Below are 57,671 nucleotides of genomic sequence, written 5' to 3'. Positions count from 1 at the left end.
GTGGCGGCCGGGTCGGTCGGCGCGTCCGGGGACGTGGCCGAGATCTGCGGCGGGACGTAACCGTGGCCGGGCGCGGCCAGCGGGCTGTCGCCACGCCCGGCCAGCAGGGCCTCGATGCCGCCCTCGGGCAGCTTCACGAAGGCGGTGGCCCCGTCGTCGTAGTCGCCCTGGGGCAGCGGGTCCCAGCGGCCACCGCCCCGGGGGGTGTCCTGTCCGTGCTGGTCGTCGCTCACGACAGCGCCCTCCCCAGTGCTCGCCGGGCCAGCGCGGCGACGGTGCGCCGCAGGTGCAGTACGGCGGGCGGAAGCTGCGGCACGGAACCGTCCGCTTCCTGCGCCGGGTCCGGGATGCAGGCCGCGGCGACGTACTCGCCGAAGGCGTGCAGCGCCTCCGGGACGATCGTGCGGTTGTTGTCCCAGTCGATGAGCCGGGCGACCCACTGCTCGGCCTCCAGGGGCCGCAGCGGCATCGGCGCTATGGCTCCGACGGCGCACCTGACACCACGCCGGGCCGGGTCCAGGACCAGCGCGACGGACGCGGTGGCGCGGCCCGGGCCGGTGCGGCCGGTGGCCTTCAGGAAGACCTGCGGGGCGTGCAGCAGCGGCACGCGCACGTAGCCGATGAGTTCGCCGGCGCGCAGCATCTCCATGCCCGCCAGCAGGTGCGACACGGGCATCTCGCGGCGCGCCCCGCCGGGGCCGGCGATGATCAGCGTCGCCTCCAGGGCGGCGAGCACCGGCAGCGCGTCGCCGGTGGGCGAGGCCGAGGCGATGTTGCCGCCGAGGGTGCCCGCGTTGCGGATGTGCGGCGGGCCCGCGGCGCGCGCAGCGGCGGCGAGCGCCGGGATCAGGGCGGCGAAGTCGGGGCGGCCCATCCGGGCGTGGGTCAGACCCGCGCCGAGCAGGGCGTGCCCGTCCTGGTACTGCCAGCCGCGGATCTCGCTGATGCGGCCGAGGCCGACCAGGGCGGCCGGTCTGAGCTGGCCGGAGTTCACGGCGGCCATGAGGTCGGTGCCGCCTGCGACGGGCACGGCCGTGGGCATGGCGGAGAGCGCCGCCACGGCCTCGTCCAACGTCGTGGGCAGCGTCACGGCCTGCGCCGCCTGCGGTGCGTGCGTGGTCAAACCGGCTGCCCCTTCCCGCTGCCCCACTTGGGTCCCACCTGGTCCCACCTGTGCTGCCGTACGGTACGTGCTGACAGGGCGGACGTGGCAACTCTGGCACATCTTCGCAGGACCCGAACGCAGGGGTCCGCTAGGAGGCATTCGCCCACCTCACCGGGGTGATGGCAGGGTTTTGCACGAGATCTCCGGTGTATGCCGATTGACACTCTTCGGTGACTCTTGCGCGGCTTTTCCGTGACCTGTTCGGCGCGACCCGCGCCCGCCCCCCGGCTGCCGCCCGGCACCACCGGCCCGGCGCGACCGGCCCGGCGCGACCCGCGCCCGCCCCGGCCCGCCGTCGGCGCTACCGGCTCGGGGGCGGCCCGTCGAGCGGGCGTCCGGCGACGCCGGGGCGCCGCTGCCAGGGGTGCGGACCGGCGGGCGGCCGGTAGGCGACGCCGAGGGCGTCCAGCCGCCGGTAGTGGACGGCCATGCGCCGCTCGAAGCCGGCGAAGTCCCGGTCCGCGGGGGCGGGCAGCCGGCCCCAGGCCACCTCGGCGAACGCCGCGAGCCGCGGGAACGCCTGGTAGTCCACCCGGGCGTGGTCCTCCATCGCCTCGGTCCACACGTTGGCCTGGGTGCCCAGCACGTGCCGCGCCTGTTCCGGCGTCAGCTCCTGCGGAACGGGTTCGAAGCGGTAGACGTCCTCGAGGGTGCGGACATATCCGATCGGGACGGGCTCGTCCGGTCCGGCGTGCTGCCGGTAGTCCAGGTAGACCTGCTGCTCGGGGCACATGACGACGTCGTGGCCCGCCCGTGCGGCGGCGACCCCGCCCGCGTAGCCGCGCCACGAGGACACGGCCGCGCCCGGGGCCAGGCCGCCCTCCAGGATCTCGTCCCAGCCGATGAGCCGGCGTCCGCGCGCGGCGAGCCAGTCGGCGAAGTGCCCGACGAACCAGGCCTGGAGCCCGTCCTCGTCGGCGAGCCCGAGTTCGCCGATGCGGGCCTGCGCGGTGGGCGACTGCCGCCACTGGTCCTTGAGACATTCGTCACCGCCGACGTGGACGAACTCCGACGGGAACAGTTCGAGCAGTTCCTCGAACACTCCCTCGTAGAAGCGCAGCGTGTTGTCGGTGGGGGCGAGTACGTTCGGAGAGATCCCCCAGTTGTCCCAGACCGTGAGGGCGGACGTGTCGACGACATCGGTGTTGCCGAGTTCCGGATACGCGGCGATGGCGGCCTGCGAGTGTCCCGGTACGTCGATTTCGGGGACGACGGTGATATGCCGCTCGGCGGCGTAGGCGACGATCTCCCGGATGTCGTCCTGCGTGTAGTGGCCACCGTGCGGCTTCTCCTCCCACAGCGGGGAGGCCCGGTGACCGAATTTCGTGCGCGCTCGCCAGGAACCGGTCTCCGTCAGCTTCGGATACTTCTTGATCTCCACACGCCAGCCCTGATCGTCCGTCAGATGGAAGTGGAAGACGTTGAGTTTGTGCGCGGCCATCAGATCGAGATAACGCAGCACGCCTTCCTTGGGCATGAAGTGCCGGGCCACGTCGAGCATGAGTCCGCGCCAGCGGAAGCGGGGGCCGTCCTCGACGGTGACCGCCGCAAGCTCCCACTCCCGCTCCGGCCGCACCGGGGCCCGGCGGAACGCGTCGGGGCCCAGAAGCTGGCGGAGGGTCTGCGCGCCCCACAGGACGCCGGCCGCGCCGCCGCCCTGGATACGGCACTGCGGGCCGTCGACGACCAGGCGATAGTCCTCCGGGGGCAGTGCCGGATCGATGCTCAGCACGATGCGGTCCCCGGCGTCGTCCGCGCCCCCGTCCTCCGCGAGGGGCAGGCCGGTCGCCGCCCCGACCGTCGCCCGCAGCCAGCGCGCGACACCCTCGGTGCCGGGTCCCGCGACCAGGCGCGTCGCCCTGCCGAGCCGCCAGTGGCCCGAGGGGTTCCGGGAAATGTGCCGGGGAGCCGGAATAAGTCCCATCACGTCTGTCACATCAGTCCTTTACCGCTCCGCCCGGTCCGGGGACCGGTCGTCGCTGCACGAGTACGAGGAAGATCCAGGAGAGATCCGAGGAAGATCGGCACCGGAATCGCCGGCATTGCCGAAGCCGCCCGGGCATCCGGCCGGACGGGCGGGAAGAGGGCCCGCCGAGCGAATCCGACAGGGTTCGCCGCATGGATGAACGCGGCCCCCGCCGGGGTCTCCGCACGGCTTTCCGCGACCGTTCCCGGGCTGTTCCGGGGCTGTTCCGGGGCTGTTCCGGGACCGTTCCCGGGCGCTCGCGCGGACCCGAGTGCCGATGCCCGGCGACCCGGCCCGGCAGCGCGGACGGACCGGGAACCGGAAGCGGGCGCCGACGCGCAGGCGGAGGCGGAATCGGGTCGCCGGGTCCCGGAATGCGATCACGGTGATCGAGGCGGGAAAAAGCGATCGGCCCCGACCCCGTGGAAGCCGTGGCCGAATTCCCGCGGCCCGGCCGCAGTGTGCCGGGCCGCACGGATCGGCACTCCGGGCGGGCGGTTTCACGGTGAACCCTTCGGCGGGCGTTGCAACATACGCAACGACGGTTTCGCAACGCACAACACCGCTGAGGCTAGGGACATCACGGACACCCCCACAAGAGGTCTGAACCAATCCGTGACCGTGCCCGCGTCCGCGCCCACCGCATTCGTGCCCACCGCATTCGTGCCCACCGCATTCGTGCCCACCGCACCCACCGCACGGCGAAGGCCCCCGGGGCGCACGGTCGATGCGCCCCGGGGGCCTTCTGAACGTTCTAGGAGGATCCTGCGGACGAGGGGCTACTACTTGCCGTCGCCGCCCTTGCCGCCACCCTTGCCGTCGCCGCCGGCGCCCATGGAGTCGTAGATCTCCTTGCACATCGGGCACACCGGGTACTTCTTCGGGTCGCGGCCCGGCACCCAGACCTTGCCGCACAGCGCTACGACGGGGGTCCCGTCGAGGGCGCTCGCCATGATCTTGTCCTTCTGGACGTAGTGGGCGAAGCGCTCGTGGTCACCGTCGCCGTGGGACACCTGTGGCGTCGGCTCTACGAGGGTTCCCGTACCAGTCCCGCGCTCGGGCTCGAGAGTGCTCATAGGCCCAAGGGTACTGAAGCTCCCCCGCATCAGTTGAGAGAAGGGTCGTCCGGATAGGTGGCCACCATCGCCAGTTCGTTTCGCTGACGGCGCAGGACTTCGCGCCAGAGCCGCTCGGGGGCCGGGGAGGAGACGTCACCCGGTTCGGACTCGACGACGTACCAGGCGCCCTCGACCAGTTCGTCCTCCAGCTGGCCGGGCCCCCAGCCGGCGTAACCGGCGAAGATCCGCAGGGAGCCCAGGGCCGAGGCGAGCAGCTCCGGCGGGGCCTCCAGGTCCACCAGCCCGATCGCGCCGTGCACCCGGCGCCAGCCCAGCGGTGCCGCCGCCGAGCCGCCGCCCGGGATCACCGCGACGCCCAGCGCCGAGTCCAGGGACACCGGGCCGCCCTGGAAGACCACACCGGGCTCGCCGGCCAGATCGGCCCAGCCCTCCAGGATGTCGCGCACCCCCACCGGCGTCGGACGGTTGAGGACGACACCGAGGGAGCCCTCCTCGTCGTGGTCGAGAAGGAGCACGACCGCACGGTCGAAGTTCGGGTCCGCCAGGGCGGGCGTCGCCACGAGCAGCCGCCCTGTGAGCGAGGACACCTCGGTCATGCCAGACATGATCCCGCATCCGCCCGCCGCATGGGGAGCCAATCAGGGCACGGGAGTGAAGGCAGCTCAGGGCGCACGGACGCATCCCACGCGCACGGCCGGGGCGGTGACCCCATGTGTCCGATTGGGAACGGTTCGTGTTGTGACACAGCTATGACCTGGCTGGGCGGTGCCTGGGCTTACGGGAGAGGGGTACGCGGCGATTACTCTGTCTCATCTCCACTGGCCCAACTCATCGGAACGCGAGATACATGACCGTCAACGACGATGTCCTGCTTGTCCACGGCGGAACCCCGCTGGAGGGCGAGATCCGTGTCCGCGGTGCGAAGAACCTCGTGCCGAAGGCCATGGTCGCCGCGCTGCTGGGCAGCGAGCCGAGCCGTCTGCGCAATGTTCCCGACATCCGTGACGTGCGGGTCGTGCGCGGTCTGCTCCAGCTGCACGGCGTGACGGTCCGCCCCGGTGAGGAGCCGGGCGAACTGGTGCTGGACCCGTCGCACGTGGAGAGCGCCAACGTCGCCGACATCGATGCCCACGCGGGTTCCAGCCGTATCCCGATCCTGTTCTGCGGCCCGCTGCTGCACCGTCTGGGTCACGCGTTCATCCCGGGTCTGGGCGGCTGCGACATCGGCGGGCGGCCCATCGACTTCCACTTCGAGGTGCTGCGGCAGTTCGGCGCGCGGATCGAGAAGCGCGAGGACGGCCAGTACCTGGAGGCGCCGACGCGGCTGCGCGGCACCAAGATCCGGCTGCCTTACCCGTCCGTGGGCGCGACCGAGCAGGTGCTGCTGACGGCGGTCCTCGCGGAGGGCGTCACCGAGCTGTCGAACGCGGCGGTGGAGCCGGAGATCGAGGACCTCATCTGCGTCCTGCAGAAGATGGGCGCGATCATCGCGATGGACACCGACCGCACGATCCGCATCACCGGTGTGGACTCGCTCGGCGGCTACACCCACGCGGCCCTGGCGGACCGCCTGGAGGCCGCCTCGTGGGCGTCCGCGGCGCTGGCCACCGAGGGCAACATCTACGTCCGCGGGGCCCAGCAGCGCTCGATGATGACGTTCCTCAACACCTACCGGAAGGTGGGGGGCGCGTTCGAGATCGACGACGAGGGCATCCGCTTCTGGCACCCGGGCGGCCAGCTGAAGTCCATCGCCCTGGAGACGGACGTGCACCCCGGTTTCCAGACGGACTGGCAGCAGCCCCTGGTCGTCGCGCTGACGCAGGCCACCGGCCTGTCCATCATCCACGAGACGGTCTACGAGTCCCGGCTGGGCTTCACCTCCGCCCTGAACCAGATGGGCGCTCACATCCAGCTCTACCGCGAGTGCCTGGGCAGCTCCGACTGCCGCTTCGGCCAGCGCAACTTCCTGCACTCCGCGGTCGTCTCCGGCCCCACCAAGCTCCAGGGCGCCGACCTGGTCATCCCCGACCTGCGCGGCGGGTTCTCGTACCTCATCGCCGCCCTGGCGGCGCAGGGCACGTCCCGCGTGCACGGCATCGACCTGATCAACCGGGGCTACGAGAACTTCATGGAGAAGCTCGTGGAACTGGGCGCGAAGGTCGAGCTGCCCGGCAAGGCGCTCGGCTGACCCCAGCCCCTCCACTCCGGCCCGGGCGGCACTCCCCCGGCCGAGGGTCCGGGGGTCGTCCCCCGGACAGGCACAGCATGGAGAAGCTCGTGGAGCCGGGCGCGAAGGCCGAGCCGCCCGGCAAGGCGCTCGGCTGACCCCAGCCCTTCCGGGCCGGGCGCTCGGACAGCGTCCACGGCAGTACGTACGCCAATGGGGCGGCCCCCGGTCACAGGGGCCGCCCCATTGGCGTCAATCGGTCGTCCCGGACGCGCATGTCGTCCCGGGGCGCGGGCCCCTGACGTCCATGCCGTCCCGGGACGTGGGCGCGGGCGCAGTCGCCCTTCGGGCCTGCCGCCCTGCGACGGGCTTACTTGCCCTTCGCGGCTTCCTTGAGCTTGCTGCCCGCGGAGACCTTCACGCTGTAGCCGGCCGGGATCTGGATCGGGTCGCCGGTCTGCGGGTTGCGCGCGGTGCGAGCGGCACGGTGGGTGCGCTCGAAGGTCAGGAAGCCGGGGATGGTGACCTTCTCGTCGCCCTTGGAGACGATGTCGCCGACGACCTCGGCGAACGCGGCCAGCACGGCGTCGGCGTCCTTGCGGGTCACCTCGGCACGGTCGGCCAGCGCGGCCACCAGCTCACTGCGGTTCATGTTGTTACTCCCGTGTTCTTCTTGCCGTTGAGGCGTGCCACGCGGCGGAGCCGCATAGTTGGGCACAGCGAACTCGATGCTGCCAGGGTGCTCGGACATACCCCGGACCCGGGTCCGTCGTCAGAACCCTCGCGCCCAGAGACGCATCCTGCCCCCACCTGCGGCGGGAAAGCCAATCCGGCACCCCCAGCAGTCGTGAGAACACCCTTGGGAGTCACACGAAATGTGGGGACCGAGCCCGGCCGTCACGATAGAGGGCTGTCAGCAACCCCGGTTCCGCGACGCGCCGGGGCGAAACCCGACCGTGGCAATCGTCACAACGCCCCCACAGGCCGGGTCCCACGCCTTCGCCGAGCCTACGAGACCGACGCGCCCGCGGCCTTCGCGGCCTCCCGGACCGCGCCCGCGACCGCACCCGCGACCTTGTCGTTGAACACGCTCGGGATGATGTAGTTCGGGTTCAGCTCGTCCTCGGTCACCACGTCGGCGAGGGCCTTCGCGGCCGCGAGCATCATCTCGGTGTTGACCGTCCGGGACTGCGCGTCCAGCAGTCCGCGGAAGACGCCCGGGAAGACCAGCACGTTGTTGATCTGGTTGGGGAAGTCGGAGCGGCCGGTGGCCACAACTGCCGCGGTCTGGCGGGCGATTGCCGGGTCGACCTCGGGGTCGGGATTCGCGAGAGCGAACACGATGGCGTTGTCGGCCATCGCGGCCACGTCGTCGCCGTCGAGGACGTTCGGGGCGGAGACGCCGATGAAGACGTCGGCGCCGCGCACGGCTTCCCTGAGGGTGCCGACGAGGCCCTCGGGGTTGGTGTTGTCGGCGATCCAGCGCAGCGGCGAGTCGGCCGCGGCGCCCACCAGGTCCTCGCGGCCGGCGTGCACGACGCCGTGGATGTCGGCGACGACGGCGTTCTTGACGCCCGCGGCGAGCAGCAGCTTGAGGATGGCCGTGCCGGCCGCGCCCGCGCCCGACATGACGACGCGTACGTCCTCGATCGCCTTGCCCACCACACGCAGGGCGTTCGTCAGGGAGGCGAGGACGACGATCGCGGTGCCGTGCTGGTCGTCGTGGAAGACGGGGATGTCGAGGGCCTCGCGCAGCCGGGCCTCGATCTCGAAGCAGCGGGGCGCGGAGATGTCCTCCAGGTTGATGCCCGCGAAGCCGGGGGCGATCGCCTTGACGATCTCGACGATCGCGTCGGTGTCCTGGGTGTCCAGGCACAGCGGCCAGGCGTCGATGCCGGCGAACCGCTTGAACAGGGCCGCCTTGCCCTCCATCACCGGCAGCGCGGCCTTCGGACCGATGTTGCCGAGACCCAGTACGGCGGAGCCGTCCGTCACGACCGCAACGGAATTGCGCTTGATGGTGAGGCGGCGCGCGTCCTCGGGGTTCTCCGCGATCGCCATGCACACCCGGGCCACACCCGGCGTGTAGATCATGGACAGGTCGTCACGGTTGCGGATGGGGTGCTTGGACTGCATCTCGATCTTGCCGCCGAGGTGCATCAGGAACGTACGGTCGGAGACCTTGCCGAGCGTGACGCCCTCGATGCCGCGGAGCTTCTCGACGATCTCGTCGGCGTGTGCGGTCGAGCTGGCCGCGATCGTGACGTCGATACGGAGCTTCTCGTGGCCGGAGGCGGTGACGTCGAGGCCGGTCACCGAGCCTCCGGAGGACTCCACGACGTTGGTGAGCTGCGAGACGGCCGTTCCGCTCGCGGGCACCTCCAGCCGGATCGTCATCGAGTAGGAGACGCTGGGCGCCGTTGCCATGGCCGACTTCCTTCTGCTTTCACCGTGTCGCTTCGCTAATGCCGTCCGATCGTCGCACCTACCCCCGAGTACGTGGTAGTCGCCCCGGATTGCGGACGTATTGTTCGCAGCTCGGCGCCGGTTTCGGAAGACGACTTCCACAATACGAGAAGCAATCGACGATGAAAGAGGCCCACATCACAAGGTGACGTGGGCCTCTTCTGTCGTTCATGACACCGACCCGCCATGCTCGCCTCGCGGCAAGTGGTCGCTCGTGGCGACGAAGGTTGGGCCCGGGGGCTTGGATCGAGCCGGTGTCACACCCAGGCTAACAAACGGATCGGGCAAGACCATTCCCGTGCGTGGAGTTCACAGGAAACAGGCCGAGGTTTCACCGGAATCGCCCCCCGGACGGCCGCCCCTGACCACCCCTGACCACCCCTGGTGGCCGGTCCGGCCGGCCCCGGTGGCCCGTCCGGCCGCCCCCGGTGACCGGTCCGGCCGGCCCGGGGCGGCCGCCGGGTTCAGTCCCTGAGCAGGTCCGGCACTCCCGCCTCGTCCGGCTCGTCCCGTCCGGCCGACACGACCGTCAGCTGCTGGGTGGCCCGGGTCAGCGCGACGTACAGCACGCGCAGCCCCGCCGGTGACTCGTCCGCGATCTCCGCGGGCGACACCACGACCGTCGCGTCGTACTCCAGCCCCTTGGCCTCCAGGCTGCCGAGTGCCACCACCCGGTCGCCGAGCCCGGCGAGCCAGCGCCTGGCCTCCTCGCGGCGGTTCATGGCGACGACCACGCCGACCGTGCCGTCGACCCGGTCGAGCAGCCGGGCGGCCTCCTCGCGGACGGTCTCCGCGAGCGGGTTGCGTACGGCGGCGCCCTGCGCGTTGTTCGTCGCCACGAAGCGCGGCTCCACACCCGTGGAGCGGACGGCGGACGGGGAGACGGAGCCGGGCATGGCGAGCGCGAGCACCTTGGACGCCAGCTCGGCGATCTCGGCCGGGTTGCGGTAGTTCACCGTCAGCTGGAAACGGCGGCGTGGACGGCTGCCCAGGGCCTCGTCGCGGGCCTCGGCCGCCTCGTCGGGGTCGGACCACGACGACTGCGCCGGGTCGCCGACGATCGTCCAGGTGGCGTGCCGGCCGCGCCGGCCCACCATGCGCCACTGCATCGGCGTGAGGTCCTGCGCCTCGTCGACGATGACGTGCGCGTACTCGGTGCGCTCCTGCGCCAGCCGCTCGGCCCGCTCACGCTGCGTCTCCTCGCGTGCGGGCATCAGCTCCTCCAGGCCGGTGAGCTGGTCGAGCGGGTCCAGCTCGCGCCGCTTGCGGGGGCGGACCGGGGCGCCGAGGACGGCTTCGAGTTCGTCCAGCATGGCGACGTCGTGCACGGACAGGCCGTCCCGGCCGAGGGAGCGGGCGACCCGGCGCACCTCGCCGGGGTTGAGGATCCGCCGCGCCCAGCGCCCCAGCCGCCGCTCGTCGGCCATCGCCGCCAGCACGGACCGCGGGGCCAGCTCGGGCCACCAGGCGTCGAGGAACTCGATGAAGCTGTCCTCGGAGGTCACGTCCTCGTCGAAGGAGGAGCGCAGCTCGGCGGCCAGCTCGGGGTCGGAGTGCCGGCCGGCCGCGCCGGACTGCTCCCACAGGGCGTCCAGCAGCAGCTTGCGGGCCCGCGGGCGCAGCAGGTTGACGGGCGCGGTGCCGCCGAGGGCGTTGTTGCGGATGCGCTCCAGCTGGGCCGCCTCCAGCTCCAGCCGGCGGCCGAAGGCGACGACCCGCAGCCGGGTGGGCGTGTCCTTGGTCTCCAGCGCCCCGCGCGCCGCCTTGCGCAGCACCTTCAGCATCCGGTACGAGCCCTTGGCGCGGGCCACCGCCGGGGAGTCGTACAGGGTGGCCTCCGCGCCGTCGACGAGGGAGCCGATCGCCCGGATGGCGACCTGGCCCTCCTCGCCGAGGGACGGCAGGACGCCCTCGGTGTACGCCACCAGCAGGGGCGTGGGCGAGACGATCAGGATGCCGCCCGCGTACCGGCGGCGGTCCTGGTAGAGGAGGTAGGCCGCACGGTGCAGGGCGACGGCGGTCTTGCCGGTCCCGGGGCCGCCCTCGACGTAGGTCACGGAGGCGGCGGGGGCGCGGATCACCAGGTCCTGCTCGGCCTGGATGGAGGCGACGATGTCCCGCATGGTGTGGCTGCGGGCCTGGCCGAGCGCGGCCATGAGCGCGCCGTCGCCGATGACGGGCAGCCGCTCGCCGTCGAGGAAGGCGGTCAGCTCGGGGCGCATCAGGTCGTCCTCGACACCGAGGACGCGGCGGCCCTTGGAGCGGATGACCCGGCGCCGCACCACCCGGCCGGGGTCGACCGGGGTGGAGCGGTAGAACGGCGCGGCCGCGGGGGCCCGCCAGTCGATGACCAGCGGCGAGTAGTCCTGGTCGAGGACGCCGATGCGGCCGATGTGGAGGGTCTCGGCGATGTCGGCGGTGTTGTCCTCGCGGACGGCTCCCTCGGCGGGCTCGACGGCCGTGTAGGCGCCGTCGGGCCCCTTCTTGCCGTCCTTGCCCCGCAGCAGGTCGATCCGGCCGAAGAGGAAGTCCTCGAACTCGTTGTTGAGCCGGTTGAGGTGCACCCCCGCCCGGAAGACCTGCGCGTCCCGCTCGGCGAGCGCGCCGGGCGTGCCGACCTGGCCGCGCTTGGCCGCGTCGTTCATGAGGAACTCGGCCTCGTGGATCTTCTCCTCGAGCCTGCGGTACACCTGGTCCAGGTGTACCTGCTCGATGCCGATCTCCCGGTCCCGTACGGAGTCGTGCGTTTCGCCGTGGACCGAACCGACCGCGGTTTCCTGTTGAGCCTGAGCGGCCACCGGGCCCCCTTCTGACGTGCTGGGCAGCCGTCAACCGTACGCGAAGGGGACCCCGTCCGGGAAGTTACGCGTCGACCTCCACCAACCGCTTGCCGTCGAAGGTCATCACTTCGAAGTGGTCGATCTGGTTGGGGGTGAAGGCGGCACCGCCGTGGACGTACAGCGGGTTCTTCGCGGTCTCGGTCTTGGCGTCGGCCAGGCCGTAGCCCCAGTTCGGTACGGACCAGGAGGTGACGGTCTCGCGCTCGCCGTTCTTGCCGACGGCGATCAGCGAGCACTTCTCCGGTCCGCTGACGTTCTTGAGCTGGAGGACGGCGTGGGTACCCCAGTCCTTCTTCTCCACGGCCACGGTCGCGGTGACATGCGTCGTCGGGTCCGTGGCCGACTTCTTGTCGGTCATGGTCTGGAAGGCGGCCTGCGCCGGTCCCGCCGCCGTGTTGTTCGCCCCGGAGTCCGAGCCGCCGCTCGCCGCCAGCACCGTCAGCGGACCGCCGACGATCAGCGCGGCCGCGGCCGCCACCAGGTAGAAGCCGCGCCGGCGCTTGGCCGCGCGACGCTCGGCGACCTCGTCGACGAGCTTCTCCGCCAGCCGTGGGCTGGGCATCGCGGACAGGGACTCGCCGATCGCGGGGGTGCCGGCGCCGGGCAGGTCCGCGAGGGCGGCCAGCATCGGCTCCATCCCGGCGAGCTCCTCGAGCTGCTGGGCGCACCATTCACAGGTCGCGAGATGGGATTCGAAAGCGGTTGCTTCGGCGTCGTCAAGGATCCCGAGGGCGTAGGCGCCGACGGTCTCGTGCTCGTTCGGGGCCGGTGATCCCTGCATAGGGCCAGACATACCCGAACCACCCGTTCCGAACCCCCCGTATACGCTCATCACGCCGTCACCCCCCGCTCCTCCAGTGCCAGCTTCATCGACCGCAGGGCGTAGAAGACCCGCGAGCGGACCGTGCCGCTGGGTATGCCCAGGGTCTCGGCCGCCTCGTTGACCGTACGCCCCTTGAAATAGGTCTCGACCAGCACCTCCCGGTGGGCGGGGGTCAGGTCGTCCAGCGCGTCCGACAGCGTCATCAACCACAGCGCCTTGTCGATCTCGTCCTCCGCGGGGATGACCTCCAGCGGCGACGGATCGACCTCCTGCGGCCGGGCCTGCCGGCTGCGGTGGCCGTCGATGACGATGCGACGCGCGACCGTCACCAGCCAGGGGCGTACCGATCCGGTCGCCCGATTGAGCTGACCGGCGTTCTTCCAGGCACGGATGAGTGTCTCCTGCACGACGTCCTCGGCGCGCTGCCGGTCGCCGGCAACCAGCCTGAGGACATACGCAAGGAGGGGTCCGGCGTGCTCCCGATACAGGGCACGCATCAGCTCCTCATCAGGCTCCGAGGGCTGGGACATACGATGCCGGGCCCTCGGTCCACGTTCATTGGCCACGGCAGAATCCTTGCGCACGCCCACCTCCGATGTCCGGGGGATCCCCCAGTCGGTCGCTCGCCGAGGGGTACGGACGCGGGTCGCGGGATGTTCAAACCCGAGCGGCAGTTTTCTTCGTGGTGGCATGACGTGACGGACATGAGCGCACATTCCTCCTGCACGATCTTTACATTTCCCCCACGGCGCCAAGATCGCTTCAACTGCCCGCGCCACGCCGGATACAAACGAAGTGTTATCGAAATCACTTCGCCAATTCCCGTGCTCCTGCCCCGCAGAAGCCGCAAAGGCGACACTCAGGCCTGGGCGAGGGCCACCCGCCGACGGTGCCGGGCCACTCTCTCGCGGTTTCCGCAGACCTCGCTCGAGCACCAGCGCCTTCTGCGCCCCCGCGAGGTGTCCAGGTAGACGATCGGGCAGTTGTCCCCCTCGCACTGGCGCAGACCCGCCCGCGCGAGGGGGTCCGTGAGCAGCTCCACGCAGTCCCTGGCGACGGCCGCGAGCAGGGCCGCGCACTCCGGCGGTCCGGCCAACTCCCGCACGAAGGTGCCGTCCTCGCCGCGGACGGCGCGCGGGACCGGCGGCGCGGCACGGGCGTACTCGTTGACGCGTGTCAGCGCGAGGTCCCGGGACACGTCGTCGCCGTCGCCGTGCGAACGGGCGCGGGCGCCGAGACAACCGCTTACCAACCAGGCCGTCTGTGAACGCAGTTCGCGGAAGGCGGCCGGCCAGGAGGCGTCGGCGTGCGCCAGCGGGGTGCCCGGCGGGACCAGTCCGGCGCGGGTGATCCAGGTGTGCAACGCCGCGAGGGAGTCGAGGCGTTCGCCGGGGTGGGTGGTCGCGAGGAGATCCAGACAGATCCGTCCGGCGTCGAACCGCATCTCGTACGGGGCTGTGGCCGTACCCAGTGCCATGTGCCTGTCACCGCCTAGGGGTTGCCCCGCGGGGGACGGGGCCGGTGGGTTCCGGTGCACTCCGACGGCCCCTGCCGGCCCCGCACGGACTGCGCCGGATTCCACCGGATCCTCGGGAAACCCTGGCGGAACCCCGGGTGGATCCCGGGCGGCAGTCCGGCGGAGTCCCGGGGGAAGGGACCGGGAGAACCGTTCCCTCCCACAGTGCCCGCCCGTTCGCTCCCCCGGAACCCCTCGTCACCTCCCGTGCCGTGTACGGCCCTGGGGTCCGCCGCCGCACAGGCCCTAAGCGTCCGCGTACTTCGCGTCCGCCGCCGGGTCCAGCGCCAGGCGGTACCCGCGCTTGACCACCGTCTGGATCAGCTTCGGCACACCGAGAGCCGTACGCAGACGGGCCATCGCCGTCTCCACCGCGTGCTCGTCACGGCCCGCACCGGGCAGCGCGCGCAGCAGCTCCGAGCGGGCGACCACCCAGCCGGGCCGCCGGGACAGCACCCGCAGCAGGGACATGCCGGCCGGCGGTACGGGCTTGAGGTCGCCGTCCACCAGCACCGCGTGCCCGCGGATCTCCACCCGGTGCCCCGCGATCGGCAACGCCCGCGCCCGTCCGGGCAGTTCCTGGCAGAGCAGCTGCACGAGCGGCCCGAGCCGGAAGCGTTCGGGCTGGACCGTGTCGATGCCCCGGGCCTGCAACGGCAGCGCGGTGACCGGCCCGACGCAGGCCGGCAGCACGTCGTGGTGGAGTGCGGCGAGCAGCTCGGGCAGCAGCCCGCGGTCCTCGGCGCGCGAGAGCAGGGACGCGGCGGCCGGGGCACTGGTGAACGTGACCGCGTCCAGTCCGCGCGAGACGGCGGCGTCCAGCAGCCGGTCGAGGGGGGCGATCTCCTCGGGCGGCATCCAGCGGTACACCGGGACCCCGACGACCTCGGCGCCCGCGGCCCGCAGCGCCTCCACGAACCCCGGCACCGGCTCACCGTGCAGCTGTACGGCGACCCGGCGCCCGTCGACGCCCTCCTCCAGGAGCCGGTCGAGCACCTCGGCCATCGACTCGCTCGACGGCGACCAGTCCTCGGTCAGCCCGGCGGCCCGGACGGCTCCCTTGACCTTGGGCCCGCGCGCCAGCAGCTCCACCTCGCGCAGCCGGTCGATCAGGGACTCGCCGAGGCCCCAGCCGTCGGCGGCCTCGACCCAGCCGCGGAAGCCGATGGCGGTGGTGGCCACCACCACGTCCGGCGCCTGGTCGATCAACTGCTTCGTCGCCGCGAGCAGTTCACCGTCGTCGGCGAGGGGCACGATGCGCAGCGCCGGGGCGTGCAGCACGGCGGCCCCGCGGCGCCCGAGGAGCGCGCCGAGTTCGTCGGCCCGCCGCGCGGCCGTCACACCCACGGTGAAGCCCGCGAGGGGACCGGGCGCCGGTCGTTTCTCTTCGTCGTACATAGGCTCTCGTCCCGCGCTGGAGAAGGTCGGCAACTGCTGCTCGCTGACTGCGTTCTGCTGGGTTCTGGCACGCATGGCAACAGCACTCTCTCCCGCTCGGCCCCGGAGGAACGATGTGCACCTACGTGCCGAGCGAGCCTGCCAACGGTGCGTGACAGACTCGGTTCGGCCCCGTGTCGCCGGTGTTACGTCACACCTCGGCGTAGCTGAGCTGCGGGTTCGTCTCTGCGGCCACCTCGGTGCGGGGCCGGGCGTCCGGACGGCGAAGGTATACGGACCAGGTCACCGCGAAGCACAGCCCGTAGAAGGCGAGGAAGGCGACGAACGCTCCGGTGCCGGAGCCGTAGGACAGGAAGGACTGCCGGAAGGCGAGGTTGATGCCGACGCCGCCGAGCGCGCCGACCGCGCCGATGAGTCCCATGGAGGCCCCGGAGAGCCGGCGTCCGTGCCGGGCGGCCGCCTCGCCCGTCAGCCCCTGGGCGAGTGCCTTGGCGTGGAAGATGCCGGGGATCATCTTGTACGTCGACCCGTTGCCGAGCCCGCTGAGCGCGAACAGGACGACGAACACGGACACGAACAGCGGCAGCGACTTCGCCATGGAGGCGAAGACCAGGCAGCCCGTGGCGACCGCCATCCCGACGAAGTTGTACAGCGTGATCCGCGCGCCGCCGTACCGGTCGGCGAGCCGTCCGCCCACGGGCCGGATCAGCGAACCGAGCAGCGGGCCGATGAAGGTGAGGTAGGCCGCCTGGAGGGGCGTACGCCCGAACTCGTTGGTCAGCACCTGTCCGAAGGCGAAGCTGTAGCCGATGAAGGAGCCGAAGGTGCCGACGTAGAGGAAGGACATGATCCAGGTGTGCCGGTCCTTCGCGGCGTCGATCGCGGCACCGGTGTCGTTCTTCACGGACGCGATGTTGTCCATCTTGAGCGCGGCGAGCGTGGCGGCCAGGACGATCAGCGGGACGTAGATCGCGAGCAGCACGCGCGGACCGCCGCTCGCGCCGATGACCGCGAGCGCCACGAGCTGGATGACCGGTACGCCGATGTTGCCGCCGCCCGCGTTGAGCCCGAGGGCCCAGCCCTTCTTCCGGAGCGGGAAGAAGGCGTTGATGTTGGTCATGCTGGAGGCGAAGTTGCCGCCGCCGACCCCGGCGAGCAGCGCGACCAGCAGGAACGTGGAGAACGAGGTCCCCGGCTCCATCACCGTGAACGCCGCGACGGTGGGGATCAGCAGGAGGGAGGCCGAGATGACCGTCCAGTTCCGGCCGCCGAAGACCGCCACGGCGAAGGTGTAGGGCACCCGCACCACGGCCCCCACCAGGGTGACCACGGACGTCAGCAGGAACTTGTCGGCCGGGGTCAGCCCGTACTCCGGGCCCATGAAGAGCACCAGCACGGACCACAGGGTCCAGACGGAGAAGCCGATGTGCTCGGCGAGGACGGAGAAGAGCAGGTTGCGGCGGGCCACCTTCTCCCCCGACTCCTGCCAGAAGGCCTCGTCCTCCGGATCCCAGTGCTCGATCCAACGGCCTCCCCTGCTCGCTGCGGGGGCTGTATCAGGGGCAGTCATGACGCCTCCACGGTGCTTCGGGACTCGGACGGTTCGCGAGGTGACGAACGGTGATGAGTCCCGAAGGTAGGGAGGGCGCGTTTCCTGGCTGTGGCTGTGAGTGACCGGAAGGGAACTTTGCCCTCACCCCGGGAAGCGGGCGGGTGAGAGGTAGTTCCCTTCCGGGACCTCAGCGGTTGACGGCCTGGATCTCCTGGACGACGACGTCCTGGTCGGCGCCGAAGGTGCCGTCGGGGAGGGCGCCTCCGGTGTTGCCGGAGCCCACCCAATGAATCTTCCAGGTGACGGTGGCCCTGAGGTGGTACGTGCCGTCCCCCGAGGACCGCAGGTACTTCACCCCGCACGGCGGTGTCTCGTTCGCCTTGCCCGCGGCGTACTCCTCACCGATGTGCCCGCCGCGGATCTCGCAGACCCCGGACGCCGGATACGTCTCCGCGTCCGCCGTACCGGGCTCGATCTTGAGCGAGTACGGCTCGGCGGTCGTGGTCGCGAAGAGGTTGGCGATACCCGGGACGCGGGCGGTGACGGAGACGGGCTTGAAGTCGGCGCCGTCCAGCCACGCCCAGGTCGGCAGGTTGACCTTGGTGGCGCCCTCGGGCTTCAGGGTGACCGGCTTGGTGGGGACGCGGATCTCGGCGTAGGCGAGGCCGGCCAGGATCTCCGGGGTCACCACGTTCGGGATGTCGGCGGGCGGGGCGTCACCGTTGTCCACCCAGAAGGGACGGTGGTCGCACTTGTCCCAGCCGGGCGGGAAGCTCTCGTTGACGTACGAGTCCCACCAGTAGCCCTCGCCGGTCTTCGCCTTGTTGAAGTCCTTGTAGTCGCCGTCGACGTAGTACTTGCGCTGATCGGCGTCCCACGCGTCCCCGGTGGAGCCCGCCTCCCAGATCGGCTCCAGGGTGTCCTGCAACTGCTGAGGCGTGTACTTCGGCGCGTACCAGCAGGCGGGCGGGCTCCAGGAAGTGTCGGCGGAGGCGACGGGGCCCACGGACGCGCCGCTGCCGTTCTTGGAGGTGTCGAACACGACCCCGCGGGCGGAGGCGGAAACGGTGTCCCCGTTCACGTTGCCGGAGGTGTTCGTGTCCGACCCACCTCCGAACGACCCCCCGGGTCCTTGGGTGGCGAGGGCAGGGGAAGCGGGAAGCAAGACGGCCGATCCCGCCGCGAGGGCAGCCACGGCCACACGCAGGAGCCTGTTCACGGCTGGCACTTGGCAGCCCCTCGAGTAGAAGCGATCTTCACGAGCTCCCAGACTCCCTTGTCGTTCTTCTCGACCTGGACGCCATAGAGGACGTAACTGTCCTTGGTGGCCTTCGTCTTCTGGATCACTCCGGTCTTGACGACCTTGTTGAAGCCCTTGCTCTCGTCGCCGCAGTACGTCAGCGAGGCCTTGTCCTTGGATTCGACGTTGACCTGACGGTCGTAGTAGCGCACGGCTCCGGTGATCGTCAGTCCGGCGTCCTTGAACCCCTGAACCCACTGCTGAGCCGCTGCGGCCCCCTCGCCCTCCGTGTAGTACTCCAGAGCGGGGAGGCGCGGATTCTGGGCGATGATCGCCGCGTCAAGAGCACGCACGAGTTCGGCGTTGTCCTTGAGAATCGCGTCCTTGACCGCGTCGCCCGCAGACTCCGGCGAGAAGGTGAGGACGTTGTCCGACGGCAGCTCGATCTTCGGGCGGTCCGCCGCCTGCGATGCCGAAGGGCTCGGTGAGGCCGACGGCGACGGGTCCGTGTCCGCGCCCGCGATCTTGTCGTTGCCCTTCGAACCACCGTCTCCGCCACCGCAACCGGTGAGGAGGAGCAGCGCCGTCGCTCCGGCGGCGGCTGTGGTGAGGAGGCGAGGGCGGCGGGTCACGGGAGGCTCCTGTGTCGTAGTGGCGAAGCCCCGCTACGGTAGCGGGGCTTCGCGTCATGACACCAGTGCGGCTGGACGGACCGTCAGGCCCGGTGCGCTCCCGCGCGCGAGGCCGACCCGTCGGGCCACAGCCGTGGCCTGCGCTTTGCCGCGACGTCCTCCATCCAGCCGAAGCAGAGGACACAGCCGGCGGTGAGGGCCCAGACCACGACCAGCACCGGCCAGGAACTCGTCAGGATCCAGGGCGCGTCGTCGTACAGGAACGTGACGTTCCACAGGTGGTCCCACAGGGTGCCCGCGACGACGATGCACACGTTGTGCCACAGATAGATCGTCACCGCGCGGGCGTTGAGGAGGGTGACCAGGCGGTCCCAGCGGCGCAGCGGGCGCGGCCACTCGGACCACGAGGGGCTGATGTGCAGCAGCAACAGCACGGTGGCGAAGGACCACAGTGCCTGGGCGAACGGCATGTCGTCGAGGTCGTGGCCCGGTGCGAAGTTGTGGGTGAGCGCGTACCACAGGCCGATGCCCGCGACGACCGGGGCGAGGGACGGCACGACATAGCGGGGGAGCTTCTTCAGGACGCCCTGCTGGTGGGCCATGCCCGCCAGCCAGCACGAGCCGAACGCCCCGAAGTCGCTGAGGTTGGAGTCGAGCCGTGAGAAGGGCACGGTGAGCAGGCCGAACTCCAGTGCCGCGGACAGGGCGATCGGCGCGAGGATCGTCGGCCAGGGCAGCCGGCGCAGGGCGCGCAGCATGAGCGGGGAGAGCAGCACGAACCAGAGGTAGGCGCGGATGTACCAGAGGGGTACGGCCAGTTCCGTGGCCCACTCGTTGCCGATCAGACCGTGGATGCCGGGTACCTGGTCGCCGAACGGCGGGTCGCTCAGCGGCAGGATCCAGAAGCCGAGGTGGATCCACCACCAGCCGGGGTGTCCGTCGGAGTCGGGGCCCCAGCCGCCCAGCAGCATGCCGGTGACGCCGACCGCGCCGAGCAGCCACAGCGGGGGCAGCAGGCGCCGCATCCGGCCGCGTACGACCTGCACGGCGGGGCGCTTGCCGAGCGAGGTGGCCATGAGGTTGCCGGCCAGGGCGAACATCACGCCCATGGACGGGAACACCACGGGCAGCCAGGCCCAGCCGAACAGGTGGTAGAAGACGACCCGGAAGAGGGCGATCGCGCGGAGCAGGTCGAAGTACCGGTCACGTCCTGAGGCGCGCTTCGGCTCCTGCGCGGACGTGGCCGTGGACCCGGACGCGGGTGCCGGGTCCGGTACCGAGGGCTGCTGCGGTATGCGCGCCGGGTTCGGCGACTGGGTGGCAGTGGTGGCTTCGGGGTGGTGCGGGTTCATGCGACCGGCCTTCCGTCCATGACGCGCTGTTCCTGCACGGGCGCGTTCGGCGGTGCCGACACCCCGCCCTTGCGGCGCAGTTTCTGCCAGCGCAGCCGGCCGCCGGTCAGGGCCGTGATCCAGGACTGGAGCAGGACGACGTACATGAGCTGGCGATAGAGGATCTGTTGGAGGGGCAGGGAGATGAGCGGGGTGAGGCGCTCACGGTCGAGGACGAAGGCGTAGGACGCGCAGACCACCTGGACGGCCAGGACGCCGAACCAGGCCAGGATCGTCTTCTGGGTGGGGCCGAAGAGCAGGCCGTAGACGAGGAACATGTCGATCAGGGGGGCCAGCAGCGGGGCCAGCACCATGAACAGGGAGACCAGGGGCAGGCCGACGCGGCCGAAGCGGCCGGACGGGCCGCGCTCGACGATGGCCCTGCGGTGCTTCCAGATCGCCTGCATGGTGCCGTACGACCACCGGTAGCGCTGGGACCACAGCTGCTGGACCGACTCCGGGGCCTCGGTCCAGGCGCGGGCCTTCTCCGCGTAGACGACCCGCCAGCCGTCGCGGTGGATGGCCATGGTGATGTCGGTGTCCTCGGCGAGGGTGTCGTCGCTCATGCCGCCGACGCGTTCCAGCGCGGAGCGGCGGAAGGCGCCGACCGCGCCGGGGATGGTGGGCATGCAGCGCAGGACGTCGTACATCCGACGGTCGAGGTTGAAGCCCATCACGTACTCGATGTGCTGCCAGGCGCCGATGAGGAGGTCCTTGTTGCCGACCTTGGCGTTGCCCGCGACCGCGCCGACGCGCGGGTCGGCGAAGGGCTGGACCAGTTCGCGGACGGTGGCCGGTTCGAAGACGGTGTCGCCGTCCATCATCACGATCAGGTCGTGGCGGGCGTTGGCGAGGCCTCGGTTGAGGGCGGAGGGCTTGCCCGCGTTGAGCTGACGGATCACCCGTACGTCGGGAAGGTTCAGGTCCTCGACGATGCGGGCGGTGCCGTCGCTGGAGCCGTCGTCGATGACGAGGATCTCGATGGGGTGTTCGCTGGCCATCAGGGAGCGCACGGTGTTCTCGATGCACTTGGCCTCGTTGTACGCCGGGACCAGTACCGACGCCGGTTCGGTGACCGGGTTCGGCCCCCAGCGGAAGTTGCGGTGGCGGGTCTTGCGGGCGTGCAGGACGGACAGCAGCAGCATCAGGCCGAAGCGGGCGAGGACCAGGCCGCCGACGATGGCGAGGCCGACGACCAGGACGTCGGTCACGTCGTCGGAGGCCTGCACCAGGAAGATCCAGGCCTTGCCCTTCCACAGGCCGAGGCCGGTGACCGGGGTGTCCGCGTTCGGGGCCTCGAGTGCCTCGGTGAGGTTCTGGAACTCGTAGCCCTGGCTCTGGAGTTGCGGCAGGAACCGGTCGAGGGCCTGCACGGTCTGGTGGCGGTCGCCGCCGGAGTCGTGCATCAGGACGATCGCGCCCTTGCCGCCCTTGGGCGTGGCGTTGCCGATGATGGTCTCGACGCCCGGCTTGCGCCAGTCCTCGCTGTCGATGTCGTTGACGACGGTGAGGTAGCCGCGCGAGCCGATGTACTCGGTGACCGGCCAGGACTTGTCGTCCATGGCGTCGGCGAAGGACGAGTACGGCGGCCGGAACAGCGAGCTGCGGATGCCGGCCGCGCCCGCGAGCGCGAGCTGGTTCTGCGACAGCTCCCAGTCGATGCGGCTCTTGGACTGGTAGGAGAGGTCGGGGTGGTTGAAGGTGTGCAGGCCGACCTCGTGTCCCTCGTCGACCATGCGCTGGACCAGGTCCGGGTAGCGGGAGGCCATGGTGCCGGTGACGAAGAAGACGGCGTGCGCGTGGTGCTTCTTGAGGATGTCGAGGACCCTCGGCGTCCACTTCGGGTCGGGGCCGTCGTCGAAGGTGAGGACGATGCGGTGGTCGGGCACGTGCAGGCTGGTCTCCTTGCCGCCGCGGGTGTCGATCACCGGCCCGCCGTCGAGGATCTTCTGCGGGACCTTGTCGGTGGACGCCTCGGGCCGGACCCGGAAGTCGGCGAGGATCTCGCTGTGCACATAGCCGCGCAGCATCAGCATGGCGAGCATCGCGCACAGGAACAGGAGCGGGAGCAGGCTGCGCAGCGGCAGCCGTCGCCGGCCGGCCGCCCGTTTCCCGGAGCGGCGGTTGGAACGGGGTGCCATCAGAGGACGTTCTCCGTGTGCGAGGAGGAGTTCGAGGAGGCGCCGCCGGCGCTCGACCGGACGGCGACCGGGGCCGGGGCCGCTTGTGCGACCGGGTGCGCCCCGGCGTCCGGGCTCGCCGGAGGCGTGGGCGTGGGCGAGCCGTCGCCCGGCCCGGACGGGGACGGGGACGAGGCGACCGGCGGGGACGACTCCGCCACCGGGCTCTTGGAGCTCGCGCTGGGGCTGGGCCTGGCGGAGGCGCTGGCCGACGGCCTGGGGTCGGCGGAGGCGCTCGGGCTGCCGCTGCTGCCGGAGGCGCTGGGCTTCGGGCTCCCCGCGGTGGCGGTCGCACCGCCGGGCGAGGTCCCGCCCGGCAGGACCGGCGCGCCGGGGCCTGCGTGCGTCGGGCGCGACGTGGCGCTGGGCGCCGGGGAGGTGTCGACCTGGCCGGCGGGCTTGTCGTCGTCCTGGCCCGGTACCGGGACCGGGAGCCAGGGCGCGCTGGAGTTGCCCGACAGCAGGGTGACGACGATGACGGCGGCGTAGGCCGCGCAGGCGATCCCCACGGCGATGCCGATCCGTCGGAAGGTGCGGCTGCGCCGCCCCGACTCGTCCACGAACACCGGCGCGTCGGAGGGCTCCTGTCCGCCGTCCTTGGCGGCCCGCGTGAGCGTCTCGCCGAACTGGACGGCGTCCATCTGGACGGTCACCTCGTCCGGATCGTGCTCGCTGCCGTGCTCCGCCGCCGGCGCCCCGGACTCGCTCCAGGGGTCGTGGACGGCGGGTGACGTGGCGCCGCCCGCCGACGACAGGATCTCGGCCCCGGGCCGCGAGCCGGTGCCCGGTCCGGCGTCGGGTCCGGTCGCGGGTGTCGCGATCCGGGCACGGCCGCCGTGGCGGCCGGTCCGCCGGGCGCCGGGTGCCGATCCGGTCCGCCCCGAAGACGGTCCGGATCGTTCCGAGGACGGTCCGGATCGTTCCGGAATCGATCCGGTTCTGCCGGTTTCTAAAGAGCCCTGAGCGTTCTCCCCCGTCGACTGCTGGTCCTGGCTCGACGATGCGCCGGCAGGCCATTCCGGTTGGGCGTCTTTCCGCCACTTTTTCACGTGCGCACTTCCCCCCACGGGACAGTTCCGGAAGCGCGTACGAAGCCGAGCACCCGCCGCCGAACCGGGCCCCCACCCGATTCGAACGCGCCCCATTACCACACCGTGCTCAGACCCTCGAATGTAGCGCACAGGCGTGATCCATGTGCGCAGCGTGTCAGGTGTGGGTCGCAATCGTATCTTCGTCTATGTCCGGAACCCATCCGTCCGTCGGTCGGCTCAGCCACTTTTCCCGGGCGGCGATTTCGTCCGCGGCCCGCCGAAGAGCGTCAAATCCCGGATGGACCAGCCCCTTTCGCCATACGAGCGACACGGGCGACAAGGGGACCGGATCGACGAGCGGCCGCAGCACCGTCCCAGGCATGGCCGGAAAGCCCACCACGGCGAGAATGGGGTTTCGCAGCTTCGCCATGATCCTGCGGAACTCCTCGTCCCCCACCGCAAGGGGTGCGGGAGCCGCGATCGCGATGCCCCGGCATTCGAACAGACGGCGTGCGAGGTCCGTCCACTCCGTCGTCCGCGGGTTGCCCGCACCGGCGTACACCGTCTCGCCCGTCAGCTCGGCCAGCGGCACCTCCGCCAGCGCCGCCAGCCGGTGGTCCTCGGGCAGCACGACCGCCATCGGCTCGTACCGCACGAGCCGGTGCTCCAGCCGGGACCGCAGCGCCGGGGCGAGACCGGCGAACCGCCCGAACGAGACATCGAGCCGCCCGGCCACCATCTCCGCCGCCGCCCCCGCGAGACCGCTCTCGTAGCGGGCCATCAGCTCCAGCTCGGGGGCGAGTTCGCGGGCCCGGTACAGGACCCGCCGCGCGGTGGGCTGGTCCGGGAAGTTGAGGTCCACCAGCAGCGGCCGGGCCTGCCCGAAGGCGCCGAGCAGGTCGTCCTGCGCCTGGAGCACCCGGCGCGCCAGCGGCACCAGCCGCTCGCCGTCGCCGGTCAGCGTCACCTGCCGGGTGGTGCGCACCAGCAGCTCGGCCCCCAGCTCCCGCTCCAGCCGCCGCACATCGCGGCTGAGCGCCTGCTGGGCGACGTAGAGCCGGGCCGCGGCACGGGTGAAGTGCAGCTCCTCGGCGACGGCGAGGAACGCGCGCAGGAGCCTGGGGTCGAGGTGTCGGGGAGCGGGCATCCGGTGAACTTACAACAGGAGTGCGTGAATCGGCCCGCAGAAGGTGTTGGACCCCTCGGCAGGCCCGCCGTCACCGTTGATCCATGCCGCAGCCCAGCCCTCGCGACACCCCCGACAGGGTTCCGCTCTGGACCGTCACCGCCGATGCCGTCGTCGCCGTCGACTTCACCGCCCGCCGCCGCGTCCGCCCGCCCGGCCCCTACCGCAGGCTCTTCGCCCGCCCCGGCACCCGCGCGTTCACCGCCGGGAACCTGATCGCCCGGCTGCCGATGGGCATGTTCAGCGTGAGCGCGGTCGTGATGATCGCGGGCACCCGGGGCTCGTACGCCCTCGCCGGCGCCGTCACCGCGACCGGGCTCGCCGCGACCGCGCTGGTCGCCCCCTGGATCGCCCGGCTCGTGGACCGGCACGGCCAGGCCCGGGTCGCCGTGCCCGCCGCGCTGTTCGCGGCGCTGGGGTCCCTGGCGCTGGTGCTGTGCGTGCGCCGCGGCGCCCCCGACTGGACCCTGTTCGCCGCCTACGCGGCCACCGCGACGACCCCCAACACCGGCGGCATGTCGCGCGCCCGCTGGGCGCATCTGCTGGCGGACACGCCCGAGGCGCTGCACACCGCGAACTCCTTCGAACAGGCCGCGGACGAGCTCTGCTTCATGCTCGGCCCGGTCCTCGCGGCCTTCCTGTGCGGGACCTTCTTCCCGGAGGCGGGGACGCTGACCGGGGTGGCCCTGCTGGTGACCGGGGTGCTCCTCTTCGCCGCCCAGCGTGCCACCCAGCCGCCGCCGCACCGCACCCCCACGGCCCGCTCCCCGCTGCGTGCCGCCGGGATGCCCCCGCTGCTCGCGGTGTGCCTGGCCACGGGCGCGGTCTTCGGCGCGACGGAGGTGGTCACGATCGCGTTCGCGGACGCGCACGGGCACCGCGCGGCGGCGGGCGTGGTGCTCGCCCTCCAGGCGGCCGGTTCGTGCGTGGCGGGGCTGGTGTACGGAGCCCTGAAGCCGTCCGGGCCTGCCGAGTGGCGGCATCCCTGGTGTCTGGCCGTGATGACGGCGATGCTGACGCTCCCGCTGCTCGCGGCCACCCTGACCGGATCGCCCGCGCTGCTGGCGGTGGCGCTGTTCGCCGCCGGGACGGCCACCGCCCCCACGATGATCACCACGATGGCGCTGGTGCAGGAGCGCACCCCCGAAGGCCGTCTCAACGAGGGCATGACACTCGCGGTGACCGGCCTGCTCGGCGGTATCGCCTGCGGCAGCGCGGCCGGCGGCTGGATGTCCGAGCACGCCGCTCCGGCGGCCGGGTTCGGGGTGCCGGTCACCGCGGCCGCGGTGGCCCTGCTGATCTCCCTCACGCACCAGACGTTCGGCGAGTGACACCCGGGACCCGCAGCCGATCCGCAGCCGATCCGCACCGGACCCGCACCGGACCCGCAGCCGATCCGCGCCGGACCCGTACCGGACCCGCCGCGGATCCGCGGCGGGCAATTCGCGCGCACCCCATTGACGTGTCCACAGCCGCCACCTACCTTCCCCCGTCGAAGCGCTTCGACGTCACGCATCGAATCGATTCGACGACTCCTCGCGTGACACTCCCGATTCCCATCCGACTCCCCAGGAGACACGGGATGTTGACGACACGAAGGCGTGTGGTGGCGAGTGCGGTGATCCTGACCGGATCGCTGCTCCTGACCTCCTGCGGCGGCTCCGACGGCGGCTCGTCCGGCGACGGCAAGACCCTGAAACTGTGGCACTACGAAGGCCCGACCAGCGCGATGGGCGTGGCCTGGAACGAGGCCATCAAGGAGTTCGAGGCCTCGCATCCGGGCGTGCAGGTGAAGTACGAGGAGAAGAGCTTCGAACAGATCCAGAAGACCGCCCAGATGGTCCTGAACTCCTCCGACACCCCCGACCTCATGGAGTACAACAAGGGCAACGCGACGGCGGGCCTGCTCTCCAAGCAGGGCCTGCTGACCGACCTGAGCACGGAGGCCGCCAAGCGCGGCTGGGACAAGAAGCTCAGCGCGGGGGTCGCCACCACCAGCCGCTACGACGCCCAGGGCGTCATGGGCTCCGGCAAGTGGTACGGCGTGCCCAACTACGCCGAGTACACGATGGTGTTCTACAACAAGGACCTGTTCGCCAAGTACAAGCTCGCCGAACCCAAGTCGGTCGACGAACTGACCGCCGCCATGGACGTGTTCGTCAAGAACAAGGTGACCCCGCTGGCGAACGCGGGCGCCGAGTACCTCGCCCAGCAGTACCTGTACCAGCTGGCCCTGTCCCAGGCCGACCGCTCCTGGGTCGACTCCTACGAGCTGTACAAGGGCAAGACCGACTTCCACGACCAGGCCTGGACCTACGCGGCGACCACCTTCGCCGACTGGGTGAAGAAGGGCTACATCGCCAAGACGTCCAGCGGCACCAAGGCCGAGGAGGCGGGCGTCTCCTTCATCCAGGGCAAGGCGCCGATCCTGTTCTCCGGCAGCTGGTGGTACGGCCGGTTCCAGCAGGAGGCCAAGTTCGACTGGGGCAGCTTCCTGTGGCCCGGCTCGAACCTGACCCTCGGCTCCGGCGGAAACCTGTGGGTGGTCCCCAAGAACGCCAAGAACAAGGAGCTCGCCTACGACTTCATCGACATCACCATGTCGAAGAAGATCCAGAACCTGCTGGGCAACAAGGGCGGTGTCCCGGTGGCCGCCGACGCGAACGCGGTGACCGACCCGAAGTCCAAGGAGCTCATCACCAACTTCAACACCCTGTCGGGGCGGGACGGCCTGGCCTTCTACCCGGACTGGCCGGTGCCCGGCTTCTACGACGTCCTGGTCTCCGAGACCCAGAAGCTGATCACGGGCAGCGAGGCGCCGGACGCCTACCTCGACGCCCTCCAGAAGGCGTACGACAACGGCGTACCGAAGAAATGACGGTCACCGTCGAACGGGGCGCGCGGGCGGTCGGCAAGGGCGAAGCCCCCCGGCCCCCGCGCCGCCGCCCCCGCGACTCCTACGCGCTGTTCCTCGTCCCGGGCGCGCTCGCCTTCCTCGCGGTCGTCGTCGTGCCGTTCCTGATGAACACCGGTGTGAGCTTCACCGACTGGCAGGGGGTGGGCAGCCCCACGTGGTCCGGGCTCGCCAACTACCGCGAACTGCTCGACGACACCGAGTTCTGGGCGTCGTTCCGGCACAGCCTGTTCATGGTTCTCGCCATGGCGCTCCTGCCGACCGGGCTCGGACTCGTCCTGGCCGCCGCCCTGTTCGACTACGTCGGCAAGCACTTCGGCAGCCGGGTCGCCGCGGTGCTGCGCGCCTGCTTCTACCTGCCGCAGGTGCTGCCGATCGCGGTCGCGGGCATCGTCTGGAGCTGGATCCTCGCCCCCGACAACGGCTCGCTCAACGCCCTGCTGAAGGCGGTGGGCCTGGGCTCCTGGCAGCAGGACTGGCTCGGCGACCCCGACCTCGCTCTCTACAGCGTGATGGGGGTGATGGTGTGGGTGCAGCTCGGCTTCCCGCTGGTGGTCTTCATGGCCGGGCTGCAACGCGTCGACCCCGGGCTGTACGAGGCCGCCGAGCTGGACGGCGCCGGCTGGTGGCGCCGCTTCTGGCACATCACGCTGCCCCAGATCCGGCCGGAGACGTATGTCGTGCTGACCTGGTGCTCGATCGCCGCGCTGAAGGTGTTCGGCGCGGTGTACGTGCTCACCAAGGGCGGTCCGGGCGGCGCGACCGACGTCCCCTCCTACTTCTCCTTCACCACGTTCTTCGAGAAGACCCAGGTCGGCTACGGTGCCGCGATCTCCACCGTGCTCACCGTGATCATCCTCGCCCTCTCGCTGGTCGGACTGAAGCTCCAGACCCGTGCGGAGGACGCGGAGGAAGGGGTGCGGACATGACCGCCCTGCGTCGTTATCCGGTCCTCGTGGCCTTGTGCCTGGCCGCCCTGTTCATGGTCGTGCCCTTCCTGATCGTCGCGCTCAACGCGGTCAAGTCGCCCGCCGAGTACTCCCGGAACGGCCCCCTGAGCCTGCCCGAAGGCCTCTACCTGGACGGCCTGAAGGATTTCTGGGAGCGCGTCGACTACAGCCAGAAGCTGGTCAACTCGGTGCTGATCAGCGGCTGCGTGGCCGTGGGAGCGGCCGTCCTGTCGGTGCTGAACGCGTACGCGATCGGCATCGGCCGGATCAAGGGGCGCACCTGGGTGCTGGCCTTCTTCGTCCTGGCGAACATGCTGCCGCAGGAGGCGCTGGTCTACCCGGTGTACTACCTCTGCAAGCAGGCCGGCCTCTACGACACCCGGCTGAGCGTGATCATCGTGTTCACGGTGATCCAGGCGGCGTTCGGCACGTATCTGCTCTCGTCCGTCCTCGGCCGGTTCCCGCGCGAGATCATCGAGGCGGCCCGGATCGACGGCGCGAGCAAGTGGCAGGTGCTGTGGCGGATCGTCGTCCCGGTCAGCCGCCCCACCATCGGCGTGCTCCTGGTCTTCTTCTTCATCTGGACCTGGAACGAGTTCCTGCTCCCCCTGGTGATGCTGATCTCCAACGACAACCAGACCGTGTCGGTGGCCCTCGGCGTCCTCCAGGGCCAGCGGCTGATGGACGCCACGATGACCAACGCGGCGGCGCTGCTGGGCGTGCTGCCCGCGATCGTGTTCTTCCTCGTCTTCCAGCGGACCCTCACCCGCGGCATCGCCGTGGGTGCCGTCAAGTAAGGACCCCCCACGTGAAGTTCACCGACGGTTACTGGCTGCTGCGCGAGGGCGTCACCGCGGCCCACCCGGTCGAGGTCCTCGATGTCACCGCCACGGCGGGTACCCCCTCCGGGGGAGACACGCTGGAGATCCACGCGCCCACCCAGCCCATCCGCCACCGCGGCGACCTGCTGAAGGGACCGGTCGTGACGATCAGCGCGCACGCGCCGCTGCCCGACGTCATCGGTGTCACCCTCACCCACTTCGAGGGCGAGCAGCCGCGCGGACCGCGGTTCGAGGTGCTCAAGGAGGAGTTCAGCACCCAGATCACCCACGACGACGAGCACGCGGCCCTGACCTCCGGCGCGCTCACCCTGCGGGTGGCCCGCACCGGCCCCTGGCGCGTCGACTTCCTCGCCCACGGCCGGGCGCTCACCGGCAGCGGCCCCAAGGGCATGGGCATCATGCAGGACGCGACGGGCGCCCACTACCTGCGCGAACAGCTGGGACTCGGGGTCGGCACCAGCGTCTACGGCCTCGGCGAACGGTTCGGCCCGCTGGTCAAGAACGGCCAGGTCGTCGACATCTGGAACGCCGACGGCGGCACCGCGACCGAACAGGCCTACAAGAACGTCCCGTTCTATCTGACGAACGCGGGCTACGGCGTCTTCGTCGACCATCCGGGCAAGGTGTCCTTCGAGGTCGGCTCGGAGGCGGTGTCCCGGGTCCAGTTCAGCGTGGAGGCCCAGCAGTTGACGTACTACGTCATCTACGGGCCGACCCCGAAGGACATCCTGCGCAAGTACACGGCCCTGACCGGACGCCCGGCCCTGCCGCCGGCCTGGTCGTTCGGGCTGTGGCTGTCGACGTCGTTCACCACCTCCTACGACGAGGAGACGGTGACGAAGTTCATCGAGGGCATGAGGGACCGCGAACTACCTCTGTCCGTATTCCACTTCGACTGCTTCTGGATGCGCGAGTTCAACTGGTGCGACTTCCGGTGGGATCCGCGGGTGTTCCCCGACCCGGAGGGCATGCTGGCCCGGCTGAAGGAACGCGGGCTGCGCATCAGCGCCTGGATCAACCCGTACATCGCCCAGCGCTCACCGCTGTTCGCGGAGGGCAGGGCGCTCGGGCACCTGCTGCGCCGGCCCGACGGCAGCGTATGGCAGTGGGACCTGTGGCAGCCGGGGATGGCGCTGGTCGACTTCACCAGCCCGGCGGCCCGCGACTGGTACGCGCAGAAGCTGAAGGCACTGCTCGACCAGGGCGTCGACTGCTTCAAGACCGACTTCGGCGAGCGCGTCCCGGTCGACGTGGCCTGGTCCGACGGCTCCGACCCGGAGCGGATGCACAACTACTACCCGTACCTCTACAACCGGACCGTCTTCGACGTGCTGCGCGAACACCGCGGCGAGGGGGAGGCGGTCGTCTTCGCCCGCTCGGCCACGGCGGGCAGCCAGCAGTTCCCCGTGCACTGGGGCGGCGACTGCGAGGCGTCTTACGAGTCGATGGCCGAGTCGCTGCGCGGCGGGCTGTCGCTCGGGCTGTCCGGGTTCGGATACTGGAGCCACGACATCGGCGGCTTCGAGGGGACGCCGTCCCCCGCGCTGTTCAAGCGGTGGATCGCCTTCGGCCTGCTGTCCTCGCACAGCCGGCTGCACGGCAGCTCCTCCTACCGGGTGCCGTGGCTGTTCGACGAGGAGTCGGTGGACGTGCTGCGCCGGTTCACCCGGCTCAAGCTCGCCCTCATGCCCTACCTGTACGACGCGGCCCGCACCGCGCACACCGAGGGCACGCCGGTGATGCGGGCGATGGCGCTGGAGTTCCCGGACGACCCCGGGTGCGCGCACCTGGAGCGGCAGTACATGCTCGGCCCCGACCTGCTGGTCGCGCCCGTCTTCAGCGACGAGGGCGACGTCACCTACTACGTCCCCGAGGGCGACTGGACCGACTTCCTCACCGGGCGGACGGTGAACGGGCCGCGCTGGGTGCGCGAGCGGCACGGCTTCGACAGCGTCCCGCTGCTGGTACGGCCGGGGGCGGTGATCCCGGTGGGCGCGGTGGCCGACCGGCCCGACTACGACTTCGCCGACGGGGTCACCCTGCGGGCGTACGGGCTCCGGCGCGGCGCCCGGGTGACGGTGCGGGCCGGCGACGTGACCTTCACGGTCGTACGGGAGGGTGACACCCTGCGGGCCTCGTGCGAGGACCCCTCGGTGCCGTGGGGCCTGGCGGCCGGCGAGCGGGAGGTACGGGCACCGGCCGGGACGGGATTTCTGACGGTGGAGCTGGACTGACGGTGGAGCTGGACTGATGGTGAAGATCACTGATGTGGCCCGGCACGCCGGGGTCTCCCCCAGCACCGTCTCGTACGCGCTCAGCGGCAAGCGGCCGATCTCCGAGGAGACCCGGCAGCGGGTGGAGGCGTCCATCCGCGAGCTCGGCTACCGCCCGCACGCCGGCGCCCGCGCGCTGGCCAGCAGCCGGTCGAACGTCCTGGCGCTGGTGGTCCCGCTGCGCACCGGGATCCATGTGCCGGTGGTCATGCAGTTCGCCGTGTCGGTGGTGACCACCGCGCGCCGCCACGACCACGACGTCCTGCTGCTGACCCAGGAGGAGGGCGAGGAGGGGCTGCGCAGGGTCGCGGACACGGCGCTGGTGGACGCGCTGATCCTGATGGACGTCCAGCTCCACGACCCCCGGCTGCCCTTGCTGCGCTCTCTGGACCGCCCCTCGGTCATGATCGGTTTCCCGGCCGAGGCCGATGGGCTGACCTGCATCGACCTCGACTTCAAAGCGGCCGGCGAGCTGTGTGTGGAGCATCTGGCGCAGCTCGGGCATCGGGTGGTGGCGCTGGTCGGGTCGCCGCCGGAGGTGTACGTGCGGCAGACGGCGTTCGCGCAGCGCGTGGTCCAGGGGTTCACCGCGGCCGCCGACCGGGGCGGGCTGGCCTCGGCCGTCCACCCGTGCGAGGCCGCGCCCGCCGCGGCCCGCCGGGTCGCGGAACAGCTGCTGCGCGAGCAGCCCGCGCTGACGGGGGTCGTCGTCCACAACGAGGCGGTCCTCGAACCGCTGATCGACGCCTTCGAGCAGCTCGGGCTGCGGGTCCCGGGCGATCTGTCCGTCACCGCGATCTGCCCCGACGAGCTCGCGGAGTCCCTGCGGGTGCCCGTCACGTCCATCGCGCTGCCGTCGGCGGAGGTGGGCGAGCGGGCGGTGGAACTGCTGATGCGGAAGCTGGCCGGGGACGCCGTGCCCGAGGCCACGCTGCTGCCGCCCCGGCTGACCCGGCGGGCGAGCACGGCACCGCGCGACACCCCCTGATCCCACCCCCCGCTGCCACCCCCCTGTTGCCACCCCCTGTGCAAGGCCCTGATCGAACCTTCGAAGGAGCCGCGACATGAAAGGCACGAAGACAAGACGCAGAACCACGCTGGTGGTCGCCCTGGCCCTGATCGCGGGTCTCGGCGCCACCGCCCCCGTCCACGCGGACGACCCCGCTTACCCGTTCCGCGACCCCGGCCGCTCGGTGGACGCCCGGGTCACCGACCTGCTGTCCCGGCTGACGCTCGACGAGAAGATCTCCCTGCTCCACCAGTACGAGCCCGCGATACCGCGCCTGGGCATCCAGTCCTTCCGCACCGGCACCGAGGCGCTGCACGGCGTCGCCTGGCTGGGCAGGGCCACCGTCTTCCCGCAGGCGATCGGACTGGCCTCGACCTGGGACCCCGCGCTGATGGAGCGGGTCGGCTCGGCGGTCGGCGACGAGGCGCGCGGGTTCCAGCAGCAGCGCCCGGCCGGCTGGGGCCTGAACCTGTGGGCGCCCGTGGTCAACCTGCTGCGCGATCCGCGCTGGGGACGCAACGAGGAGGGCTACAGCGAGGACCCCTACCTCACCGGCTCGATCTCCACGGCGTACGGCACCGGGCTGACCGGCGGCGACCCGGACCATCTCAAGACGGCGCCCACGCTGAAGCACTTCCTCGCCAACAACAACGAGGCCCAGCGTGACACCACCTCCTCCGAGCTGCGTCCGCGCGTACTCAAGGAGTACGACGAGCAGGCGTTCAAGCCGGCGATCGAGGCCGACGCGGCCACCGGCGTGATGTCCTCGTACAACCTCGTCAACGGCCGCCCCAACACGGCGAGTCCGGCCCTGGACGACACCGTGCGCACCTGGACCTCGCGGGACCTGCTGAACGTGACCGACGCCTTCGCGCCCGGCAACCTGACGGGCAGCCAGAAGTACTACGGCACCCAGACCGAGGCGGACGCGGCGGCCCTGACGGCCGGCATCGACAGCTTCACCGACAACGACACCGACTCCGCACCGACCACGAACGCGATCAAGTCGGCCCTGTCCACAGGCCTGTTGAAGGAGTCGGACATCGACACCGCCGCCGGGCACGTGCTCGCCGTCCGGGTCCGGCTCGGCGAGTTCGACCCCGGCGGCGGCCGGTACGGCGCCATCGACGCCTCCGTCATCGACAGCCCGGCCCACCGCGAGCTGGCCCGCGAGGCCGCCACCGAGTCCGCGGTGCTGCTGAAGAACGACGGCACGCTGCCGCTGCGGAAGTCCGCGGGCGCGGCCGTGGTCGGCCCGCTCGCCGACACCGTGTACACCGACTGGTATTCCGGCACCCCGCCCTACACGGTCACCCCGAAGGCGGGCATCGAGGCGAAGCTGGGCACCCCGGTCGCCTCCAGCGAGGGCGTGGACCGGATCGCGCTGAAGAACACGGCGACCGGGAAGTACGTCACGGCGGGCACGGACGCGACCGGCGCACCGCTGACGGAGACCGACGGCTCCGGCACCTCCGCCCAGTTCGACCTGTTCGACTGGGGCTCGGGCGTCGTCACCCTGCGCTCGGCCGCCAACGGCAAGTACGTCGGCTACAACTGGTCGAACTTCGTCAACGACCAGACGCAGCCCAACGGCTGGTTCGTACAGCAGCAGTTCAGGCTGGAGCAGCAGGACGACGGCTCGTACCTGCTGCGCTACGCGGGCTACGAGACCGGCGAGTCCTGGTGGTCGAACCCGGTCTACCTCGGCCCGACGGACGCGGCCGGCACGCTCGGCCTGGTGTCCAAGGACTCGGCCGCGCACTACACGAAGGACGTCGTGCGCAGCGGGATCGACGACGCGGTCGCCGCCGTCCGGGGCAAGGACACGGCCGTGGTGGTGGTCGGCTCCATGCCCGCGATCAACGGGCGCGAAGCCCACGACCGCACCGACCTGGGCCTGGCCCCCGCCCAGGAAGCCCTGGTCAAGGCGGTGCGCGCGGCCAACCCGAAGACGGTGGTGGTGGTCGAGAACAGCTACCCGACCACGCTGGGCGCGTTGCAGAAGCAGGTCCCGGCCCTGCTGTGGACCTCCCACGCGGGCCAGGAGACCGGCAACGCGCTGGCCGACCTCCTCTACGGCGACGCGAACCCGGCCGGCCGCCTGACCCAGACCTGGTACGAGTCGGCCGCCGACCTCCCCTCCATCCTCGACTACGACATCATCAAGTCCGGCCGCACCTACCAGTACTTCAAGGGACAGGCCCTCTACCCCTTCGGCTACGGCCTCTCCTACACCACGTTCCGCTACGGCGCCCTGAAGCAGGTGTCCGGCGGCTACGAGCTGAACGTCACCAACACCGGCAGCCGGACGGGCGCCGAGGTGGTCCAGCTCTACGTCCACCAGCGCACGTCCCGCGACAAGCAACCGCTGAAGCAGCTGAAGTCGTTCGCCCGGGTGACGCTGAAGCCGGGCGAGACGAGGACGGTGAAGCTGAGGCTGCGGACCTCGGACCTGGCCCACTGGGACGTCACCCGCTCCAAGTGGGTGGTGGAGACCGGCACGTACGACGTCCTGGCCGGCGCGTCCTCGGCCGACATCCGCGCGCGTGCCGCCCGGCAGGTGAAGGGCGAGACGATCCCGCCCCGGAACCTGTCCTCGCCGACCAGGGCGGAGAACTTCGACGACTACTCCGGCATCGCCCTGGTCGACGAGTCGAAGGCGAGCGGTACGGCGGTGTCGGCGCAGGCGGACGGCGCCTGGCTGAAGTTCGCGGACACGCAACTGGGCTCGGGCGCCTCCCGGTTCACCGCCCGACTGGCAGGTTCCCCCGGCACGGTGGAGATCCACCTGGGCTCCCCGACGGGCCGCCTGGCCGGCACGGCCCACTTCTCCGGCACGGCGTCGCCGTACGACTACACGACGGTCACGACGGACCTCGCGACCACGACAAAGGGACACACCGACGTGTACCTGGTGCTGTCGAAGGGGGTACGGGTGTCTTCGCTCAGCTTGCGCTGATCCCGAGGCCGAAGCGCACGCCGAGGGCCCGCACCTGAATGAGTGCGGGCCCTCTGGCCGCCGCTCCACGGACAACGTCCCGTTTGGCCGGGCGGCGCCCGAAGTGCTCGGCTGACCCGGCGGGAGAGCACGGCTGTGTCGTGTTATCGCGTGATGCGGTGCCCCACCTCTCGGCGCACGTAGTCCTCGTCGTAGCCGAGCCGGGCGGCGAGCGAGGCGAGCCGGGAGTACCGGGTCTCGGTGAGAGAGGCCGCGCAGGCGTCGAGGAGCCGCAGCAGGAGACGGAAGGCGAGGTCGGGGTCGGCCTGCGTTGCCACGTCGCCGATCAGGGCGGCGTCCGTCGGGTCCAGGGCCCCGGCGCTCGCGCGGATCTCGGTCAGAACGGCGTCCGCGAAGTCGGCGCGCGCGGGGCGTGGCTCGGGTGTGTAGGCGGGGTCGACGTCGTTCAGCCGCTCCCGGCACACTGCTGCGATCCGACGCAGCCAGGTCCGTCCGTCGGCGTCGAACTCCTCACCGGCGTGCCGTCGGCGGGAGGCCGTCCTCCACACTGCGGTGATCTCCTCGTGCGTGAGCGGGGAGTCCAAGAGGCTGGTGACGTCGTCCAGCAGGACGGCCGCCTGTGCCCCGGGCACCAGCCCGTTGTCGGCGTGTGCCAGCCCGATGACACGCTCGCGGAGCACCTGCGTGTTCTCGTGGTTCCCCGCGTCCCACTCCGCGTCGAAGAGCCGGGAGAGCTGAGGCAGCCCGAAGCCGAACGTGAAATCCCGCCGGACGGTGTCAAGTGGCGGCCAGCGCACGCTCAGGCCCTCGAAGACGGCGGTGAGGGGGTAGTCCAGCCGGTCGCCGAGCCCCAGGAACCGGCGGTACTGGTCGTACGCCACTCGCACGCCGTACGCCTTCAGGGCGCGCAGCAGCAGCCGCAGACCGAGGTCCGCGTCGGCTTCCCCGACCACCCGCTCCAGTGCGTGCACCAGGTTCGGCACCGGGACCGCGGGTGCCAGGGCGGGCGCGAGCAGGCGGAGTTCGGCCGTCACGGCGTCGCGCAGTTCTTCCTCGGAAACCGCCGAAGGGCCTTGGGAGTCGGCCGGCGGGTGCGGCGGGCAGGCGTCGAGGACACGGCGCAGCCACTCCCGTGTGTCCAGACCGTGCTCGGCCGGGTCGAAGCCGCGCCGGGTCGCGGCCAGCCATACGGCGTGCAGCGTCTCGTCGGGCAGTGGCGACTCCAGCAGCAGCCGTACGTCCCGGCCGAGCCGGACGTCCTCGTCGCGTACCGCCCGTGCGGCGAGCGCCGCCACCGTCGGCTCGTCGACGCGGAACACCGCGCGGTGGCACACGGTCTCCGCCAGAGCGCTCAGCCCGAAGTCCGCCGCGTAGTCGACGTAGTACACCTCGCGGTGCGCCATCACGGAACCTTTCACGGTCACGGGCGCCTCCTGCTGCGAAGGCGCCCGTGACCTCACTCGTATTTCCTGCTTCCTGGTTGCCTCGCCGCTACTCCGGGAGCGGGAAGGCCGTGTAGACGACGTAGTTGGTCGGCCTGTGCGGCTGTACCGGGTCCTTCTTCTTCACATACCTCAGCACGATCCGCACGGTCTTGCCGGAGTCCTCACCGGCCTGGGGACCGCCCCTCCTGAAGACCTTTCCGAGCGGGTTCGGCTCGTTCCTGAGTTCCCACTCGATGGGGAGGCCGTCCCTCTCGGCGTCGAAGTGGTATCCCGGCTGGCCCTGCTTGCGGGCCTCTCTCTCCTTCCAGTCCCGCAGGCGCTTGGCGTTGTCGCCGTGCATCTCCCACTGCCGCATCGCCTCGTCGACGACGCGCGCGGCCGTGGCCTGGTCTCGCCACTTGCCTACGACTCCGATGTCCTGCGCCCTGCTCCAAGCTTGCGCGTCACTGACGTTGACATGCTTCTCGAGCGTGTGCGCCCCCTGGATTCCCTCGTCAGCCACGATGTTCGTGCAGTTGTGGACCAGGATGTCGGTGGCACGGCCGCCCTGCGGACGGACGAAGAAGGTGTGCAGGTGGTCAACGGTGAGGTCGTACACCTCCCGCGGGGCGAGACCGGAACGGTCCCGCAGGGCGGTCACGGTCCGGACGGCCCCCTGAGGGGTGCGCAGCTCGTCGCCGAGGCGCAGGTCGGAGACGACGGTCCAGCCGCGTCCGATGACATACACCCGGTGCCCGGCCGTACTGGTCAGCGCTCCGCCGCCGGCAACGCTGACATCGATCAGACGGTCGGTGTCGTGCCGGAAGGTGTCGGTAACCGGCTGGGCGGTCAGCATGCCGGTACCTGGGTCGCCGGCCAGGACTAGATCCCCGATCCGCACATCCCGGATGGGTCTGCGCGTCCCGTCGGCCATCAGTACCCGGGTCTCGCCGGGAAAGCTGTTGCGGGCGCAGGCCGTGACGATCTCGTCGTAGGCGTGGACGCCCTCCTCAATGCGGGCCAGCGCCGCCGGGTCCACGTCCAGGACTTTGAGTGCCTTGAACGCGTCGGTGACCCCGATGCCGGTCTTCATCGCGGCGTCTAGGGCGCGGATCGCCTCGGCCGCCTTCTCGAAGACCTTGCCCGGAATGAAATTGGACGCGAACCAGGCGCAGCCCGCCACATCGCCGTGGTAGCAGCGGACGGCATCGCCCAGCACGACCTCGTACAGGACCGCGCCGAGCGTGTCCCCGAAGAGGGCCTGCCAGCCGAGCCGGGTGATGTCACCGGCGGTGAAGTGGTGGGTCCACTCCTGCTTCTGGTTCTTGAGAACCTCCGTCTTGAGGAAGACCGTGTCCGACTTCGGGCAGCCGGACTCGGTGGCGGGGACGTCCGGGTTCTCGCAGAAGTAATAGCTGACAGTGACGTCGAGATGGAGTTCGTACGTCACCGTGCAGCCCTGCAGCGTGTAGTCGCAGGGGTTGAGCTGCTTGCCCGGTGCCGCCTCAGTCATCTTGTCGATGATGTAGAAGACACCGCCGACACCGGTCCCGGCGCCGGAAGCGACCTGCTGGTTCGCTCCCTTCCGCTCGGCCTCGTCCGCCGCCTGCTGCGCCGACTCCGCGTACTTCTGGGCGTCCTTCGCCGCCTCCTCGGCCGCGGTGGCCTCGGCGTCGGCTCGGTCGGCCGCCGCTCGGGCGTCCTTCGCGGACTGTTCGGCGGCCGCGGCTGCCGCGCGGGCGGCCGAGGCGTCCTGGGCCGCCTGATCGGCGGAGGAACGGGCGTCCTTGGCGTAGCCCTCGGCGCGTCCGGCCGCCTTGTCGGCGGCGGCCGCGTCCTCGCCCGCCTGCCGGTCGTAGTCGATCGCGCGGGCCAGCGACAGCTGCGCGTCCGCCGCGGCCTTCGCCGCCTCCGACGCGTAGCCGAGGGCCTCCTTCGCCGACTTGCGGGCGTCCGCCGCGTGTCCGGCGGCCTCGGCGGCGATCGTGTACGCCGCCTTCGCGTCGCCGGTCGCCGCGTTGGCCAGGGTCTGCGCCTGCTCGGCGTTCTTCTGCGCGTTGGCCGCGTGCGCCTCCGCGACCGCCTGCTGCTGCTCGGCGATCGACTTCGACGACTGGCCCGTCAGCACGGCCAGACCGGCGGCCGAGTCGGTGGTGACATACGGCGAGCCGAGCTGGATCGCGTCGTTGGCCGGCGCGGCGACCTGCCGGGCGGAAGCGCCCGCGTCCTCCGCGGCCTGCGCGGTGGTGTAGGCGTGACCTGCGGCGTCGGCCGCACCCGCGACCGCCTTGGCGGCCTCCGCCTTCGATGCGTCGGCCTGCTTCTTCGCGTCGGCGGCGCTCTTCTCCGCGTCGTCGGCCAGCTTCACCGCCGTACGAGCCGCGCTCGCGGCCGCCTCGGAGGCCACGATGGCGTCCGCGGCCGCACTGGTCGCCGTGCGCACGGCGGCGTCCGCCTTCGCCTTGGCGGCCTGCGCCGCGTCCGAGTCGGAGCGGGCCCGCTTGGCCGCGGCCTCCGCGCGCGTCGCCGCGGCGTCCGCGTCGGCGGCCGCCTTCGTCGCCGCGTCCGCCTCGGAGCGGGCCGAACCCGCCGCCGCCTCCGCGTCGTCGGCGGCCTTGTCGGCATCGTTCGCCGCCGCCCGCGACTCGGTGGCGTCGTCGGCCGAGTCGTGCGCGTCGGCGTAGGCGTCCTTGGCGTCCGCCTTCGCGCGGGCCGCGTTCGCCTTGCTCTCCGCGTCCCAGGCGTCGTCCCGCTTGCCCTTCGCCCGGTCCCGCGCCGCTTCGGCGTCCTGGCGCTTGCCGCGGGCGGTGGACTCGGACGCCTCCGCCCTGCCCTTGGCATCGGCGGCGGTCTTCGCATAGCCCTCGGCGTTGGACTTGTGCTGCGCGGCCTCCGCCTGCTTGGCCGCGGCGGTCTCCTTCTCCGCCTTCGCGGTGGCCGCCTCGGCCTCCGCCGCCAGCCGCTTGGCATGCGCGGTGGCCGCGGCCGCCTTCGCGTCCGCCTCGGCCTTCAGCGTCTCGGCGAGCTTGGCCCGCGCGGTGTCCCGCGCGTCCTTCGCCGTCTTCGCCTGTACGGCGGCCGCATCCGCGGCGGCCTTCGCCTGGGCGTTCGCCTCCTGCGCGGCGGCCGTACGGAAAGCCGCCTTCGACTGCGCGGCCTGCGTCAGCGCACGGGCGGCGATCGTCTCGCTGTCGCCGGCCGCGGCACGGGTCGCCGCGTACGCGGTGTCACCGGCCTTCGACAGGGCCTCCAGCGCCGCCGCCGACGCCTTCGTCACCTGCGCCTTCTGCTGACCCACCAGCAGACCGCGGCCCCGCGGGGCACCGGCCGCGTCGGCGATCGCGTAGGCGGCCTTCGTGGCGGTGTCCGTGTCGGTGGCCGCCTTCTTCGCGGCAGCGGCCTGCGCCTTGATCAGGTCGAGCTGCTTCTTCGACTCGGCCTGGGCGTCGGCGACGCCCTTCTTCGCCTTGTCGAACTGCGCCTTGGTCGGGTAGTCCAGCTTGTCGGTGCCGTTGTGGCCCGAGGGGGCGATGTCGAACTTCTGCGGGTCGGTGCCCTTGCAGTCCCACATCCGCCCGTCACGGCTGTTGTCGTAGGTCGCGAGGTCGACGCAGTTGGCGGTGCCGGGGTTGTACAGCCGCGTGGTCGTGTGGGTGTTGTACGCCCACTTCTGGGAGGCGCTGCTGTTGCAGGTGTAGATCTGCAGCACGGTGCCGTTGGCGGTGCCGGAGCCCTTCACGTCCAGGCACTTGCCGGAGTTGACGTTGACCAGCGTGTCACCGCTGATCTGCCACTTCTGGCCGGCCGAGCCGTTGCAGGTGTAGATCTGCACCGGGGTGCCGTTGTCCTTCTTGCCGCCGCCGACTTCGAGGCACTTGTCGGTGGCGCCGTGCGCGTGGATGATCATCGGGCTGTCGCCGATCCAGCCGACACCGCCCGCGGACCAGTAGTCCTGCCAGCGGGTGAGATGGTCGGCGATCCAGGACTGACCGAGCATCTCGCCCAGCGCCGAGGCTCCGGCGGCCAGGGACTTGGTGGAGTCACGGTTGGCGTTGAGGATCTGGTTGCGCTGAGCGGCCTGCGCGGCGATCTCCTGCTGCCACTCGCCCGACGCGGCCGCGACCTCCTTGCCGAGGACCTTGTTCGGGTCGGCCGGGGTACGCCAGGCGCAGGAGGCGAAGCGGGTCTTCAGGTCCTCCACGGCCATGCGGTACTCGACGCTGCCCGGCTCGGGAGCCGTACGCGGGAAGCCGCCGGAGGAGAGGAAGATACGGGCGTTGTCGGCGCCGGTCGGCTCCGGGGACCAGTTCACCAGGCTGTCCCATGCCCGGTGTTCTTCGTAGTCCCGGTTCCACGTCGGGAGCGTCGGGTCCGGGTCCTTGCCGTAGAGCGGGGTGCCGAGATCCTTGACCGCTTTGAGGGTCGCGTCGTCGGCGAGCGGGGTCGGGTCCTTGTAGTAGTCGCTCTCGCTCTTCCACCACCGCGCGCCCAGCCACGGGGTGATGCCCACCTGCTCGAAGAAGTCCTGGCCTCGGCCGGCCGTGCCCGGAGGGTCGTTGAAGTCCGCGACGGACTTGAAGCCGCCGGGCGTGGGAAGCCCGGACAGCGGCTTCTGCCACTCCTTGAGTCGGCCATAGAGGTCGATCTTGTCGATGTCGTCGCGGTCCTTCTGGAACGCGGTGCTGAGCGGGGTGGTGTTCCAGTACTCCCGGTCGGCCGCCGTGCGGAGCTTGTCCGGGGTCTGGTTGAGACCGTCCTGCGCGACGCCGTACATGGCGGGGCCGCCCATGCGCAGCACGTCGCTCATCAGGCACTCGTCCTGGCGGAGCTGCTCGGCGGCCTTGGCGTCGAAGCCGTCGTAACTGTCGGCCACCGGGCTGAAGTCGTCGTCCCGGTTGTGGGTCAGCTCCGGCTGCCCGGCGACCGTGGCCAGCACGGCGAGGGCGAGGACGGAGGGCACAAGTCGCGTGAGATAGCCGGTTCTTCGTGTCGGAGACATGGCGAACCATGGTCTGGAGCGCAAAAGAGCATCCGTTCTTCGTGAAGGAAATGTTCTTCGTGAAGGAAGAGGGCAGACCAGGGGGCCCGTTCGAAGAGGTGGAAGTGCCGTGCGCGGGTCAGGCGCAGGCGTTGCTCGATTGCTTCAGGAATCGCGGCATGACGACGAAAGCCTCCCCGTGGCGACGGTGTTCCCCCGGTCGCCGATCGATGTACGCGACAGCGGAGTGGTCAGCTCCACCGAGCGCTGCGGCCACCGGCCCGAAGGCCGACGGCACTTACCGAACGGTAACCACATGTGTGGCGTCTGTGAAGAGCGGGAAAGCGGCGGCTCGGTTGCCTCGGGAGTCCGACGACTTCAGGTGAGCCGTGGAGCGCGGGACGGACCCAGCAGAGCGCGCACCCGATCGGCCCAGACCTGAACTCCCGCAGCAGGCACGGGAGTCGGAGTCCGCAGCACTTCGACGCCGATCCCACGGCAGACCCGGCAGAGTCCTCCCGGCAGTGCTTCCGGGCGACCGGGCACCCCGCAGTCGGTGCACTCCACCAGGTTGCGTGGCGCGCGGGGCTCGCGAGCAGGCGGCTCGGGCGGCATCTTGTCCACGAGCCTTCGCTCGATGAACGCCCGTGGTGAGTAGACGTGCTCGGGAAGACCGGCGGCCAGGGTCCGCGTCAGGTGATCGGGGGTGGACCCACGGTCCAGCCAACAGGCAGCCAGTGGCTCCAGCGCGGCACAGTCGGCGGCCGACAGGGCCAGTCGCGGCTCGTGCAGGCCGAGTCGGGCGAGGGTCGTACGGGCGAGGGAGGGCCGAGCGTCCTCGTGCGGCGGTGGCGGTTCGGCAGGTGCGGGCACGGCGCGGACATCAACGGCGGCATCGCTCTCGGCGTCCGCGTCGGCATCCACGTCATTTCCCGCTTCGTCCTCGGCTACGGCTACGGCTTCGACGTCCCGCACGTCAGAAACCGCGGTCGCGTCACCGTCGAGGAACCGGACCCACCATTCGTTGTCACGTGCGGTACGGGACCAGAAGGTGAGGAAGACCCAGCGCGTACCGGCGATGGAGCCACCAGCCGGCTCCACCCGGTGGCGCACCCTGCGCAGATGCCCGGCCGCGCTCAGCTCGTTGAGCGCGGAGCGCACGGCCTGCTGGCCGTAGAGAGGCTGCGCCTTGGCGATGGTCTTGGCGTCCATGGCCGCGTTCTCGCGGAGACGGTCGAGGAGGCTCGCGAGATACGCCGCGCGGACGGAGAGGTGGTCGAAGTCGCCCCTGCGAGGAGGCGGCTGATCAGGGGCGGAGTGCTTGCCGTAGCCGGGCTTGGCCATCGGATGTACTGCGGGTGCGGACAGCGCGGCGGTACAGTCTTGGGAAGCCATGAGATCGCCTGTTTCGATCTTGGGGTGAGACCCCGGCGGGTGCTGCTAACACCCGACCGGGGTTGTTTGTTGCCGCGAACGTTAGAGGGTCGCGACGCTGTGTCGCAACCCGATCACGAAAAGTCATATGCGCTGGCACGAACGCCACTTGAGGCTCGGAGCCCAGGACGACGGGAGGGTGGGAGGGTGGGAGGAATTCTTTCCACCCATTCCTTGCAAAGGGAACTCGGATCTCGCCACCCGAAGCCCGGAGCTCAGGCCTCGCGGGCGGCGACGTCTGCGAGGCCTGAGCTGTGCGCTCCGTGTGCACCCGAGGCATGACGAAGGCCCCGCCGCTCGAGAGCGGCAGGGCCTTCGTCCACATGGGATGAGTGGAGATGGCGGGAATCGAACCCGCGTCCAACGGTGCAAAAACAGGGCTTCTCCGTGTGCAGTTCGCTGCGCTTTTCTCGGCCCCGGCAATCACGCGAACAAGTCGCCGACGGGCCCAGCCACTGTTTGATTTCCCGTCCGACCCCGTGACCGGGCCGTACGGTTTAGTTCCCTAGATTATGCCAGGATCCGGGTCGGGAACACCCCCGGGCTGACACCCATTAAGGGTCCTTCACTCACTACCTAATTAGGCAGCGAGGGCGAAGGACTGGGAATCGCTCTTAGAGTTGGCGATTATTTTTTTGCGACATATGGTTTACGAGATCATTGCCGCTTCCTCGACACGCTTCCCCTGATTCAACATCCGCTGTCGAAACCGATCATCCCCATGTTGTTTTTTCAATCCCTCCGCAGAGGGCCCCTCCGGGGAGGGCGCGCACCCGCTGTGAGGTGCAGTGCCATCGTACGTGACCGACGCGCACCGATGCCACTGTATTCCCTGCCGGCGCATTACCCGCCCGCTACGCGCCCCTCTGCTTGCGCTTGGCGGCCGCGATCGCGCGGTCGCTCTCCCTGCGGTCCTGCTGCTCGCGCAGCGTCTGCCGCTTGTCGTACTCCTTCTTGCCGCGCGCGAGCGCGATCTCGGCCTTGGCCCGGCCGTCCTTGAAGTACAGGGCGAGGGGCACGATGGTGTGTCCCGTCTCCTGGGCCTTCGACTCCAGCTTGTCGATCTCCTCGCGGTGGAGCAGCAGCTTGCGCTTGCGGCGCACCGAGTGGTTGGTCCAGGTCCCCTGGCTGTACTCGGGGATGTGGGCGTTGTGCAGCCACGCCTCGTGCCCGTCGATCTGCACGAAGCCGTCGACCAGCGAGGCCCGGCCCTGCCGCAGCGACTTCACCTCGGTGCCGGACAGGACGAGACCGGCCTCGTAGGTGTCGACGATCGCGTAGTCGTGCCGGGCCTTCTTGTTCTGCGCGACGATCTTGCGCTTGCCGCCCTTCTCGCCATCCCTGGCTTTGGCGGCCGTCCCCTGCTGCTTCTGCTGGGACTCTTTCGGTACGTACATTCCCTTGGACATAGTGCTTGCCATTTTCGCACTACACAGGGGTGGGATGGAAAGTCGATTCCCGAGAGGTCAGGTGGTGTCGCCCAGACCGCTCAGCACCGTCCGCGCCCGCGCCAGCGCCGCGCCCTCGGCCTCCACGTCGGGTGTGATGCCCGTGCCGTCCACGCCGCGCCCCGACGGAGTGCGGTAGTGCCCGACGGTCAGCTCGGCGACGGAGCCGTCCGGCAGCCTGCTCGGCATCTGCACCGAGCCCTTGCCGAAGGTCCTGGAGCCCACCACGACCGCCCGGCCCCGGTCCTTGAGCGCCCCGGTGAGCAGTTCGGCCGCGCTCATGGTGCCGCCGTCGACGAGCGCGACCAGCGGTCTGGTGGTGTCACCGCCCGGGTCGGCGTGCAGGGCCCGCTGGGCGCCGTTCACGTCGTACGTGGCGACGAGGCCGCCGTCGAGGAACGCGGAGGCGGCGGTGACCGCCTCGGTGACCAGGCCGCCGGAGTTGCCGCGCAGGTCGAGGATGATCCCGGAGCCGGCCGGGGCCTGCCGCACCGCGGCCTGGACGTCGTCGCCGACGCCCTTGGTGAACGCGGCCACCGTGATGACGGTGACGCCGCCCACGGCCTTCTGCACGGTCACGGAGTCGGTGGACAGCGTGGCCCGGCGCAGGGTCCGGGACCAGGTGTGCGTGCCGCGCTCCAGACCGAGGGTGACCTCGGTGCCGGCGGCCGCTTCCGTGGCGTCGCCGCGCAGTAAGGAGACGACCTCGGTGACCGGACGCCCGTCGACCTTCTCGCCGTCGACGCTGCGCAGCCGGTCGCCCTTGGTGATCCCGGCGGAGGACGCCGGGGACCCCGCGGCGACCTTGGTCACCTCGATCCGGCCGTCCCGCTCGCGCCGCGCCCACAGGCCGACGCCGGTGTACTGGCCGTCGAGGGCCTCCTCGAACTCCTGGTACTCCCCCTGCGAGTACACCGCGCCCCAGCGGTCCCCGCTGCGGCTGACGGCGCGCTCGGCGGCCTCCGTGGGGGACTTGCCGGCGGCCATCGCCTCGGCGGCCGCCCTGGCGACGTCCTCGTGGTGGCCGGCGGTGTCGGCCGGTCCGGCCGCGCCCGCGGCGCCGTTCGGGGCGGGGTCGGGGAAGGAGCCCGTGGCCGCACCGGCGGCGAGCACGCTCGCGAACACCAAGGTCAGGGCGGCCCCGCGGCCGAAGCGGCGGGGCTGACAGAACGGGTCACGACCTGACATGGCGGTGAGTCTAGGACAACGCAAAGGGCCGTACGGACGGTTGTCCGTACGGCCCTTTTGGCATGTGTCACACCTTCAGGTACTTGCGCAGCGCGAAAAACGCGGCAAGCGCGGGCATCAGCAGGCTCGTGGCGAGGATCAGCGGAAGCTTGGTGAGGACCGCGTCCCAGCCGATGAAGTTGATCAGATTCAGCTTCTGCGACAGGGCCAGACCGTGATCGATGATGAAGTACCGGGCGACCACCAGGAATCCGCAGGCCACCGTGCCGCCGATGAGTCCGGCGACGGCCGCCTCCATGATGAACGGCGCCTGGATGTAGAAGCCGGAGGCGCCGACGAGCCGCATGATCCCCGTCTCACGCCGGCGGCTGAACGCCGAGACGCGCACGGTGTTGACGATCAGCATCAGCGCGACGACGAGCATCAGCGCCATCACCGCCCGTGCGGCCCAGTTCATGCCGTTGAGCAGCCCGAACAGGTTGTCCAGGATGCCCTTCTGGTCCTGCACGGACTGCACGCCGTCGCGCCCGTCGAAGGCGGTCGCGATGACCTGGTACTTCTCCGGGTCCTTCAGCTTGATCCGGTACGACTCCTGCATCTGGTCCGGCGTGAGGGAGCTGGCCAGCGGGGAGTCGCCGAACTGTTCCTTGTAGTGCTTGTACGCCTCGTCCTGCGACTCGTAGGTGACCTTCTGCACGACCGAGGTCATCTTGTCCAGGTCGGCGAGGATCTGCTTCTTCTGGTCCGAGGTCACGGCGCCCTTGGCGCAGTTGGGGTCGGACTCGGCGTCGCTCTTGTTGCAGAGGAAGACCGAGACGTTGACCTTGTCGTACCAGTAGCCCTTCATGGTGCTCACCTGGTCGCTCATGAGGAGCGAGCCGCCGAACAGGGCGAGCGAGAGGGCGACGGAGACGACGACCGCGAAGGTCATCGTCAGATTGCGGCGGAGACCTACACCGATCTCCGACAGAACGAACTGGGCGCGCATGGCGTCTGGTTGGGCCTTTCGGGGTGGACGGTGCGGTCAGTGCTGGTAGCCGTAGACGCCGCGCGCCTGGTCGCGGACGAGGCGGCCCTGCTCCAGCTCGATGACGCGCTTGCGCATCTGGTCCACGATGTTCTGGTCGTGGGTCGCCATCAGCACCGTCGTACCCGTCCGGTTGATCCGGTCGAGCAGCTTCATGATGCCGACGGAGGTCTGCGGGTCGAGGTTGCCGGTGGGCTCGTCCGCGATCAGCAGCTTGGGCCGGTTCACGAAGGCCCGCGCGATGGCCACGCGCTGCTGCTCACCACCGGACAGCTCGCCCGGCATACGGTCCTCCTTGCCGCCGAGCCCGACCAGGTCGAGCACCTGCGGCACGGACTTGCGGATCTCGCCGGGCGACTTGCCGATGACCTCCTGAGCGAAGGCGACGTTCTCCGCCACCGTCTTGTTCGGCAGCAGCCGGAAGTCCTGGAAGACCGTCCCCAGCTGGCGGCGCATCTGCGGCACCTTCCAGTTGGAGAGGCGTGCGAGATCCTTGCCCAGGACGTGCACCTGCCCGTGGCTGGTCCGCTCCTCGCGGAGAACCAGCCGCAGGAAGGTGGACTTCCCGGAGCCGGAGGACCCCACGAGGAACACGAACTCGCCCTTCTCCACCTCGAGGGAGACATCCCTCAGTGCGGGGCGGGTCTGCTTGGGGTAGACCTTGGAGACATTGTCGAATCGGATCACGGATGCACCACGGGTCGCCGGGGGTAGATGAGCGTGACCATACGCGACCCGGGCGCGCAAGCGCAGGCTCCGGTCATGGTTGCGTGCTGGATGTGTGCTTTTGTGCGGGCGTTTTCCGTCACAGCGGCAGGCCTGCCGGACCGGGTGTCGGGGCAGCATAAAGGGGGCCGCGCCGAATTCGGCGGAACCTGGCACAGTGGGAGGGGAACGTTCTCGCTTCGGAGAACGTTGTGTACGTGAACCGGTGCGAGGAGGGTGAGCGCATGACGTACGACCGGCTGGTGTGCGCGAACTGCGCGGCGCCCGTGAACGAGGGCCGATGCCCCGTGTGCCGCGCGAACCGTGAGCGGCTGCAACAGGAGAACTTCCTCGCAGGCATGAACCCGATGACGCTGATCGCGCTGCTGGCGGTGCTGATCGCGGCGGTGGCGCTGCTCGCGCACCAGACCGTGTAGGCACGGTACGCGGCTCGCACGAAGGGCCCGGAACGATGGCTTCGTTCCGGGCCCTTTCTCATGTCCGTGTACGGGCACGCACGTTCCGTACTGGATCGGTCACCGTCAGACGGCAGCGCCGCCACGGCCGCCCGCGAGACGCGGCAGCACGCGGAAGGCGACACCACCGGCGATCATCGTGGCGGCACCGATCAGCAGGAAAGCGGTCTGGCCGGCACCGGTCTCGGCGAGCTGCTCACCGTTGCTCTGGGCCGCGGTGTTGGACGCCTCCGAGGTGTCGGTGAGGGCCGAGGAGCCCTCCTCCTGCGCGGAGTTGTCGTTGGTGCCGTTGGTGTCGGTGTTCGTGTTGCCACCGGTGGTGCTGGAACCGCCCGTGGAGCTCGAACCGCCGGTGGAGCTGGAACCACCGGTGGAGCTCGAACCGCCGGTGGAGCTGGAGCCACCGTCCGTACCCGTACCGCCGTTGGTGCCCGTACCGCCGTCGGTGCCCGTACCGCCGTCGGTACCGGTGCCGCCGTCCGTACCCGTACCACCGTCCGTGCCCGTACCGCCGTCGGTACCGGTGCCGCCGTCCGTACCCGTACCACCGTCCGTACCCGTACCACCGTCGGTACCGGTGCCGCCGTCCGTACCCGTACCACCGTCCGTACCCGTGCCGCCGTCCGTACCGGTGCCGCCCGAGGTCGAGCAGCTCGGGTCCACCACGATGTCGCAGGGATCGTCGCCGACGGTGGTGACGCCGAGGTCGAGGGCCGAGGCGGCACCGGCCACCGTCAGCGAGGCTCCGGCGGCGATCACGGCGCCCGCGGCTATCCGCGCGAAGCGGATACGCGTCTTCTTGGTCATCTGGTTGCTACCCCCAGTAGCCGATCGTCAGTGAGGGCCGCGTACGGGGGCGGTGATCAACGGGGACGGCTGAGAAGTTCGCCGCGCCCCCGGTTCACATGCGCCCCAGAGATACGCATGCCGCGCTTTACCCTTCCCACTTTTCAAAGCAACGTCAAGGCCGTTGCGCGCGCGATGTCCTCGTACGGGGCCTATGCCGGACCCTGCGGGCGAGAGTGTGACGAAAAGCCCAGTCACAGGGGCGGAAAAAAGGCAACTGCCGCCTGTTCGGCGGCAGTTGCCTTGTCGACAAATCGTTCCGTCGGTTACTTCTCCTGCTGCTTGCGCCAGCGAATCCCGGCTTCGAGGAAGCCGTCGATCTCACCGTTGAACACGGCCTCGGGGTTGCCGACTTCGTATTCGGTGCGCAGGTCCTTGACCATCTGGTACGGGTGCAGGACGTACGAACGCATCTGGTTGCCCCAGGAGCTGCCGCCGTCCTTGAGGGCGTCCATCTTGGCCCGCTCCTCCTGGCGCTGCCGCTCCAGCAGCTTCGCCTGGAGAACGTTCATGGCGGTCGCCTTGTTCTGGATCTGCGACCGCTCGTTCTGGCAGGAGACGACGATGCCGGTGGGGAGGTGGGTCAGCCGGACCGCGGAGTCGGTCGTGTTGACGCCCTGGCCGCCGGGGCCGGACGACCGGTAGACGTCCACCCGCAGCTCGGACTCGTCGATCTCGATGTGGTCGGTCTGCTCGACGACGGGCAGGATCTCCACGCCCGCGAAGGAGGTCTGCCGCCGCCCCTGGTTGTCGAAGGGGGAGATCCGCACGAGACGGTGCGTGCCCTGCTCGACCGAGAGGGTGCCGTAGGCGTACGGGACCTGCACGGCGAAGGTGGTCGACTTGATGCCGGCCTCTTCGGCGTACGACGTCTCGATGAGCTCGGTCTTGTAGCCCTTCTGCTCCGCCCACCGCAGGTACATCCGCTGGAGCTTCTCCGCGAAGTCGGCGGCGTCGACGCCACCGGCCTCGGCGCGGATGTTGACGAGGGCCTCACGGGAGTCGTACTCGCCGGACAGGAGCGTACGGACCTCCATCTCGTCCAGCGCCTTGCGGACGGCGGCGAGCTCGGACTCGGCCTCGGCGCGGGTGTCCGGGTCGTCCTCCTCCTCGGCCATCTCGAAGAGCACGACGAGATCGTCGATCCGTCCGCGCAGCGCCTCCGCCTTCCTGACCTCGGCCTGGAGGTGGGACAGCTTGCTGGTGATCTTCTGCGCCTCGTCCGGGTTGTCCCACAGGGACGGCGCGGCCGCCTGCTCCTCGAGCACGGCGACATCTGCCCTCAGCTTGTCGAGGTCCAGAACGGCCTCGATCGACTCCATGGTCGAGGAGAGGGACTTGAGCTCTTCGGATACATCGACGACTGCCACGCATCCAGCGTAACGGCTCCGCCGGGCGACGAGCGCCGGGGCAGGAGCGAGCCCGCCCCGTCCCGGCCGGGACGGGCCGGTCGACGGGCGGGGCCCCGCGGTCCGGTCCGGTCGGGTCCCGTCCGGTCGGGACGTGTCCTGTCCGGCCCGCTCAGGTCACGGCGTCTGCGGGGCCGAGTGCTTGGAGTCCTGCGGGGGCGTCCCCGCGTCGTCGTCCCCCGCCGTCGCCCACCAGGTGCCGACCCCGACCGCGGCCACGAGGACCACCGCGGCCGTCCCCAGCGTCACCCGGCGTCTGCGCGCCGAGGCCCGGTGGCGCGCGGATCCGGGCCGGGGCGTCCCCACGGCCCGCGGCACGCGCGCCGTGCCCAGGGCGCCGCCCGCGAGCTCGTCCGGGCCCGGCACCCGCATCGAGGTGTGCGTGTCCCGGTTGGAGTCCGGCTTCGCGCCCGGCACCAGGGGTACGGCCCCGCGCCGGCGCACCGCGCGCTCACCGGCGGGCGCGGACGGCTCCCCGGCCTCGTCCGTCGGGGCCTCACCCGGCTCCGCGTCCGGCTCGTCCACGTCGAGCGGCGGCATGCCGGCCAGCGTCGGCAGCTGCTCGCGCAGCCGGGCCGCCAGCTCCGAGGCGCGCAGCCGCGAGGCCGGTGCCTTCGCCAGGCACTGCACCATCAGCTGCCACAGCTCGTCGGGGATGCCCGGCAGCGGCACCACGGTCTCGGTCACGTGCCGGCGCAGCACGGCGCCCGGGTGCCCGCCGCCGAAGGGCGTGAACCCGGCCAGCAGCTCGTACAGCACGGTCGCGAGCGCGTAGATGTCCACCGCCGCCCGCGGCGGCAGCCCCTCGACGATCTCCGGCGCCAGATAGTCCGGCGTTCCGATGATCTTCGTGGCGCGGGTGCGCTTGGGCGAGTCGATCAGTTTGGCGACCCCGAAGTCCGTCAGGAGCGCCGGATGCGCGCCGCCCGGCCCCAGCGGGCCCTGCATGTCCAGCAGGACGTTCTCCGGCTTGACATCACGGTGGACGACCCCGGCGGCGTGCGCGGCCGCGAGCCCCTCCGCCACGTCCGCCACGATGGCCACCGCCGCCTCGGGCGCCAGCCTGCGTTCCCGGTCCAGCCGGGTGCGCAGATCCGTGCCGCGGACGAGATCCATGACCAGTGCGAGGTCGTTCCCGTCGACGACGAGATCCCGCACGGACACCACATGGGGATGTTCGAGGCCCAGCAGCGCCGTGCGCTCCTGGACGAAGCGGCCCACGAGTTCCTCGTCGGACGCGAGGTCCTCGCGCAGCAGCTTGATGGCGACGGGCCCCTCGGGCCCCTCGCCCAGCCACACCGTGCCGGCGCTGCCGCGCCCCAGGATCTGGTGGGCGGCGTACCGGCTGCCGATCTTCCGTGCCAAGGCTGCTCCTACGGACGCGTGTTGTCGCTAAAACTACGCGTCCGGCGAGCCAACCTTCACCGCCGAGGCGGAAATCACCTGTCCGATGTCGACAAATCCCCAGACAGACGGCCGAGGGCCGACCCGACGGGCCGGCCGGGCCGTCAGTTGTTGCCGCTGCCGCCGGTCGGCACGTCGCTGCTGCCGAGGTCCCCGATCCAGCCGGACACCTGGTGGTACATGTGCTCGATCTGGCCCCAGAAGCTCCGGGTCGTGCCGATCCACTCCTGGAGCGGGCTCAGCTCCCAGATCAGCCATCCGGCGACGAACAGGATGACGATCGTGAACAGGCACCCCTTCAGACAGCCCAGACCCGGGATCTTCATCGGGTTGGCACTGCGCTGGCGGGGCTCGCGCGGTTCCGGGGCGGGCCGCTGCGGCTGGCGGGGCTGCTGAGGCGGCGCGTACTGCTGCGGCTGCCGGGGCTGCTGCTGCGGCTGCCGGGGCTGCTGCTGCGGCTGCCGGGGCTGCGGCTGCGGCTGCGGCTGCGGCTGCTGGTACCCGTACCCCTGCTGGTACCCCTGTTGACCGCGCTGCGGCTGCCGCTGCTGGGGCTGCTGCTGCGGCTGCCGGGCCGGGCGCGGCGCGGGCTGCTGCGGGCGCGCGGCCTGGCGCTGCGGGCGGCGCCGCAGCGGGTCCTCGCCGGGGTCGAGGTACTGGACCTGCGTCTGTTCGTTGCGGTCGCGGGCGGCCCGCAGCTGGGACTGCCAGGGGTGCGGCTCCTGCGGGCCGCCCGGCTGCTGTCCGGGCTGGTGCGGCGGCACCGGCGGCATGACGGCCGTCGGGTCCGCCGCGCCCCTGTTCGGCAGTACGGCGGTGGGGTCGGCGGCGCCCGCGGGGCCCCCGGTGTGCGGCAGGAAGCTGGTCGCGGCGTTCGGGTCGTACATCCCGGCCGCCTGGCCGGTGGGCAGCACCTGGGTGGCGTCCGCGGCACCGGGCACCACGGACGGCGCCAGCAGGGACCCGACGGCCTCCGCGGCGGCGATCTGCGCGGAGTTCGCGTGCACGCCGATGCCCTCGGCGACGACCCGCAGGGCGTGCGCGAGGTTCACGGCGTTCGGCCGTTCGTCCGGGTTCTTGCGCAGGCAGCGCTCGATGACCGTCCACAGCGGGTCCGGCACGGTGGAGGGCCTGCGGGGCTCGGCGCTCAGGTGCTGGTGCAGGACCTCGAGCGCGGAGCCGCCGCCGAACGGCGGACGCCCGGTGACCAGTTCGTACAGCAGGATCCCGGCGCCGTAGATGTCGACGGCGGCGGTCTGCGGGCGGCCCTCGGCGGACTCCGGGGCGACGTACGCGGGCGTGCCGACGAACTCGTGGGTGCGGGTGAGGCCGGGTGAGTCGGCGAGGCGCGCGATGCCGAAGTCGGTCAGCATCGGGTGCAGCTGGCCGCCGTTCTGCCGTAGCAGGACGTTGGCCGGTTTCAGGTCACGGTGCACCACGCCGTCGGCGTGACTGGCGGCGAGCGCGTCCGAGATCTGGGCGGTCAGCAGGGCTGCGGCGACGGGTGAGAAGGGCCCGTTCTCGCGCAGGTAGCGGTGCAGGTCGGGGCCGTCGACGAGGTCCATGACCAGCGCCAGCAGATCGCCCTCGACGACCAGGTCGCGGACCTGGACGATGTTCGGATGGGTCAGCCGGAGCAGCACCGACCGCTCCCGCAGGAACCGCGTCACGACGTCCTGGTCGTTCGCGAGCTCCTCCTTGAGGACCTTGATCGCGACGGTTTCGCCGGGCTGGCCGGGCACGGCCGCCTCGGCGCCCGCGGTCTCACGCTGGCGGGCTCGCCAGACGGTGCCCGTGGCGCCGCGTCCGAGCGGCTCCTCGAGCAGATACTTGCTGCCTACCGGCCGCACGTCATGTGCTCCCTGCTGCTTGCCTGGTGTTCCGGCCCAACTGTCGGATGTTCCGACCCACTCTAGTGCCGCCCCGCCCGGCACCGGGATGTCGTCATTCTGAGGGTCTTACGTACCTGCTCCCGTACATGTTCGAAGGAAAGACGCTCGGTGGGGTCACGGTGGTTGCCGTAAGCGAACGTGACCGATCTCAAGCGGTCGCCCGCACGGTCCGGGTCAGGCACTTTTGCGGGCAGAGCCGACCAATCAAGATCACTTGACGATGGGCGGCGGGCGCATTGTCGGTGGCAAGTGCGAGGATGCCCCCAGTACTGGCCGACGTGCTCGTGCGGGGTGGGGGAAGTCCGCGGTGGGGGACCGCGGCAGGTTTCGTCCTCGCCCGGCGGGCGCCCGCGCAGAAGGGACCGCTGACGGCGATGCAGATCCGGCTGACCGTCGTAGACCCACTGGGTCCGCCCTCCGATCCGCGGGGGCGCGCCACCGCCCGCGACGTGCTGGTCACGGCGCCCGCGGGCACGGCCCTGGCGGCGGTGGCGGCGGCGCTGTCCTCGACGGTCTCCGGCGAGGCGGGCGGCTCCGCGCACGAACGCCCCCGGGAGTCCGCGGGCGGTCCCGTGGTGCTGTACGCCGGCGCGGAGCGGCTGGACTCCCAGCGCTGCACGCTGGGCGAACCCCCGCTGATCGACGGCGCGGTGCTGTCCCTGGGCGCCCCCGCCGAGTCCGAGCCGCACCCCGAGATGGACGACGCCCCGGCCCAGCTGCACGTGGTGGCAGGCCCGGACGCCGGCGGGGTCCATCTGCTGCACGGCGGCCCGGTGAACATCGGCCGCTCCGCCGACGCCGACGTCCCGCTCGACGACCCAGACGTCTCCCGGCTGCACTGCGCGGTCACCCTCGACCCCGACGGCCGCGTCTCGGTCGCCGACCTCGGCTCCACCAACGGCACCGCCCTGGACGGCACCCGGGTGCAGGCCCGCCCGGTGCGCTTCACGCCGGGCGCCCTGCTGCGCATAGGCGAATCGGCACTGCGACTCGCGCCCGCCGGGGGCCCCGGGGCGAGGGTGGCGACGACCGCCGACGGCGAAGGGCATGTACGGGTTGCCTGCGGGACCGGGGGCGAGTCCTTCGCCGGTGACGGCCAGGACCCGGCCGGACACCGCGCGGCCGCCCCGGACGCGAGCCTCACCGGCCGGTCCGCCGTGCCCGCGCAGGCCCCGGGAGCGCCGGACACCGCGGCCGGCGCCGACACCCCCGAGACGGGCACCGGCCACGCCTACGGCTCGGTGAGCTGGGGCGCCTCCGGGACCGCGCCGGGCGCCCGCGCCCACGGCCCGGTGGAACCCCCGGTCGTGCCGGTGCAGGGCGGGGCCCCGCTGATCGAGAACCACGGCGCCGTGCCGGGCGGCGGCCCGGCGCACGGCACGGGCGACGGCGGCGACACCCACGGCGGCCGGACCCGGACGGACGGCTACGGCACCACGGACCCCGGCCGCTCCGGCGACGATGGCTTCGGCGGTGGCGGTACGGCGGACGCCGTCCGGTCCGGGACCGGCCCCGGCGCGGACGCCGACCCCGCGCCCCCGCACCCCTTCCACACGCCCCTCTCCCCCGCCCCGCACCACGGCGGAGCGCCGGCCGCGCGCAGGCGTTCCGGCGGCCTGACCGGGTGGGCCCGGCGCCTGGCCGGCGGCCGCGGCACGCCGGACCCGGCCGGGACCGGCGCGTACGACGTACAGCCGCAGGGCGGGGCGGCCGCCCCGTCGGCGCTGTCGCCCCGCAGACCGGACACCTGGCCGGACCCGGCCGCCCTGCTGCTGACGGCGCTGGGCCCCGGCCCCCGGCTGTGGGAGCGCGGCCCGGGGCACCCGGAGACGCTCACGGTGCGGCTCGGCACCACCGACCGGACCGCACCCGACGGCTCGGGTCCGCTGCCCGCGGTGCCGGTGACCGCCGATCTGCGCGAGGCGGGTGCGCTGGGCCTCGCCGGACCGCGCCCCCGGCTGTCCGGGCTGGCGCGCGCGGTCGTGGCGCAGCTCACCGCGCTGCACTCCCCGGACACCCTGGAGATCGTCCTGCTCAGCGCGGACCGCTCCCGCCCGGTGGAGGAGCGCGTCGCGGAGTGGGCCTGGCTGGGCTGGCTGCCCCATGTGCGCCCGGCGCACGGCCAGGACTGCCGGCTGCTGCTCGCCTACGACCGTGAGCAGGCCGCGGCCCGCACCGGGGAACTGCTGCGCCGGCTGGCGGACCACCCGCAGGAGCCGGCCCCCGCGGCCCACCCGTCGGAGCCGTACGGCAGGCCGGCCGTGCCCTCTCCCCGGCGCCCCTCCTGGGCCCGGGACGACGCCGCGGCGGACGCGGCCGAGGGCTTCCCGGGGCCGTACACCGTGGTCGTCGTCGACGGCGACCCCGGGGGTACGGACCTGCGCGCGGCGGTGGCCCGGCTGGCGGTGGAGGGCCCGCGGGCGGGGATCCACGTGGTGTGCCTGGCCGAGACGGCCCCGGCCTCGCCCGCCTCCCCGGTGACGCAGACGTACGACGCGGCCTGCGCGGCGACCCCGGTGTTCCGCGAGTGCGGCGCGGTGGCGCTGCTCAGCGGGGACGTGGCGACGGCGGTGCAGCTGATGCGGGTCGCCGCGGATGCGGCCGGGCACGGCCCCGTCGGCCATGGCACGGTCGCCGCCGTGGACGCCGTCTCGCTCGCCTGGGCCGAGCGGTTCGGGCGGGCGCTGGCGCCGCTGCGCCCGGACGGCGCCCCCGGCCAGCGGCAGCCGCGCGTGTCGGTGCCACTGCCCCAGGCGGCGCGGCTCCTGGACGAACTGGGTCTGGCCCGGGCGACCCCCGCCTCCCTGATGGCCCGCTGGGCCGACGCCGGCGACGACGCCGAGGCGCTCGGCGGCCGGGCTGCGGCCGTCCTGGGTGCCGGACCGCGCGGGCCGGTCGGCGTGGACCTCGTCGCCGAGGGCCCGCATCTGCTGGTCGAGGGACCGGCGGGCAGCGGGCGTACGGAGCTGCTGCGGGCCCTGGTCGCCTCGCTCGCCGCCGCCGAGCGCCCCGACCGGCTGGGCATCGTGCTGGTGGACGGCCGGGACGGCTCGGGCAACCCGGGCGGCGGCCACGGCGAGGGCCTGCGGGTCTGTACGGACGTACCGCATGTCACCACGCATCTGACCGCCAACGACCCGGTGCGCATGCGGGAGTTCGCGCAGTCGCTGAGCGCCGAGCTGAAGCGCCGGGCCGAGCTGCTGGGCCGCTCCGACTTCGCCTCCTGGCACGCCCACCGCGAGGTCTCGGGCCGTATCGTCGCCCAGCGCACGGCGTCGGCACGCGGCACGACCCGGCCCGGGTTCGGGTCCGCGGCCGGGCTCGCGCCGGGAGCGGGGCTCGGGTCCGAGGGCTCGGGCGATCTCGACTCCCCGCCCAGCGCGACGATCCGGCTGCGGCCGGGAGCGGCCGGGCAGCGCACCGAGGCGCCGCCGCCGCTGCCCCGGCTGGTGGTGGTCGTGGACGACCTGGACGCGCTGGTCTCCCCCGCGCTGGGTTCGCCCGGACGGCCCGCCGCGGGTTCCGTGATGCGCGCGCTGGAGGCCGTGGCCCGCGAGGGCGAGCGGCTCGGCGTCCACCTCGTGGCGGCCACCGGCCCCGACGGCCGTACGGCGGAGACGGAACCGGCCCGCCGGGCCGCACTGCGGGTGACGCTGGAGGCACCGGAGTCCGGGGCGGACGAGCCGGCGCCGGGGCGCGGACAGCTCAGCGTCGCGGACGGGCGCACGGTCCCCTTCCAGGGCGGCCGGGTCACCGGCCGCATCCCCCGCACGGCGACCCTGCGCCCCACGGTCGTCCCGCTGGACTGGCCCCGCATGGGCGACCCGCCGGCCCGCCGTCCGGTGCGGGAGCTGGGCAACG

40 protein-coding genes and 1 other RNA gene (2 of these 41 cut by a window edge) are annotated in these 57,671 nt (G+C 71.4%); 10 read left to right on the top strand and 31 right to left on the bottom strand.

What is annotated here, in order from left to right; all coding sequences use genetic code 11:
• The 5 genes from ACZ7OY_RS00405 to ACZ7OY_RS00385 all read right to left on the bottom strand — a co-directional run.
• Positions 1–233: the start of a (2Fe-2S)-binding protein gene (locus ACZ7OY_RS00405; protein ID WP_471909338.1), read on the bottom strand. The gene continues 1,306 nt to the left of window position 1, outside the view; 233 of the gene's 1,539 nt are visible here — the first part of the coding sequence; its start codon is at positions 231–233; its stop codon lies beyond the left edge, outside the window.
• Positions 230–1,123, bottom strand: coding sequence for an FAD binding domain-containing protein (locus ACZ7OY_RS00400; RefSeq protein WP_471909337.1), 894 nt, complete (start codon positions 1,121–1,123; stop codon positions 230–232). The genes ACZ7OY_RS00405 and ACZ7OY_RS00400 overlap by 4 nt, the downstream gene beginning before the upstream one ends.
• A 343-nt stretch (positions 1,124–1,466) precedes the next feature.
• Positions 1,467–3,089 (bottom strand): beta-N-acetylhexosaminidase, encoded by a 1,623-nt coding sequence (locus ACZ7OY_RS00395; RefSeq protein ID WP_471909336.1) that lies wholly within the window; start codon positions 3,087–3,089, stop codon positions 1,467–1,469.
• Positions 3,090–3,913: 824 nt separating this feature from the next.
• Positions 3,914–4,207, bottom strand: a complete 294-nt coding sequence (locus ACZ7OY_RS00390) for a DUF3039 domain-containing protein (RefSeq protein WP_351622890.1) — start codon at positions 4,205–4,207, stop codon at positions 3,914–3,916.
• 29 nt (positions 4,208–4,236) lie between these two features.
• Entirely contained in the window at positions 4,237–4,806 is a 570-nt protein-coding gene (locus tag ACZ7OY_RS00385) for a YqgE/AlgH family protein (RefSeq protein WP_152885050.1), read from the bottom strand.
• 251 nt (positions 4,807–5,057) lie between these two features.
• Here ACZ7OY_RS00385 and murA point away from each other — a divergent pair, with 251 nt between their 5' ends.
• Positions 5,058–6,398 (top strand): UDP-N-acetylglucosamine 1-carboxyvinyltransferase, encoded by a 1,341-nt coding sequence (murA, locus tag ACZ7OY_RS00380; RefSeq protein WP_351622893.1) that lies wholly within the window; start codon positions 5,058–5,060, stop codon positions 6,396–6,398.
• Between the two features lie 349 nt (positions 6,399–6,747).
• Here the strand turns inward: murA and ACZ7OY_RS00375 are convergent, their stop codons facing one another.
• The 14 genes from ACZ7OY_RS00375 to ACZ7OY_RS00310 form a co-directional block, all read right to left on the bottom strand.
• Positions 6,748–7,029, bottom strand: a complete 282-nt coding sequence (locus ACZ7OY_RS00375) for an HU family DNA-binding protein (RefSeq protein WP_004000874.1) — start codon at positions 7,027–7,029, stop codon at positions 6,748–6,750.
• Between the two features lie 356 nt (positions 7,030–7,385).
• The gene (locus ACZ7OY_RS00370) at positions 7,386–8,804 is read right to left on the bottom strand and encodes an NAD-dependent malic enzyme (protein ID WP_471909335.1); all 1,419 of its coding nucleotides are present in this window, start codon (positions 8,802–8,804) and stop codon (positions 7,386–7,388) included.
• Between the two features lie 503 nt (positions 8,805–9,307).
• A complete protein-coding gene (locus ACZ7OY_RS00365) occupies positions 9,308–11,641 on the bottom strand; it encodes a HelD family protein (protein WP_471909334.1) in 2,334 nt (777 codons plus the stop codon).
• Positions 11,642–11,705: 64 nt separating this feature from the next.
• The gene (locus ACZ7OY_RS00360; protein ID WP_471909333.1) at positions 11,706–12,515 is read right to left on the bottom strand and encodes an anti-sigma factor family protein; all 810 of its coding nucleotides are present in this window, start codon (positions 12,513–12,515) and stop codon (positions 11,706–11,708) included.
• Positions 12,515–13,036 (bottom strand): sigma-70 family RNA polymerase sigma factor, encoded by a 522-nt coding sequence (locus ACZ7OY_RS00355; protein ID WP_010039908.1) that lies wholly within the window; start codon positions 13,034–13,036, stop codon positions 12,515–12,517. Before ACZ7OY_RS00355 ends, ACZ7OY_RS00360 begins: the two co-directional genes overlap by 1 nt.
• A 329-nt stretch (positions 13,037–13,365) precedes the next feature.
• Complete coding sequence (locus ACZ7OY_RS00350; RefSeq protein ID WP_471909332.1) at positions 13,366–13,983, bottom strand: CGNR zinc finger domain-containing protein; 618 nt, start codon at positions 13,981–13,983, stop codon at positions 13,366–13,368.
• A 285-nt stretch (positions 13,984–14,268) separates the two neighbouring features.
• Positions 14,269–15,420 carry a uroporphyrinogen-III synthase gene (locus ACZ7OY_RS00345; protein ID WP_471910330.1) on the bottom strand — a complete coding sequence of 384 codons (1,152 nt, stop codon included), beginning with the start codon at positions 15,418–15,420 and terminating at the stop codon, positions 14,269–14,271.
• 190 nt (positions 15,421–15,610) lie between these two features.
• Complete coding sequence (locus tag ACZ7OY_RS00340) at positions 15,611–16,990, bottom strand: nitrate/nitrite transporter (protein ID WP_471909331.1); 1,380 nt, start codon at positions 16,988–16,990, stop codon at positions 15,611–15,613.
• 169 nt (positions 16,991–17,159) lie between these two features.
• Complete coding sequence (locus ACZ7OY_RS00335) at positions 17,160–18,200, bottom strand: hypothetical protein (RefSeq protein WP_471909330.1); 1,041 nt, start codon at positions 18,198–18,200, stop codon at positions 17,160–17,162.
• Positions 18,188–18,844 carry a hypothetical protein gene (locus ACZ7OY_RS00330; protein WP_471909329.1) on the bottom strand — a complete coding sequence of 219 codons (657 nt, stop codon included), beginning with the start codon at positions 18,842–18,844 and terminating at the stop codon, positions 18,188–18,190. The genes ACZ7OY_RS00335 and ACZ7OY_RS00330 overlap by 13 nt, the downstream gene beginning before the upstream one ends.
• 83 nt (positions 18,845–18,927) lie before the next feature.
• Positions 18,928–20,196 carry an acyltransferase family protein gene (locus ACZ7OY_RS00325; RefSeq protein WP_471909328.1) on the bottom strand — a complete coding sequence of 423 codons (1,269 nt, stop codon included), beginning with the start codon at positions 20,194–20,196 and terminating at the stop codon, positions 18,928–18,930.
• Complete coding sequence (locus ACZ7OY_RS00320; protein WP_471909327.1) at positions 20,193–22,376, bottom strand: polysaccharide deacetylase family protein; 2,184 nt, start codon at positions 22,374–22,376, stop codon at positions 20,193–20,195. Before ACZ7OY_RS00320 ends, ACZ7OY_RS00325 begins: the two co-directional genes overlap by 4 nt.
• Entirely contained in the window at positions 22,376–23,056 is a 681-nt protein-coding gene (locus tag ACZ7OY_RS00315) for a hypothetical protein (RefSeq protein ID WP_471909326.1), read from the bottom strand. Before ACZ7OY_RS00315 ends, ACZ7OY_RS00320 begins: the two co-directional genes overlap by 1 nt.
• A gap of 565 nt (positions 23,057–23,621) precedes the next feature.
• The gene (locus tag ACZ7OY_RS00310; protein WP_471909325.1) at positions 23,622–24,593 is read right to left on the bottom strand and encodes a LysR family transcriptional regulator; all 972 of its coding nucleotides are present in this window, start codon (positions 24,591–24,593) and stop codon (positions 23,622–23,624) included.
• Between the two features lie 83 nt (positions 24,594–24,676).
• Between ACZ7OY_RS00310 and ACZ7OY_RS00305 the strand changes: the two genes are divergently transcribed.
• The 7 genes from ACZ7OY_RS00305 (at position 24,677) to ACZ7OY_RS00275 (ending at position 35,579) form a co-directional block, all read left to right on the top strand.
• Positions 24,677–25,963: an MFS transporter gene (locus tag ACZ7OY_RS00305; RefSeq protein ID WP_471909324.1), complete on the top strand. Its 1,287-nt coding sequence runs from the start codon at positions 24,677–24,679 to the stop codon at positions 25,961–25,963.
• 251 nt (positions 25,964–26,214) lie between these two features.
• The gene (locus ACZ7OY_RS00300; RefSeq protein WP_471909323.1) at positions 26,215–27,510 is read left to right on the top strand and encodes an ABC transporter substrate-binding protein; all 1,296 of its coding nucleotides are present in this window, start codon (positions 26,215–26,217) and stop codon (positions 27,508–27,510) included.
• Positions 27,507–28,475: a carbohydrate ABC transporter permease gene (locus ACZ7OY_RS00295; protein ID WP_471909322.1), complete on the top strand. Its 969-nt coding sequence runs from the start codon at positions 27,507–27,509 to the stop codon at positions 28,473–28,475. Before ACZ7OY_RS00300 ends, ACZ7OY_RS00295 begins: the two co-directional genes overlap by 4 nt.
• A complete protein-coding gene (locus ACZ7OY_RS00290) occupies positions 28,472–29,293 on the top strand; it encodes a carbohydrate ABC transporter permease (protein WP_471909321.1) in 822 nt (273 codons plus the stop codon). The genes ACZ7OY_RS00295 and ACZ7OY_RS00290 overlap by 4 nt, the downstream gene beginning before the upstream one ends.
• 11 nt (positions 29,294–29,304) lie before the next feature.
• Complete coding sequence (yicI, locus tag ACZ7OY_RS00285; protein ID WP_471909320.1) at positions 29,305–31,572, top strand: alpha-xylosidase; 2,268 nt, start codon at positions 29,305–29,307, stop codon at positions 31,570–31,572.
• 16 nt (positions 31,573–31,588) lie between these two features.
• Positions 31,589–32,599, top strand: coding sequence for a LacI family DNA-binding transcriptional regulator (locus ACZ7OY_RS00280; protein WP_471909319.1), 1,011 nt, complete (start codon positions 31,589–31,591; stop codon positions 32,597–32,599).
• Positions 32,600–32,675: 76 nt separating this feature from the next.
• A complete protein-coding gene (locus ACZ7OY_RS00275) occupies positions 32,676–35,579 on the top strand; it encodes a glycoside hydrolase family 3 protein (RefSeq protein ID WP_471909318.1) in 2,904 nt (967 codons plus the stop codon).
• A gap of 143 nt (positions 35,580–35,722) precedes the next feature.
• On the opposite strand, the gene ACZ7OY_RS00270 is transcribed toward ACZ7OY_RS00275, so the two are convergent.
• From ACZ7OY_RS00270 to ftsE, 8 genes are all read right to left on the bottom strand, one after another.
• Positions 35,723–37,003, bottom strand: a complete 1,281-nt coding sequence (locus ACZ7OY_RS00270; RefSeq protein ID WP_471909317.1) for a hypothetical protein — start codon at positions 37,001–37,003, stop codon at positions 35,723–35,725.
• A gap of 67 nt (positions 37,004–37,070) precedes the next feature.
• Positions 37,071–42,002: a ricin-type beta-trefoil lectin domain protein gene (locus ACZ7OY_RS00265; RefSeq protein WP_471909316.1), complete on the bottom strand. Its 4,932-nt coding sequence runs from the start codon at positions 42,000–42,002 to the stop codon at positions 37,071–37,073.
• A 357-nt stretch (positions 42,003–42,359) separates the two neighbouring features.
• Positions 42,360–43,376 carry a hypothetical protein gene (locus ACZ7OY_RS00260; RefSeq protein WP_471909315.1) on the bottom strand — a complete coding sequence of 339 codons (1,017 nt, stop codon included), beginning with the start codon at positions 43,374–43,376 and terminating at the stop codon, positions 42,360–42,362.
• Positions 43,377–43,745: 369 nt separating this feature from the next.
• Positions 43,746–44,136, bottom strand: a transfer-messenger RNA (tmRNA) gene (ssrA, locus tag ACZ7OY_RS00255).
• Between the two features lie 133 nt (positions 44,137–44,269).
• Positions 44,270–44,812, bottom strand: coding sequence for an SsrA-binding protein SmpB (smpB, locus tag ACZ7OY_RS00250; protein ID WP_471910329.1), 543 nt, complete (start codon positions 44,810–44,812; stop codon positions 44,270–44,272).
• Between the two features lie 69 nt (positions 44,813–44,881).
• Positions 44,882–46,051 (bottom strand): S41 family peptidase, encoded by a 1,170-nt coding sequence (locus tag ACZ7OY_RS00245; RefSeq protein WP_471909314.1) that lies wholly within the window; start codon positions 46,049–46,051, stop codon positions 44,882–44,884.
• A gap of 67 nt (positions 46,052–46,118) precedes the next feature.
• Positions 46,119–47,039: a permease-like cell division protein FtsX gene (gene ftsX, locus ACZ7OY_RS00240; protein ID WP_152885097.1), complete on the bottom strand. Its 921-nt coding sequence runs from the start codon at positions 47,037–47,039 to the stop codon at positions 46,119–46,121.
• Positions 47,040–47,075: 36 nt separating this feature from the next.
• Positions 47,076–47,765 (bottom strand): cell division ATP-binding protein FtsE, encoded by a 690-nt coding sequence (gene ftsE / locus ACZ7OY_RS00235; protein WP_351608273.1) that lies wholly within the window; start codon positions 47,763–47,765, stop codon positions 47,076–47,078.
• 263 nt (positions 47,766–48,028) lie between these two features.
• Here ftsE and ACZ7OY_RS00230 point away from each other — a divergent pair, with 263 nt between their 5' ends.
• Positions 48,029–48,220 carry a hypothetical protein gene (locus ACZ7OY_RS00230; protein WP_152885102.1) on the top strand — a complete coding sequence of 64 codons (192 nt, stop codon included), beginning with the start codon at positions 48,029–48,031 and terminating at the stop codon, positions 48,218–48,220.
• 105 nt (positions 48,221–48,325) lie between these two features.
• Here ACZ7OY_RS00230 and ACZ7OY_RS00225 read toward each other — a convergent pair whose 3' ends face one another.
• The 4 genes from ACZ7OY_RS00225 to ACZ7OY_RS00210 all read right to left on the bottom strand — a co-directional run bounded on the left by ACZ7OY_RS00225 (position 48,326) and on the right by ACZ7OY_RS00210 (position 53,768).
• Positions 48,326–49,066 carry a hypothetical protein gene (locus tag ACZ7OY_RS00225; RefSeq protein ID WP_471909313.1) on the bottom strand — a complete coding sequence of 247 codons (741 nt, stop codon included), beginning with the start codon at positions 49,064–49,066 and terminating at the stop codon, positions 48,326–48,328.
• Between the two features lie 305 nt (positions 49,067–49,371).
• On the bottom strand, positions 49,372–50,475 hold the full coding sequence (gene prfB / locus ACZ7OY_RS00220; protein ID WP_469391898.1) for a peptide chain release factor 2: 1,104 nt from the start codon (positions 50,473–50,475) through the stop codon (positions 49,372–49,374).
• A 156-nt stretch (positions 50,476–50,631) separates the two neighbouring features.
• Positions 50,632–51,879 carry a serine/threonine-protein kinase gene (locus ACZ7OY_RS00215; RefSeq protein WP_471909312.1) on the bottom strand — a complete coding sequence of 416 codons (1,248 nt, stop codon included), beginning with the start codon at positions 51,877–51,879 and terminating at the stop codon, positions 50,632–50,634.
• A 143-nt stretch (positions 51,880–52,022) separates the two neighbouring features.
• Positions 52,023–53,768, bottom strand: coding sequence for a serine/threonine-protein kinase (locus tag ACZ7OY_RS00210; RefSeq protein ID WP_471909311.1), 1,746 nt, complete (start codon positions 53,766–53,768; stop codon positions 52,023–52,025).
• A gap of 416 nt (positions 53,769–54,184) precedes the next feature.
• On the opposite strand from ACZ7OY_RS00210, the gene ACZ7OY_RS00205 reads away from it, so the two are divergent.
• On the top strand, positions 54,185–57,671 hold the 5' portion of the coding sequence (locus tag ACZ7OY_RS00205; protein WP_471910328.1) for an FHA domain-containing protein. Its footprint extends 86 nt past the window's final position; 3,487 of the gene's 3,573 nt are visible here — the first part of the coding sequence; the start codon lies at positions 54,185–54,187; its stop codon lies off the right edge, out of view.

This window comes from Streptomyces sp. NPDC107559 (assembly GCF_055657365.1).
Note: the sequence above shows the minus strand (reverse complement) of the source record. Positions and strands in the feature narration are given on the sequence as shown.

Bases quoted from the DNA above. Each gene is read 5' to 3' on its own strand.
- ACZ7OY_RS00315 (WP_471909326.1), bottom strand. From the start codon at position 23,056: ATGGACGCCGTCCAGTTCGGCGAGACGCTCACGCGGGCCGCCAAGGAC.
- ACZ7OY_RS00230 (WP_152885102.1), top strand. From the start codon at position 48,029: ATGACGTACGACCGGCTGGTGTGCGCGAACTGCGCGGCGCCCGTGAAC.
- ACZ7OY_RS00310 (WP_471909325.1), bottom strand. From the start codon at position 24,593: ATGCCCGCTCCCCGACACCTCGACCCCAGGCTCCTGCGCGCGTTCCTC.
- ACZ7OY_RS00275 (WP_471909318.1), top strand. From the start codon at position 32,676: ATGAAAGGCACGAAGACAAGACGCAGAACCACGCTGGTGGTCGCCCTG.
- smpB (WP_471910329.1), bottom strand. From the start codon at position 44,812: ATGTACGTACCGAAAGAGTCCCAGCAGAAGCAGCAGGGGACGGCCGCC.
- ACZ7OY_RS00360 (WP_471909333.1), bottom strand. From the start codon at position 12,515: ATGAGCGTATACGGGGGGTTCGGAACGGGTGGTTCGGGTATGTCTGGC.
- ACZ7OY_RS00340 (WP_471909331.1), bottom strand. From the start codon at position 16,990: ATGACTGCCCCTGATACAGCCCCCGCAGCGAGCAGGGGAGGCCGTTGG.
- murA (WP_351622893.1), top strand. From the start codon at position 5,058: ATGACCGTCAACGACGATGTCCTGCTTGTCCACGGCGGAACCCCGCTG.
- ACZ7OY_RS00375 (WP_004000874.1), bottom strand. From the start codon at position 7,029: ATGAACCGCAGTGAGCTGGTGGCCGCGCTGGCCGACCGTGCCGAGGTG.
- ACZ7OY_RS00355 (WP_010039908.1), bottom strand. From the start codon at position 13,036: ATGTCCCAGCCCTCGGAGCCTGATGAGGAGCTGATGCGTGCCCTGTAT.
- ACZ7OY_RS00305 (WP_471909324.1), top strand. From the start codon at position 24,677: ATGCCGCAGCCCAGCCCTCGCGACACCCCCGACAGGGTTCCGCTCTGG.
- ACZ7OY_RS00350 (WP_471909332.1), bottom strand. From the start codon at position 13,983: ATGGCACTGGGTACGGCCACAGCCCCGTACGAGATGCGGTTCGACGCC.
- ACZ7OY_RS00320 (WP_471909327.1), bottom strand. From the start codon at position 22,376: ATGGCACCCCGTTCCAACCGCCGCTCCGGGAAACGGGCGGCCGGCCGG.
- ACZ7OY_RS00290 (WP_471909321.1), top strand. From the start codon at position 28,472: ATGACCGCCCTGCGTCGTTATCCGGTCCTCGTGGCCTTGTGCCTGGCC.
- ACZ7OY_RS00300 (WP_471909323.1), top strand. From the start codon at position 26,215: ATGTTGACGACACGAAGGCGTGTGGTGGCGAGTGCGGTGATCCTGACC.
- ACZ7OY_RS00225 (WP_471909313.1), bottom strand. From the start codon at position 49,066: ATGACCAAGAAGACGCGTATCCGCTTCGCGCGGATAGCCGCGGGCGCC.
- ACZ7OY_RS00395 (WP_471909336.1), bottom strand. From the start codon at position 3,089: ATGGGACTTATTCCGGCTCCCCGGCACATTTCCCGGAACCCCTCGGGC.
- ACZ7OY_RS00245 (WP_471909314.1), bottom strand. From the start codon at position 46,051: ATGTCAGGTCGTGACCCGTTCTGTCAGCCCCGCCGCTTCGGCCGCGGG.
- ACZ7OY_RS00265 (WP_471909316.1), bottom strand. From the start codon at position 42,002: ATGTCTCCGACACGAAGAACCGGCTATCTCACGCGACTTGTGCCCTCC.
- ACZ7OY_RS00295 (WP_471909322.1), top strand. From the start codon at position 27,507: ATGACGGTCACCGTCGAACGGGGCGCGCGGGCGGTCGGCAAGGGCGAA.
- ACZ7OY_RS00390 (WP_351622890.1), bottom strand. From the start codon at position 4,207: ATGAGCACTCTCGAGCCCGAGCGCGGGACTGGTACGGGAACCCTCGTA.
- ftsX (WP_152885097.1), bottom strand. From the start codon at position 47,039: ATGCGCGCCCAGTTCGTTCTGTCGGAGATCGGTGTAGGTCTCCGCCGC.
- ACZ7OY_RS00325 (WP_471909328.1), bottom strand. From the start codon at position 20,196: ATGAACCCGCACCACCCCGAAGCCACCACTGCCACCCAGTCGCCGAAC.
- ACZ7OY_RS00280 (WP_471909319.1), top strand. From the start codon at position 31,589: ATGGTGAAGATCACTGATGTGGCCCGGCACGCCGGGGTCTCCCCCAGC.
- ACZ7OY_RS00260 (WP_471909315.1), bottom strand. From the start codon at position 43,376: ATGGCTTCCCAAGACTGTACCGCCGCGCTGTCCGCACCCGCAGTACAT.
- ACZ7OY_RS00370 (WP_471909335.1), bottom strand. From the start codon at position 8,804: ATGGCAACGGCGCCCAGCGTCTCCTACTCGATGACGATCCGGCTGGAG.
- ACZ7OY_RS00345 (WP_471910330.1), bottom strand. From the start codon at position 15,420: ATGTACGACGAAGAGAAACGACCGGCGCCCGGTCCCCTCGCGGGCTTC.
- ACZ7OY_RS00385 (WP_152885050.1), bottom strand. From the start codon at position 4,806: ATGACCGAGGTGTCCTCGCTCACAGGGCGGCTGCTCGTGGCGACGCCC.